Source organism: Nocardioides abyssi, from assembly GCF_030412915.1.
Taxonomy (GTDB): domain Bacteria; phylum Actinomycetota; class Actinomycetes; order Propionibacteriales; family Nocardioidaceae; genus Nocardioides; species Nocardioides abyssi.
This window is the reverse complement of the sequence record NZ_JAUHJR010000008.1, coordinates 1-57,671: the sequence shown is the minus strand read 5'-3', so window position 1 is coordinate 57,671 and position 57,671 is coordinate 1. Positions and strand designations below refer to the sequence as shown.

53 protein-coding genes and 1 tRNA gene (1 of these 54 running past the window's edge) are annotated in these 57,671 nt (G+C 62.9%); 38 read left to right on the top strand and 16 right to left on the bottom strand.

Annotation, left to right across the window (positions count from 1 at the left end):
• The 21 genes from QWY29_RS21085 to QWY29_RS16315 all read left to right on the top strand — a co-directional run.
• Positions 1–35, top strand: partial view of an HNH endonuclease gene (locus QWY29_RS21085; RefSeq protein ID WP_369292664.1) — the 3' end only. 451 nt of this gene lie to the left of the window's left edge; 35 of the gene's 486 nt are visible here — the last part of the coding sequence; the start codon falls outside the window, past its left edge; the stop codon is at positions 33–35.
• Between the two features lie 1,291 nt (positions 36–1,326).
• Positions 1,327–1,400 (top strand) — tRNA-Leu (locus QWY29_RS16390).
• A gap of 125 nt (positions 1,401–1,525) precedes the next feature.
• Positions 1,526–1,720, top strand: coding sequence for a hypothetical protein (locus QWY29_RS16385; RefSeq protein WP_300962105.1), 195 nt, complete (start codon positions 1,526–1,528; stop codon positions 1,718–1,720).
• Entirely contained in the window at positions 1,647–1,874 is a 228-nt protein-coding gene (locus QWY29_RS21280; RefSeq protein ID WP_439117446.1) for a DUF7455 domain-containing protein, read from the top strand. Before QWY29_RS16385 ends, QWY29_RS21280 begins: the two co-directional genes overlap by 74 nt.
• Positions 1,875–1,894: 20 nt before the next feature.
• Positions 1,895–3,328, top strand: a complete 1,434-nt coding sequence (locus QWY29_RS16380; RefSeq protein ID WP_300962104.1) for a terminase large subunit domain-containing protein — start codon at positions 1,895–1,897, stop codon at positions 3,326–3,328.
• 23 nt (positions 3,329–3,351) lie between these two features.
• Positions 3,352–4,746: a phage portal protein gene (locus QWY29_RS16375; RefSeq protein ID WP_300962103.1), complete on the top strand. Its 1,395-nt coding sequence runs from the start codon at positions 3,352–3,354 to the stop codon at positions 4,744–4,746.
• Positions 4,746–5,435, top strand: coding sequence for a VG15 protein (locus QWY29_RS21275; RefSeq protein WP_439117445.1), 690 nt, complete (start codon positions 4,746–4,748; stop codon positions 5,433–5,435). Before QWY29_RS16375 ends, QWY29_RS21275 begins: the two co-directional genes overlap by 1 nt.
• Before the next feature lie 88 nt (positions 5,436–5,523).
• Positions 5,524–6,075, top strand: a complete 552-nt coding sequence (locus QWY29_RS16370) for a hypothetical protein (RefSeq protein WP_300962102.1) — start codon at positions 5,524–5,526, stop codon at positions 6,073–6,075.
• A gap of 40 nt (positions 6,076–6,115) precedes the next feature.
• A complete protein-coding gene (locus QWY29_RS16365; RefSeq protein WP_300962101.1) occupies positions 6,116–6,979 on the top strand; it encodes a phage major capsid protein in 864 nt (287 codons plus the stop codon).
• A gap of 112 nt (positions 6,980–7,091) precedes the next feature.
• Positions 7,092–7,523, top strand: a complete 432-nt coding sequence (locus tag QWY29_RS21290; RefSeq protein ID WP_500684585.1) for a Gp19/Gp15/Gp42 family protein — start codon at positions 7,092–7,094, stop codon at positions 7,521–7,523.
• 985 nt (positions 7,524–8,508) lie between these two features.
• Positions 8,509–8,718, top strand: a complete 210-nt coding sequence (locus tag QWY29_RS16360) for a hypothetical protein (protein WP_300962100.1) — start codon at positions 8,509–8,511, stop codon at positions 8,716–8,718.
• Positions 8,719–8,827: 109 nt separating this feature from the next.
• The gene (locus tag QWY29_RS16355; RefSeq protein ID WP_300962098.1) at positions 8,828–9,379 is read left to right on the top strand and encodes a phage tail tube protein; all 552 of its coding nucleotides are present in this window, start codon (positions 8,828–8,830) and stop codon (positions 9,377–9,379) included.
• Between the two features lie 931 nt (positions 9,380–10,310).
• Positions 10,311–13,097: a tape measure protein gene (locus tag QWY29_RS16350; protein ID WP_300962097.1), complete on the top strand. Its 2,787-nt coding sequence runs from the start codon at positions 10,311–10,313 to the stop codon at positions 13,095–13,097.
• Positions 13,094–14,980, top strand: coding sequence for a DNRLRE domain-containing protein (locus QWY29_RS16345; protein ID WP_300962096.1), 1,887 nt, complete (start codon positions 13,094–13,096; stop codon positions 14,978–14,980). The genes QWY29_RS16350 and QWY29_RS16345 overlap by 4 nt, the downstream gene beginning before the upstream one ends.
• Positions 14,980–16,197: a hypothetical protein gene (locus tag QWY29_RS16340; RefSeq protein ID WP_300962094.1), complete on the top strand. Its 1,218-nt coding sequence runs from the start codon at positions 14,980–14,982 to the stop codon at positions 16,195–16,197. The genes QWY29_RS16345 and QWY29_RS16340 overlap by 1 nt, the downstream gene beginning before the upstream one ends.
• Positions 16,188–20,864, top strand: coding sequence for a beta strand repeat-containing protein (locus QWY29_RS16335; protein ID WP_300962092.1), 4,677 nt, complete (start codon positions 16,188–16,190; stop codon positions 20,862–20,864). The genes QWY29_RS16340 and QWY29_RS16335 overlap by 10 nt, the downstream gene beginning before the upstream one ends.
• A gap of 75 nt (positions 20,865–20,939) precedes the next feature.
• Complete coding sequence (locus QWY29_RS16330; RefSeq protein WP_300962091.1) at positions 20,940–21,293, top strand: hypothetical protein; 354 nt, start codon at positions 20,940–20,942, stop codon at positions 21,291–21,293.
• A 429-nt stretch (positions 21,294–21,722) separates the two neighbouring features.
• Positions 21,723–22,037 carry a hypothetical protein gene (locus QWY29_RS16325; RefSeq protein WP_300962090.1) on the top strand — a complete coding sequence of 105 codons (315 nt, stop codon included), beginning with the start codon at positions 21,723–21,725 and terminating at the stop codon, positions 22,035–22,037.
• Positions 22,038–23,396: 1,359 nt separating this feature from the next.
• Complete coding sequence (locus QWY29_RS16320) at positions 23,397–23,897, top strand: hypothetical protein (RefSeq protein ID WP_300962089.1); 501 nt, start codon at positions 23,397–23,399, stop codon at positions 23,895–23,897.
• Positions 23,898–24,528: 631 nt separating this feature from the next.
• Complete coding sequence (locus QWY29_RS21080) at positions 24,529–25,056, top strand: DNRLRE domain-containing protein (RefSeq protein WP_369292663.1); 528 nt, start codon at positions 24,529–24,531, stop codon at positions 25,054–25,056.
• A gap of 717 nt (positions 25,057–25,773) precedes the next feature.
• Positions 25,774–26,136, top strand: coding sequence for a hypothetical protein (locus tag QWY29_RS16315; RefSeq protein WP_300962088.1), 363 nt, complete (start codon positions 25,774–25,776; stop codon positions 26,134–26,136).
• Between the two features lie 75 nt (positions 26,137–26,211).
• Here QWY29_RS16315 and QWY29_RS16310 read toward each other — a convergent pair whose 3' ends face one another.
• The 4 genes from QWY29_RS16310 to QWY29_RS16295 form a co-directional block, all read right to left on the bottom strand.
• Positions 26,212–26,967 (bottom strand): hypothetical protein, encoded by a 756-nt coding sequence (locus tag QWY29_RS16310; RefSeq protein ID WP_300962087.1) that lies wholly within the window; start codon positions 26,965–26,967, stop codon positions 26,212–26,214.
• A complete protein-coding gene (locus QWY29_RS16305) occupies positions 26,964–27,356 on the bottom strand; it encodes a hypothetical protein (RefSeq protein WP_300962085.1) in 393 nt (130 codons plus the stop codon). Before QWY29_RS16305 ends, QWY29_RS16310 begins: the two co-directional genes overlap by 4 nt.
• 222 nt (positions 27,357–27,578) lie before the next feature.
• The gene (locus tag QWY29_RS16300; RefSeq protein ID WP_300962083.1) at positions 27,579–27,722 is read right to left on the bottom strand and encodes a ribbon-helix-helix protein, CopG family; all 144 of its coding nucleotides are present in this window, start codon (positions 27,720–27,722) and stop codon (positions 27,579–27,581) included.
• Positions 27,723–27,791: 69 nt separating this feature from the next.
• On the bottom strand, positions 27,792–29,282 hold the full coding sequence (locus QWY29_RS16295; RefSeq protein ID WP_300962082.1) for a recombinase family protein: 1,491 nt from the start codon (positions 29,280–29,282) through the stop codon (positions 27,792–27,794).
• A 49-nt stretch (positions 29,283–29,331) separates the two neighbouring features.
• Between QWY29_RS16295 and QWY29_RS16290 the strand changes: the two genes are divergently transcribed.
• Together QWY29_RS16290 and QWY29_RS16285 are read left to right on the top strand one after the other, a co-directional pair.
• Positions 29,332–29,643 (top strand): hypothetical protein, encoded by a 312-nt coding sequence (locus QWY29_RS16290; RefSeq protein WP_300962081.1) that lies wholly within the window; start codon positions 29,332–29,334, stop codon positions 29,641–29,643.
• A gap of 13 nt (positions 29,644–29,656) precedes the next feature.
• The gene (locus QWY29_RS16285) at positions 29,657–30,160 is read left to right on the top strand and encodes a 2'-5' RNA ligase family protein (RefSeq protein ID WP_300962080.1); all 504 of its coding nucleotides are present in this window, start codon (positions 29,657–29,659) and stop codon (positions 30,158–30,160) included.
• Positions 30,161–30,241: 81 nt separating this feature from the next.
• Here the strand turns inward: QWY29_RS16285 and QWY29_RS16280 are convergent, their stop codons facing one another.
• Together QWY29_RS16280 and QWY29_RS16275 are read right to left on the bottom strand one after the other, a co-directional pair.
• A complete protein-coding gene (locus QWY29_RS16280) occupies positions 30,242–30,445 on the bottom strand; it encodes a cold-shock protein (RefSeq protein WP_300962079.1) in 204 nt (67 codons plus the stop codon).
• Between the two features lie 205 nt (positions 30,446–30,650).
• On the bottom strand, positions 30,651–31,733 hold the full coding sequence (locus QWY29_RS16275) for a spore photoproduct lyase family protein (protein ID WP_300962078.1): 1,083 nt from the start codon (positions 31,731–31,733) through the stop codon (positions 30,651–30,653).
• A gap of 61 nt (positions 31,734–31,794) precedes the next feature.
• Between QWY29_RS16275 and QWY29_RS16270 the strand changes: the two genes are divergently transcribed.
• Complete coding sequence (locus QWY29_RS16270; RefSeq protein WP_300962077.1) at positions 31,795–33,009, top strand: DUF480 domain-containing protein; 1,215 nt, start codon at positions 31,795–31,797, stop codon at positions 33,007–33,009.
• A gap of 22 nt (positions 33,010–33,031) precedes the next feature.
• Here QWY29_RS16270 and chsH3 read toward each other — a convergent pair whose 3' ends face one another.
• Positions 33,032–33,913 carry an enoyl-CoA hydratase ChsH3 gene (chsH3, locus tag QWY29_RS16265; protein ID WP_300962076.1) on the bottom strand — a complete coding sequence of 294 codons (882 nt, stop codon included), beginning with the start codon at positions 33,911–33,913 and terminating at the stop codon, positions 33,032–33,034.
• Positions 33,913–35,661: a 3-oxosteroid 1-dehydrogenase gene (gene kstD, locus QWY29_RS16260; RefSeq protein WP_300962074.1), complete on the bottom strand. Its 1,749-nt coding sequence runs from the start codon at positions 35,659–35,661 to the stop codon at positions 33,913–33,915. The genes chsH3 and kstD overlap by 1 nt, the downstream gene beginning before the upstream one ends.
• Before the next feature lie 72 nt (positions 35,662–35,733).
• On the opposite strand from kstD, the gene QWY29_RS16255 reads away from it, so the two are divergent.
• The gene (locus QWY29_RS16255) at positions 35,734–36,654 is read left to right on the top strand and encodes an acetaldehyde dehydrogenase (acetylating) (RefSeq protein WP_300962072.1); all 921 of its coding nucleotides are present in this window, start codon (positions 35,734–35,736) and stop codon (positions 36,652–36,654) included.
• A gap of 1 nt (position 36,655) precedes the next feature.
• Positions 36,656–37,744 (top strand): 4-hydroxy-2-oxovalerate aldolase, encoded by a 1,089-nt coding sequence (dmpG, locus tag QWY29_RS16250; protein WP_300962071.1) that lies wholly within the window; start codon positions 36,656–36,658, stop codon positions 37,742–37,744.
• A 176-nt stretch (positions 37,745–37,920) separates the two neighbouring features.
• Here the strand turns inward: dmpG and QWY29_RS16245 are convergent, their stop codons facing one another.
• The gene (locus QWY29_RS16245) at positions 37,921–39,183 is read right to left on the bottom strand and encodes an HNH endonuclease signature motif containing protein (protein WP_300962069.1); all 1,263 of its coding nucleotides are present in this window, start codon (positions 39,181–39,183) and stop codon (positions 37,921–37,923) included.
• 320 nt (positions 39,184–39,503) lie between these two features.
• On the opposite strand from QWY29_RS16245, the gene QWY29_RS16240 reads away from it, so the two are divergent.
• From QWY29_RS16240 to QWY29_RS16210, 7 genes are all read left to right on the top strand, one after another.
• A complete protein-coding gene (locus tag QWY29_RS16240; protein WP_300962066.1) occupies positions 39,504–39,887 on the top strand; it encodes a VOC family protein in 384 nt (127 codons plus the stop codon).
• A 92-nt stretch (positions 39,888–39,979) separates the two neighbouring features.
• Positions 39,980–41,146 (top strand): 3-hydroxy-9,10-secoandrosta-1,3,5(10)-triene-9,17-dione monooxygenase oxygenase subunit, encoded by a 1,167-nt coding sequence (hsaA, locus tag QWY29_RS16235; protein ID WP_300962065.1) that lies wholly within the window; start codon positions 39,980–39,982, stop codon positions 41,144–41,146.
• A 1-nt stretch (position 41,147) separates the two neighbouring features.
• Complete coding sequence (gene hsaD, locus QWY29_RS16230; protein WP_300962064.1) at positions 41,148–42,062, top strand: 4,5:9,10-diseco-3-hydroxy-5,9,17-trioxoandrosta-1(10),2-diene-4-oate hydrolase; 915 nt, start codon at positions 41,148–41,150, stop codon at positions 42,060–42,062.
• Entirely contained in the window at positions 42,059–42,961 is a 903-nt protein-coding gene (hsaC, locus tag QWY29_RS16225; protein ID WP_300962063.1) for an iron-dependent extradiol dioxygenase HsaC, read from the top strand. Before hsaD ends, hsaC begins: the two co-directional genes overlap by 4 nt.
• A gap of 14 nt (positions 42,962–42,975) precedes the next feature.
• Positions 42,976–43,632 carry a flavin reductase family protein gene (locus tag QWY29_RS16220; RefSeq protein ID WP_300962062.1) on the top strand — a complete coding sequence of 219 codons (657 nt, stop codon included), beginning with the start codon at positions 42,976–42,978 and terminating at the stop codon, positions 43,630–43,632.
• Between the two features lie 56 nt (positions 43,633–43,688).
• A complete protein-coding gene (locus QWY29_RS16215; RefSeq protein ID WP_300962061.1) occupies positions 43,689–45,155 on the top strand; it encodes a SulP family inorganic anion transporter in 1,467 nt (488 codons plus the stop codon).
• Complete coding sequence (locus QWY29_RS16210; protein ID WP_300962060.1) at positions 45,152–45,787, top strand: GrpB family protein; 636 nt, start codon at positions 45,152–45,154, stop codon at positions 45,785–45,787. The genes QWY29_RS16215 and QWY29_RS16210 overlap by 4 nt, the downstream gene beginning before the upstream one ends.
• Here QWY29_RS16210 and QWY29_RS16205 read toward each other — a convergent pair.
• Positions 45,780–46,856, bottom strand: a complete 1,077-nt coding sequence (locus tag QWY29_RS16205; protein WP_300962059.1) for a winged helix DNA-binding domain-containing protein — start codon at positions 46,854–46,856, stop codon at positions 45,780–45,782. The genes QWY29_RS16210 and QWY29_RS16205 overlap by 8 nt on opposite strands.
• A 90-nt stretch (positions 46,857–46,946) precedes the next feature.
• On the opposite strand from QWY29_RS16205, the gene QWY29_RS16200 reads away from it, so the two are divergent.
• Positions 46,947–47,438: a hypothetical protein gene (locus QWY29_RS16200; protein WP_300962058.1), complete on the top strand. Its 492-nt coding sequence runs from the start codon at positions 46,947–46,949 to the stop codon at positions 47,436–47,438.
• Positions 47,439–47,632: 194 nt separating this feature from the next.
• Here the strand turns inward: QWY29_RS16200 and QWY29_RS16195 are convergent, their stop codons facing one another.
• The 6 genes from QWY29_RS16195 to QWY29_RS16170 form a co-directional block, all read right to left on the bottom strand.
• Positions 47,633–48,709: a spore photoproduct lyase family protein gene (locus QWY29_RS16195; protein WP_300962057.1), complete on the bottom strand. Its 1,077-nt coding sequence runs from the start codon at positions 48,707–48,709 to the stop codon at positions 47,633–47,635.
• 46 nt (positions 48,710–48,755) lie between these two features.
• On the bottom strand, positions 48,756–48,890 hold the full coding sequence (locus tag QWY29_RS16190; protein WP_300962056.1) for a hypothetical protein: 135 nt from the start codon (positions 48,888–48,890) through the stop codon (positions 48,756–48,758).
• A gap of 97 nt (positions 48,891–48,987) precedes the next feature.
• Complete coding sequence (locus QWY29_RS16185; protein WP_300962055.1) at positions 48,988–49,971, bottom strand: acyl-CoA dehydrogenase family protein; 984 nt, start codon at positions 49,969–49,971, stop codon at positions 48,988–48,990.
• A complete protein-coding gene (locus QWY29_RS16180) occupies positions 49,971–50,858 on the bottom strand; it encodes an acyl-CoA dehydrogenase family protein (RefSeq protein ID WP_300962054.1) in 888 nt (295 codons plus the stop codon). The genes QWY29_RS16185 and QWY29_RS16180 overlap by 1 nt, the downstream gene beginning before the upstream one ends.
• Entirely contained in the window at positions 50,855–52,000 is a 1,146-nt protein-coding gene (locus tag QWY29_RS16175) for an acyl-CoA dehydrogenase family protein (RefSeq protein ID WP_300962053.1), read from the bottom strand. Before QWY29_RS16175 ends, QWY29_RS16180 begins: the two co-directional genes overlap by 4 nt.
• Entirely contained in the window at positions 52,001–53,569 is a 1,569-nt protein-coding gene (locus tag QWY29_RS16170) for a FadD3 family acyl-CoA ligase (protein WP_300962293.1), read from the bottom strand. It lies immediately after the preceding gene.
• A 64-nt stretch (positions 53,570–53,633) separates the two neighbouring features.
• Here QWY29_RS16170 and QWY29_RS16165 point away from each other — a divergent pair, with 64 nt between their 5' ends.
• The 4 genes from QWY29_RS16165 to QWY29_RS16150 are packed head-to-tail and all read left to right on the top strand — an operon-like array spanning position 53,634 to position 57,423.
• Positions 53,634–54,842 (top strand): acyl-CoA dehydrogenase family protein, encoded by a 1,209-nt coding sequence (locus tag QWY29_RS16165; protein WP_300962052.1) that lies wholly within the window; start codon positions 53,634–53,636, stop codon positions 54,840–54,842.
• The gene (locus QWY29_RS16160; RefSeq protein ID WP_300962051.1) at positions 54,843–55,646 is read left to right on the top strand and encodes an SDR family oxidoreductase; all 804 of its coding nucleotides are present in this window, start codon (positions 54,843–54,845) and stop codon (positions 55,644–55,646) included. It begins immediately after the preceding gene.
• Between the two features lie 12 nt (positions 55,647–55,658).
• Complete coding sequence (locus tag QWY29_RS16155) at positions 55,659–56,267, top strand: TetR/AcrR family transcriptional regulator (protein WP_300962049.1); 609 nt, start codon at positions 55,659–55,661, stop codon at positions 56,265–56,267.
• The gene (locus tag QWY29_RS16150; RefSeq protein WP_300962048.1) at positions 56,260–57,423 is read left to right on the top strand and encodes an acetyl-CoA C-acetyltransferase; all 1,164 of its coding nucleotides are present in this window, start codon (positions 56,260–56,262) and stop codon (positions 57,421–57,423) included. Before QWY29_RS16155 ends, QWY29_RS16150 begins: the two co-directional genes overlap by 8 nt.
• The last annotated feature ends 248 nt before the right edge of the window (positions 57,424–57,671 follow it).

Genomic DNA, 57,671 nt, shown 5'->3' with positions numbered 1-57,671 from the left:
CAACAGACTACAGACCATACGTGGTCTGGAAGTAAGACAAATACAACAACAACAACAGGAGCACAACATGAACGAGACATACGACTGGCCTGCTGACCTGCAAGGACTCAGCGAGGCTGACCTAGAGCGTCTGTGCAACGGAGACGGCGGCGGTACCGATGAGTGACCCAGCAGTCAAGGAACTACCAGCAACACGCGACTACTGCCTAAGGCTCCGTGTCGAGTACAAGAGCGGACAGTCCCTAGAGGTAGAGGCAGAGACGTTCGAAGACCTAGCAGACCTCATCAACACCGGCATCAAGGTTCTGTGGCCGCACACAGCCAAGCCACTGAGCATTGAGGAAATGACTGAGTGGTTGGGATGGGACAAGCGATGAACGCAGATATGCGTATCAAAAGTTTCATCCTAACCGATGGAGTCAAGGACGTTAGGTACGACTCAGACCTAGCGATGAGTCACCGAATGGCAGACAAGATTATTGAACTGATGGTTGCTTGGAAGAGAGCACATCAGTAACGAAGGAGGGCCGGTACAGAAGATAAGTACCAACCCTAATGGCATCACACGATAAGAGAAGAAACCTAAGAGCATGGCGTAACAAGAGAGACGCAGCCAAGGCACGAGCATTAAGAGAGTTCAACGAAGGTGGCACAGTCACATGCTGGTTGTGCAAGCACCCCATTGATATGTCTCTACCGGCCAACGACAGATTGGCTTGGACCCTAGACCATGTTGAGGCTATCGCTAATGACGGTCACATTCTTGGTCAAGCACTAAGCGCACACCGTGGTTGTAACTCAGCCAAGGGTAAGGGCGACACGCTCAACCCGTTGCAAGGTCAGACACGACAGTGGTTGTAAACACATACGGTTGTAACCCAACGCGGCGGTACAGAAAACAATAACAACAACAGGAGTAGTAATGACTAACGTTATCAATAAAGACCTAGACGAAAGAGACTGGAACAGGCTACTAGCCGATGCCTCTGACATTAGGCAGAACGAAGATGGAACCTACGAAGGTGTCATTGAGTTCTCAGTTGACTCAGCACTAATCATGGCTGAACTAGGACACCGTGTTGAGGTTGGGGACACCATTCCATTCAAGGTTCAGCCTAAGAAGTAAGACCCCCCACCCGGGTACCCCCCTAGGCCCCCTGGCTGGCTTGCCCACGTCATTGAGCCAATCCCCCCGTTAGAAATAAGCCAATGAGGCTGGGGTACCAAAACAATCTACAAGGCCCTTAGAACGCATCCTCAGGCGTCCTAGGGGCCTTTCTCATGCACCACAACGGACGGTAGGGCAGAAGACCCCTACCGTCCTATGGCTCTGTATCCCAACTGGTAGAGGACGTTGGCTTAGACCCAACGAAGTGTCGGTTCGAATCCGACCAGAGTCACTGACGAACAGCCCAACCTTCAATCTTAGCCAGATACACACCGGGCTGTTCGTCTCTAACTTAAAAGGAGGTTCCGAATGGGAGACCTAGTTACAGCAGCGGCTTCCGGCGACAGGCTTGCGACCTTGATTGCGCTGAGGAACCGACTTGCAGAAGAGATTGAAACCGCATCAAGCCGTGACCTAGCAGCACTGTCCAAGCAGATGACAGACGTGCTGGCACAGATTGAAGCCATGCCGGTGGCAGATGCAACCAGCGCAGCCGACGAAATCGCAAAGCGTCGAGAAGAGCGCAGGAAGAACGCCGGTAATGAGGCATGACGAACGTTGCGACCGATGCGGAGCAAGAGCGTACGTAATGACGCTCCACTCTGGCCGTGCCCTGATGTGGTGCAGCCACCATTACAACGAACACGAAGAAGCGTTGCGTGAATATCTGTTCATCGACGCCAGAGAGGCTTTGACAGTCAATTAAATAACGGAGGAACAACAACCATGACTGCTTTTCAAAAGCCGGTCATGGGCAATCAGACTCCGCGACTGGCATACCTACCTAAGTACCACTCCAACGCCTACGAAGAGGCAGTTGACCTGTGTGCGGCTTATGGGCTGCACCTAGACGACTGGCAGGCGACGGTACTAAAGGCATGGCTTGGTGAAGACGCCGCAGGATTGTGGGTCTCACCGATTAACGGTCTATCCGTACCCCGTCAGAACGGTAAGGGCGCGGTACTAGAAGCAAGAGAACTATTCGGTGCAGTCATCTTGGGTGAACGCATCTTGCACACGGCTCACTTGCTAAAGACTTCCAAGGACCACTTCGCACGAATGTTGAAGCACGTTGACCCACAGGTCAACCCGGAACTTGCCAAGTTGGTCAAGAGAATCAGCCGTGTCAACGGTGAAGAGGCCATTGAGTTCACAAACGGTGGCGTCATCAAGTTCGTTGCACGTTCAAAGAACTCTGGTCGTGGATTTACCGCAGACCTGCTGGTCTGTGATGAGGCGCAAGACATGTCTGACGACGACTACGCGGCTCTACAGCCAACGCTGTATTCGGTTAAGAACCCACAGACCATCCTGACTGGTACTCCACCTATTCCTAGCGTGGACGGAACGGTCTTTGCTCGCTACCGCGACGTTGCCCTAAAGGGAGAGGCAGACCGCTTCTCCTGGCTGGAATGGTCAGCCGAGACAGGCGATGACTACTCAGACCCAACCACATGGGCCAAGGCGAATCCGTCTCTTGGTATCCGTGGTGAAGTCTCTACTGTCCATAACGAGTTCCTTGGTATGGATGACGAGACCTTTGCCCGTGAACGTCTGGGCATGTGGGCCGGTATCGGTGCCAACTCCATGTTCGATATGGAGCATTGGGACACGCTAAAGAGCAACGTTGACCCGACAGACCCGGTTGCCTTTGCTATCGACGTTAGCCCTGACCTGACTATCGCCTCTATCGGCATGGCGGGGTATGTCGGAGACAAGGTCTCTTATCAGGTAGTCGCTAACCGTAAGGGCACAGGCTGGATTGTTGAGGCCCTACGCAAGTTGCAGGCCGACTGGAACCCCGTAGCGATTGTCATTGACTCCTACGGTCCTGGCGCATCGCTGTTGCCAGACCTAAGAGCCGCACGCATCCGTGTGGTTGAGGTTTCGTCATCACAGGTCGTTCAGTCGTGTATGTCGTTTTACAACTCTGTTGTCAACGTCCGAATGATGCACGCAGACCAGCCGGTACTCAATGCAGCCATTGCAGGCGCATCAAAGAGGCCGGTAGGTCAGGGATGGGCTTGGAACCGCAAGAATCCAAACACAGATATTACTCCGTTGGTCGCAGTCACTTTGGCTGGACACGGACTTACAAGCAAGCGCAAGCCACCGAGTGAGCGCAGAGCGTCAGACCGTCGAGTCTTGATGCTCAAATAAATTCAAACAAAGGAGGCGACGAGTTGACTATTTCTCCTGTCGCCATTGCGCTACCGCAATCCTCGCTAACTGAGGACGAAGAGCGTCTGGTTAATGAAATGCTTAACAGGCTGGCTGTTTATGAAGTCAGCAACAGGTTGAAGGAAGCGTACTACGAAGGCGAACAGCGAATTCATCACCTTGGTATTGCTATCCCGCCACACCTACAGAACATTCCTGCTGTTGTCGGATGGGCCGGTATGTCAGTTGACATTCTGGCAGAACGAATCGACTGGCAGGGTTGGCGCTCATATGAGGGTGACGACTTCGGACTATCTGAGGTCTACGAACAGAACAGTCTAGATATTGAGAGTGGCCTAGCAACCAAGGACGCGTTCATCTACGGAACGTCGTTCCTAGTAGTTGGGTCTGGATTCGACGGTGAGCCTAACCCGCTTATCACTGTCGAGTCTGCTCGCAACATGACGGGTATTTGGGACAACCGCACCCGTCGTCTGTCTGCTGCTCTGGGAGTTAACGCCAACACCAATGGTGTCGTTGACGACGTAACCCTTTACATGCCTTACGCGAATATCCGCGTAGTCAAGGTCAATGGATTGTGGGTAGTCGCAGACCGCGACCAGCACAACCTAGGCCGAGTCCTAGTAGCGCAGATGGTTAATGACCCTCGCGCTAGCCGTAACGGCGGACGTAGCCAAATCACAAGGGCTATCCGCTACGCGGTGGACACCGGCGTACGCACCTTGCTTGGTATGGAGTTGAACCGAGAGTTCTACAGCACTCCACACCGCTGGGCAGCCGGTATGGAGAAGGACGCCTTCCTAGATGAGAACGGCAATCCAACTCCTGGCTGGGAAGCACTGATGACCAAGATGATGGTTGCTCCACCTAATGAAAACGGTGGACCTAACCCAACGTTCGGTCAGTTCACTCCTGCGTCTCCTGCTCCGTACCTAGACCAGATTAAGGGTCTAGCGCAAATGGCTGCATCCGAAATGGCTGCACCTGTCACCTACTTGGGCTTCCACACGGATAACCCGCCGTCTGGTGACGCTGCACGAATCATGGAGTCTCGCCTAATCAAGCGTGCCGAGGACAGGCAGAGCCACTTTGGCCGCGCACTGACTGAGGTAGGACGCCTAGCACTGCTGGTTCGTGATGGAGAGATTCCAGACGAGTACAGCCGTGTCACGAACAAGTGGCGTGACGCTGGTACTCCTACCCGCTCTGCTGCTGCTGATGAAGTATCCAAGTTGGTTTCTTCTGGCATCTTGCCTGCTGACTCTGAGGTTGTTCTAGACCGTATCGGCCTAGACCCGGCAGAGAAGGCACAGGTTATGAACGAGCGTCGTAAGGCGAATGCCTCACAGCGTCTCGCTGACCTACAGGCAGCGGTACAGGGAACTGAGGTTGCCTAATGGCTACAGCGGCACAGGTCGCTGAGTTCCGTAAGGCACAGAGCAACGTAGCCGTTCTAGCAGAGCGCGAACTACAACGCTTCTACGCGTCCCTAGACCCCGACGACGGGCTAGGGACCGTACGTGCCCTTGAACTCTTCCTACCTGAACTTATTCAGTCGTACGGAGAGATTGGGGCGACGGTAGCAGCGGACTTCTACGACGAACTACGTGACGCATCGGGCGTGAGTGGTTCGTACAGAGCGGTTCTAGCGGACCCAATCCCTCTAGAGCAAGCGACGATTTCAACCAAGTGGGCCGTTGGCCCCTTGTTCGGGCAGACCGACCCCGTTGCTGCATTCAACAACCTTGCGGACGTAACAGACCGTCTGGTTAAGCAGCACGGCAGGAACACCATCCAACTGAACGGTCACGCAGACCCAGCACGAGTTGCTTGGGCACGCGTACCAACAGGACCGGAGACCTGCGAGTTCTGCCTAATGCTAGCGAGCCGAGGGGCTGTATACGCCTCTGAGAAGGCCGCTGGCGCTGTTCACAAGTTTCACGGCAAGTGTGACTGCGTTTCAACACCAATTTGGAGCGACAGAGACCTTGCTGATTTGAATTCAGCGGGATACGACCCTGACGAGTTGTACGACCGCTGGCAGGACGCTGTAGAAGCCCGAAAGGCCGAAGCAGCGAACAACTAATGCGATTAGACGCGCAAAGCACACAACCCCGCAACCGGAAGGGTGGCGGGGATTTTTTATGCCCGGAAGGGGCGGAAAGAGGTAACAAATGTCTGACGAAGTAAAGGTCACTGACTCCGAAAAGGACGCTCTTTTGAGCATGGTCAACGGAGAAGAGGCCGGTACCGAAGAAAAGACAGCCATGACCACTGAGGTAAAGACCGAAGAGGTTAAGGCGACAACGGAGGCTAATGCTTCCGAAGATTCTCAGGAGAAGGATTCCGAAAGGGAAGATTCTGAGGACGATTGGAAGGCACGCGCCCGTCTATGGGAAAGCCGCGCCGATAAGGACAAGGCAAGGGCTGATTCAGCCGAGAGCCGAGTGTCCGAACTAGAAAAGCAACTTGCTGATTTGCAGACCACCGTTAAGGCGGATTCTTTGCGTTGGCAGGTTGCAGCGAAGTACGGGATTTCCGAAGAGGACGTAGCCCTATTCCTAACCGCTACGGACGAGGAAACCCTAACTAAGCAGGCAGAAAGGCTTTCTCAGACCTCTGCCAAGACCCCAAAGCCTGATACCGCGCAGGGGACGCGAGCAAGTACAGGCCCTCTTTCAACGAAGCAGCAAGGCGCTGCCGCGTTGGAAGGACTATTCAACTAATTCTAAATCCCCAGAAAGGTATTGATTTTTCGATATGACTATGACACGCGCGACCGCAGGAGTTAACCTGCCAGAGAGTGTCGCCAACTCAATTTGGGCAGATGCACAGACTGGTTCTGCTGTAATGTCCCTAGCAACTCAGATGGTTCTACCGGGTAACGGTGTTGCCGTCCCTCTAATCACTGGTGACGCAACTGCGTCCTTCGTTGCCGAAGGTGCAAAGAAGCCAACCAGTGACTCAACTGTAGACAACAAGGTAATCACCCCTTACAAGATTGCAGTTATCCAGCGTTTCACCGACGAGTTCCGTCGTGACGCAAACGCGTTGTATGAGGCGCTAGCAGCACGTCTGCCTAACGCTCTTGCACGCGAGTTCGACCGTGCAGTTTTCCACGGTCCAGTTCCGGGGTCTGGCTTTGACACCCTTGCTGGTGTTCAGGCTCTTGGCCTAGACGGTACTGACGCTTACGCAGACCTAGTTGCGATTGACGGTGCTGTTGCAGGTGCGAACGGTGTACTTAACGGATGGGCACTAGCACCACGTGCGAAGACCCTTCTAAACGGTGCAGTTGACGGCAACGGTCGTCCGCTATTCCTTAACTCCATCGCTGACAACGGTGTTGCAAACATCTTGGGTGGTCGCGTTGCAATCACTCCTGCTGTTTACCGTGCAGACGGTGCAGGCGACGACGGTGAGGTTCTAGGTTTCGCTGGTGACTGGACTCAGGCGTTCTACGGAACCGTAGAAGGCGTAAAGGTCTCCATGAGCGACCAAGCAGTCGTTGACGGTATCTCTCTATGGGAGCACAACATGTTTGCTATCCGTGCAGAGGTTGAGGTTGGATTCGCTGTCCGCGATGAAGACAAGTTCGTCAAGATTGTTGGCGCAAACACCGTAGCGTGATTTTAAGATTCAAAGCGAGTGGGCCGAACGGCCCTTTTTTTATGCCCAAAAACGGGCGGTAGCCAAGTAGGCCCGCTCCTTGAATCCCAAATACATATAAGGAGGTCTGCCAATGTGGACTACATACAGTGACATTTCAGACCGCTGGGTTGGTGGCGGAATGCCAAGCGACGAGTCGCAAGTAACAACCCTCATCGAAGACGCAGAGGACACGATTCTTCGTGCGTTCCCCGGCATTCAAGACCGTATTGACTCAGGAGAGTTGCCAGAAGCCCGCGTTGTGAAGGTTGCAGCAAGGATGGTTATTCGCTTCCTGCGAAACCCTACCGGACACCGTTCAATTCAACAGGGCGCTGGTTCGTTCTCTCAGAGCATCACATACGGAGGCGATGAGCCGGGAGCCATGTACCTGACTGATGCTGACAGGTCCGAATTGGCAGCCCCATCGTCTTACCGAGGTAAGGCGTTCGGACTAGATATGACCCCAAGAGGCTACGTCCCACCACAGCCTGACGTATGGGTTCCAGTCGGAGGAACGTTTTGAACCTTCCTACCCTGTTCTCAATAGGCGTTAGGAAGTACAGAACAGGGGCTACAGACGCCTTTGGCAATGCAACGGAGGGTTGGGACGCTCCCGTTTTTGTAGGCGTCTACAGCATCGCTCCTGCGACTTCCAATGAGCCGTTCGAAATCGGACGTGCAGCGGTTGTTACCGGGCTGACCGTGCTGGCACCTGAGTCCGTAGACGTTAGTGCCCGTGACCGCATCGTCGTGGACGGTGAGGAATACGACGTGGTTGGCGATATCGCTAACTGGAACCGTGGCCCGTTCGGGTTCACGCCGGGTATCGAAATCAACCTAAAGAGAGTGGAGGGCTAACTATGGCTAAGCGCACACGCTACAAGTGGAACTTGGCTGCCTTCCAGCAAATCAGGCGTAGCCCTGAGGTTGACCGGATGCTTAACCAGATTGTCGACAACATCGTTGCTGAACTAGGGGAGGGGTACGAAAAGTCCGTTAGGGCTGGACGCACCCGTTCCCGTGGCTCTGTCATCACGGCAGAGGTAGAAGCAATCATCGACAACAACACCAACGACTCACTTCTCAGGGCACTAGCCAGACAGAGGGTGGGTCTATGAGTGCTGAGGTAATCGTATTCCCGAGTGTCGAAGCACTAGTTGTTTCGTACTTAAAGGCCCGTCTACCAAACACAGCGGTAGCAACAAAGGTACCCGCTCAGAGGCCAGCACGATTCATTCGTGTGACCAAGGTGGGCGGTAACAAGGTAAGGCTCAACGCAGATAACGCAATGGTGACTTTCCAAGTATGGGAAGCAGACCAAGTAAAGGCATCAGAACTGGCTGAACTGACCAGAGCATATGTCCACGCAATGTCAGGGGAGACCGTCAACAACACTTGGATTTACCGAGTGATTGACGTTGGTTCCCCTGCCTATAACCCTGACCCCGAAACAAAGGCGGACAGGTATCAGTTCACTGTTTCAATCGACGTAAAGGGGGTGGCTCTAAGTGACTAAGTTGTGGCACCCACATTTTAAGGATTTGTCCATTGAGCGCGATGACGAGTTTGTTGACGCACACGTCGCCGCAGGCTGGTTGAAGGCCAAGCCAAGACGCGAATTCATCGAAACCGAGGTTGGCGAATCAACCGAGGAAGCAATTGAAGAAGCACGCGAGGAAAAGCCAAAGCCGCGTAAGGCAAAGGCTGATTCCGAGTAAATAGCACTGAAACCAAGGGTCTCTGCGGAGGCCCTTTTTTCATGCCCAAAAGAACGACCTGTCCGGCGACGGAGAGGAACACAAATTATGGAATGGAGGTCATTACTAAATGACTAACTCAAATAACGTCGTCGCTCCAAAGCCTATGGCAAGCGGCGGCATTCTGGTCGGTGACTTGACTGCTGCCGCACCTACAGATGCAACAACTGCCCTAACCGGATTCACTCCGCTTGGGTATGTAGGTGAAGACGGACTAACTCAGACCACTGACCGTTCAACTGACAAGGTTAAGGCATGGGGTGGAGACACTGTAAAGATTCTACAGACTGACTTTGCTTCCACCTTCTCCTTCACACTGATTGAGACTCTAAACGCTGACGTTCTAGAGACTGTTTTCGGTGCAGGAAACGTAACGGTTGCAGCCGGTGGCGCTGTATCCATCGCAATTAACGGCGATGAACTACCGCAGCGTTCCTTTGTCTTCGATATGAAGGATGGGGACAACCGAGTTCGCCTATACGTTCCAAAGGGTCAGGTCACGTCTGTTGATGACGTTACCTACACCGATGGTGAAGTCTCTGGCTTCTCCGTCACCGTTGAGGCATTCGTTGATGAGAACGGTAACAACGCTTACCAGTACATCAGCCGCCCAGCCGCTTGATAGAGCACAAATGACAAGTGGCCCTGAACAGGATTCGTCCTTAGTAGGGGCCACTTAGTTCTACCTGCCAGTGGCGCGGTAGGGGAGTAAGAGCCAATAAAACTAACAGGAGAAATAAACACTATGACTACAAAGCCAGCAGACCGTAAGAAGTCCAAGGAAGAACTAGCCCGTTACTCGTTTGAGTACAAGGGTAAGACATATGAAATGGCAGAAGGCGCATCGTTCGCTGACATTAACAAGCCGGGATTCCAGCGAAAGAATCGCCACAAGGCACCAGATGACGTGTTCTTCTTGATGCTTGAAACGGTTTTCGACGCGGAGACTCTAGAAGCCACCTTTGACGAGATGGACGACGATGAGGCGTATGAGTTCACGGAAGGGTTCACGAAGGCTTTCCGAGAGTACACAGGTGCTACGCCGGGGGAATCCTAAGCCTCCTTGCTCTAATTGACGAGCATGGTGAGGCCATTGAATATGACCTCATTTGTCTAGGACTCAGGCTGCGCGACCTAGGAACAGAAGATTTGACGTGGGGTGACCTGAGAGCAATTTGCAATCAGGCACCCCGCTCTTCTGCGTTATGGCGCTCTCTACACGGTTCTGAGGCCGCTGAATGGGGTCTACAGGAACAACTTGCTGCCTTTAGCGCAGACCTGCTGAACGTCCTTGCGTGGCAGAACAGCGGCGGCAAGAAAAAGGACTACCCGAAGCCTATTCCAAGGCCGGGAGTTAAGGACGAGAGCGAGACTTTCGGCTCTGATGCTATCCCAACGGACGAAATGAAGGAGTTCTTGGGCTGGTAACACCGGGCGCGGTACGCAAATAAAACAACAAAGGAGGTGGTTCCCCAATGGCTATTGAGTTGGGTGCTGCCTATATTTCCATCCTGCCTGAGACTTCTAAGTTGACGGCACACATTAAGTCAGAAATGAAGGCTGTTGAGAAGCAGTCCGAAACGACCGGTAAGAAGATGGGTTCCAACCTGTCTAACGGTATCGGTAAGACCCTAAAGGTTGCCGGTGGTGGATTCCTAGCCCTAGGTGCAGGTATCGCCACATTCGTTGATGACGCTGCTAGGGCTTCTGACTCCATCAAGAAGTTCAATTCAACAATGACCTTCGCTGGTTTCAGCCAGAAGGAGATTGATGCAGCAAACAAGCGTACGCAGGATTACGCTAACAAGACCGTCTACGAACTGAACGATATTCAGAACGTTACGGCTCAGTTGGCTGCTAACGGTGTTAAGGGTTACGACTCCCTAGCCGAAGCAGCCGGTAACTTGAACGCCGTTGCTGGTGGTAACTCCGAGACATTCAAGTCTGTCGGAATGGTTATGACCCAGACCGCTGGTGCGGGCAAGTTGACAACTGAGAACTGGAACCAGTTGGCAGACGCTATCCCTGGTGCTTCTGGAATCTTGCAGAAGACTCTAAAGGAGAATGGCGCATTCGTCGGTGACTTCCGAGAGGCTATGGCTAACGGTGAGATTTCCGCTGACGAGTTCAACGCCGCCGTTGCCGAGACTGGAAACAGTAAGGCAGCAAAGAAGGCTGCCACCAGCACCGACACTTGGGAAGGTGCAATCGGAAACCTACAGGCTTCCATTGTTACCGCTCTGATTCCTGTCCTAACTGGTCTACAGCCGGTGTTCAACCGTCTGTCTGGATTCATCGTTGACAAGGTAATCCCAGCGTTCACCAGACTTGGTGGCTGGATGAAGACCAACGTGGTCCCGCCACTAAAGGACTTCGGCAACTTCGTCAAGGACGACGTAGTACCTACCCTGCAAAGCCTGTGGGGCTTGCTGGTCGATAACAAGGACATTCTGGGAGCACTGGCGGGTGGCTTGGCTGCTGCTGGTGCGGCTCTGGTGGCCTACAACGCCTACGTCAAGGTGACGACGGCTGTAACGACTGCATGGAACACGATTCAGAAGATTCTGAATGGAACCATGAAGGCTAACCCTCTGGGGCTAGTCGTCACGGCCATTGGTCTGCTTGTCGCTGGTCTCATCATCGCCTACAAGAAGTCCGACACCTTCCGTGCAATCGTGCAGAAGGCATGGGCCGGTATTAAGGCAGCGGTTAAGACCGCATGGGACGGCTATATCAAGCCAGCCCTAAAGGCGTTCTGGAACGCAATCACCAACCTAGGCCCAACCATCAAGAGGTTGTGGAACAACGTTGTTAAGCCAACCTTCAAGGCAATCGGTGCCGCAATCAAGGGCACTTGGAACAGGGTAGTCAAGCCTGTCTTCAACGCTTGGAAGGCTTACTTTACGAAGGTTCTGTTCCCTGTCCTTAGGTTCCTGTGGAACAACGTAGTCCGTCCGGTCATGGCCGGTATCGGCAAGTTGATTAAGGGTGCATGGAACAACGTCATCAAGCCGGTATTTGAGGCATTGGGCGGTTTCATCCGTGAGAAGGTTGCGCCTGCATTCCGCAAGGGTGTAGACAGGATTGGCGAGATTTGGAACGGCCTAAAGGCTGTTGCACGCAAGCCAGTTGAGTTCTTGGTCAACACCGTCTACAACGACGGTATCCGCGCCATGATGAACAAGATTCCTGGCGTCAACCTTCCAAGTGCTCACTTCGCTACTGGTGGTGTTCTACCGGGCTACACGCCGGGTCGTGACGTTCACCAGTTCGTATCTCCTACCGGTGGCCGTCTGGCTCTGTCTGGTGGAGAAGCAATCATGCGTCCTGAGTTCACACGCCTAGTTGGCGGTAAGCGCGGGGTAGAGGAACTAAACCGTCAGGCCCGTAGAGGCAGTCTGCACAGTCCTCTACACCAGAGGCCACGTGACCTAGGTGGCTACTTCCTAGGTGGAGTCCTGCCGATGATTGGTGCGACTTCCGCTAAGCAGCACTCTGGTTATGAATGGGCTCAGTGGGCCGGTGACCTTAACGGTATCGGTGACGACACTGGCAAGCCTGCTGTTGCATGGAAGAACGGTGTTGTTGCATACGTCCGCTCTATCGCTGGTTCCTACGGTAACCACGTAGCGATTAACCACGGTGGACAGAGCACCTTGTATGCCCACTTGTCTGCATTCGCAGCGAGGGCCGGGCAGGCAGTTAAGGCCGGTCAGAGGATTGGTTCTGTTGGTTCAACAGGTAACTCTTCTGGTCCTCACCTTCACTTTGAGGTTCGTGGAGGGTCCGTAAGCGGGTCTTCCAACGTCGCTGGTGCGGTTAACCCTGGCGAGGCCAAGAAGGACGGATTCCTAGAGGCAGTCAAGGCTATCCCGTCCAAGGCAAAGGCAATCTGGTCTGCAATCACCAGCATGGGCAGCAAGTTTGGTCCGTGGGGAGAGCAGTTCAGAAACGCTGGTGTCGGTGCTCTAAGGGGTGCAATCACTGCTGGTGACAACGCAATCCCAGACAAGATTAAGGTCAACAACTTCCCTGATATCCCTATGCCGGATAACCCAATTAAGGATGCGTTGTCCTTCCTAGGCATCTTCGACAACGGAGGAATCCTAGAACCGGGCCACTTCGCCTACAACGCAAGTAACAAGCCTGAGGCTGTGTTCAATCAGAAGCAGTTCAAGGCATACGCAGAAAACGCCGGTACCAGAAACGAGAGGCCACGTCGTTCAGAAATGGTCATCACTAACTGGAACACCGGTGAAGGCTATATCCGTGATATCGCAAGGGATGAGGTTGATTCGGATAGCGCATACAACAACAACAGAAGGGGTGCTTATGTGTGAGCGCAAACAAGTTAGAACTAAGGGCTGGTAAGGACGCTTTTGTAAAGCAGGAGAGTCCGAACAGCAACCACGCCAACTCAACAAGGCTGCCGGTAAGGAATACCGATGGAAACAGGGGCTATCGCTCCTTCATCTACTTCCCAATCAACCAGTTGCCGAAGAATGTCCAGATTACAAGAGCGACGTTGAGACTGGTAATGAACGGAGCCACCACAGGGTCAAGGACCATCAGCCTAAAGCGAGTCACCGAACCTTGGGTTGCTTCTAAGTTGACGTGGAAGGACCAACCGGCGATTGCTGCTGGTGGTTCGGATTTGACCAAGGGCGGTAACGGTCAATACGACCCGTGGGACTTCGACGTTACCTCTGCGGTTCAGATTGCCGTCAACGGTGGTGACTTCTACGGCTGGCGCATTGAGTCAAACGAAAACACCATCCGTGAGTTCAACTCTTCAACCGCTAATGGTTGGAAGCCCCTTCTGACGATTGAGTGGAATGAGGCACCAGAGAAGCCACGAGACCTATACCCGAGTGGTGGCGGATTCGTGGCTACTGCCTCACCAACACTGGCCTTCCGTTTCTTCGACAATCGTGGCACAACCACGATGGGCGGATTCCAAGTACAGATTTCCACTAACGCAGCCATGACGGGCATCGTCCATGACTCAGGGTGGGTAACTTCCAACAACCCTGTCTACGACCTAGCAGGCAAGTTCACGGTATCTACCTCTGAGCCTGTCTACTGGCGTGTCAGGGTTAAGGACGACGCAAACAATCAGTCAGCGTGGTCTGACGTCACATCGTTCAGGTATGACGCTAAGGGCACATTGGTCCTTGTAAGCCCTACGGGCAGCATTATCACCGATACCACCCCGACAATCGTTTGGTCGCTTACAGGCAAGACACAGGCCGCGTGGCAGGTGCTTGTGCGTCATGCGACGAGCGGTAAGGAGTTGTACAACTCTGGTCGCTTCACGTCCGGTGCAAACTCTCACCAGATTAAGGCTAAGACTGACTCTGGTGACGACGTTATTGCGAACAAGACCACGCCATACGAAATCGTTGTGCGTGTCTGGGACGACGTTGACCGTACCGCTGTGGTTGGTCAAGACGTTCTGTATGAAGTTACCCGCGTAGTCACCTACAAGGCTGCTACCACGGGTGGTGCCAACGGTGGGGAGCCAGCAACGGTCACCCCAATCTCAGGGCTAACGGCTACTGACCTAGCCAACCAAGGTGAGCCGGGTATCCGCCTTAACTGGACTCGTTCTGAGGCTCCTGACAGGTTCGATATCTGGCGTGGAAACGTCAAGATTGATTCTGTAGCACCGGGAGACGTTCAGGGCGGTAGTCCGGGTGCATATGAGTACCACGACTACTCAGCCAAGGCAGGCGCATCTTATGACTACAAGGTCGGTGCTTCTGTCAACGGTTCAGCAGCCGAGAACAGCACGCCGGTGTCTATCACCAAGAGTGCCGACAAGTTCGTTGGCATTTGGCTAATCGACCCACGCCGCAACATCAAGATTCAGATTATGGACGTTGATGAGGGCAGTTGGGAAATGGGCGAAGAGTCCCAGACCTTCACCCCGATTGGCTCTTCTCGCGCACGTCTGCTGACGCAGGCATTGCGAGGGTATGAAGGAAGCATTTCCGGTCTTCTAGTTAACACAGGAGGCCGCTCAGTAAGAGAACAGGAGGCAGATATGTACACACTAAAGTCAACACCGGGCCAGACGTATGCCCTTGTCCTAAGTGACATGTCTATCCCTGTGGTTATCGCTAACGTCACCGTGGCTCCTACACCACACAAGGAAGTCGTTAAGAGGGTTTCCTTCAACTTCTGGCAGCAGGGTCAACTGCCATTTGAGGCGAACCTTTGATGTACACCAAGGCTGAGAGGGAGGCACTAGACACCGCTCTAATGACCTCCCACTCAGTCAAGGTGGTTGTCCGTGTCACTGACCTTGTAGGAAACCCGCAGCGCGACGTGTCGCACATGCTGTTGGGTGGTCAGGTTGACGTGGACACCGCAGGCGAAGTCAGCAGGACTTTGCAGGTAACACTATTCGACCCAACCGGGACAGTTTCGTTCGATTCGGAAGACCCATCCGAAGCAGCGATGTACATGAACCGAATGATTGAGGTTGAGTACGGAGTTAAGGCAAACAGCGGTAACAGGTGGCTGTTCATGCCAATCTTTGCCGGTCCAATCGTGTCTCTGAGCCGCAACAGCGACACCATCGAGATTACTTGCTTCGGCAAGGAACACCTTGCACGTGGTGTCTTGTGGACCAACTTCAAGGCGAAGAAGGGTGCAAACAAGGTAGACGTCATCAAGCGTCTAATGCGTGAGCACGCAGGAGAAACGAAGTTTGACCTACCAGAGTTGCCTAATGCCCGTTTGGGTGATGACTTCTCAATGGTTGCGTTGAAGCAGACCCCGTGGCAGGGCGCACAGCACCTTGCTAGGTCAATGGACAGGGTGCTGTATTACGGCGGTGACGGTCGTCTACGTCTAAAGCCTGCACGCGGAAACAACGTATTCACCTTCCGTGGGGGAGACGCCGGTACCTTGATGAGCACTCCGAATATCTCGTTCAATGCACAAGAGGCAAAGAACGCAGTCATCGTTAAGGGTAAGAAGACCAAGGAAAAGGCTGTCGTCGGACGAGCGGTAGCGCAGAGGACTCATCCTCTAAGTCCTTGGAGACTAGGCCGAAAGGTCAATGGTGAGATTGTGCCGCTGTATCTGACAGAGGTTGTGGAGAACGATTCCATCACTTCCAAGAACGCAGCAGACGTTAAGGCACACAACATCTTGGCTGACTACCTAGAACAGCAGGTTGAGATTGCCTTTGACTCACTACCGGTTCCATACCTTGAAGAGTATGACCGTGTGAAGTTGGACTTTGAATCCTACGGGTCTCAGTTCACATTGAGGCAGTTCAGTATCCCGCTAACCATCGGAGACACGATGACGTTGGGATACAACCGAAGGCTTATGACCATCAAGAAAAAGAAGATGCCAAAGCGTAAGCCGAAGGACAAGCAAAACAACAAAAATAAGAGAAAGGAAGACCAAATGGCATGGCAATGAGAGACGAAGGTTACGTAGAAGAGGTAAGCGTTGTTAAGCGTGGAACCTATCTAGTTGAGGACGCTCCTGTCGGGGCGTCTTTTTTGTTGGTCGAAGATGCGTCTGACTTCAACGACGACGGTGGAACGCTACAGATTAACGGTGAAGTTATTGACTACACAACTGCCAACTATGTCGGCAACGTCCTGACACTGGCAGCACCGTTGGCAGGTGCGGCGGTACGTGATGCAGAGGTAGCCGTCTACCCAGAGTCAATGGAGAAGCAGGCACAGGTATCTGTAGGTGACGACAGCGAGGCGATTACCGCCGTTGTCACCCACGCTCTGTTCTCTCGACTAAAGGAAGGGTTCAGAGGCGACGTTAAGGAGGCTGTGGCCCTAGAACTAATCGGTGGCACATGGTTTGTCGTTGACGTTATCGGTGAGACTCCTAGCAAGATTACCGATGAAGAACTAGACGAAGAGACCGTTCTACAGCCTATCTTCAATGCTGCTGAAATGGCTGCTGCCGCTCTTGCTGAGGCAGAAGCAGCAATGGGCTTTGCGGTAGCCAAGAACAAGTCATTCCGTCAGGACGAAGAGCCAACAGACGGCATGGTTGATGGTGATATCTGGTTTGACACCGACAATGGTAACAAGATTTACGTCTACGACTCCGTTAACGGGTGGGTAGCGGCTGACGCTGCTCTCGCTCAGGAGGTTCTTGACGCCATTGAGGATGCCAAGGCCGACGCTGCCCTTGCTCTACAGCAGTCTGCGGACGCTATCAATGCTGCGAATGCTGCTGACGCAAAGGCCGGTACCGCTCAGACGGCTGCTGACAACGCTCTGTCTGATGCGGCTGATGCGTTCACTGAGGCTACGAACGCAAGCACCGCTGCTTCAACGGCTGATGCCGCTGCTGCCGCAGCAGCGCAGTTGGCTGACGAGAAGAACAAGGTCTTCGTCACGGACGTGGAGCCAACGAGCGGTATGGACGTTAATGACCTATGGATTAACACGGCCTATCAGCAAAACACGTTGTACATCTGGTCAGGTACCGAATGGGCGCGTCATCAAGACTCGACCATTGCATACGCAAGCAACGCTGCTGCTAATGCTTTGGGTGCTGCTCAGGCCGCTCAGTCCACGGCTGCTAACTCATCCATGACTTATATCCAGTCCAATGCCCCAACAGGCAGGGCACAGGATTTGTGGATTGATACAACCAGTGGAGCAAACACACCAAAGCGTTGGAATGGCTCTGCTTGGGTAGCCGTAACGGATAAGGCTGCAACGGACGCTGCTGCTGCCGCTACCGCAAGTTCCAAAACCTATATCCAGAACACCGCACCGACCGGTAGGTCTCAGGACTTGTGGATTGACACAACGAACGGGGCTAACACTCCGAAGCGTTGGAACGGTACGGCATGGGTCGCAGTAAGCGACAAGATTGCTACGGACGCTGCCGCTAAGGCTACTCAGGCAATCGCTGATGCCGCTGCTGCTGCAACTGCTGCGTCTAACGCACAAACCAAGGCTGACCAAGCATCCACCGATGCCGCCACAGCCGCCGGTATTGCGAATGGAAAGGCAGTAGTCCTTTATCAGACTACTACTCCTGCTGCGTCTTACCAGAACAGCAACACGCTATGGATTGACCTAACCGGGTCTTCAAACACTCCAAAGCGTTGGTCTGGTTCAGCATGGGTGGCTGTTAGCGATAAGGCTGCTACTGATGCTGCGAGTGCTGCCGCTGCTGCTCAGAGTGCTGCTAATGCTGCTGCTACAGCGGCTCAGACAGCACAGACAACCGCAGAGGGTAAGGGTCGTGTCTACTACCAGACCACGGCTCCTGCCAGCGCCAACCAGTACGACCTATGGGTTGACATTACTGCTGGTGCTAATACTCCGAAGCGTTGGAATGGCCTAGGTTGGTTCCCGGTAACAGACAAGGTGGCAACCGATGCGGCTGCTGCTGCGTCTGCTGCTCAGTCCGCTGCCTCTGGTGCTCTGACAGCCGCACAGGCTAAGACCACCGTGTATTACCAGACCACCGCTCCTGGCTCTACAAACGGTCAGGATTTGTGGGTGGACACCACTGCCGGTGCCAATACGCCAAAGCGTTATAACGGCTCTGCGTGGGTTCCTGTGACCGACAAGGTTGCTACCGACGCTGCTGCTTTGGCAGGACAGGCGAACACCGCTGCTGGCAATGCTCAGACAACGGCCAACGCCAAGGCAACGGTCTACTTCCAAAACACTCCACCGGCAAGCACCTTGCCACAGGACTTGTGGATTGACACGACCAATGCAGCCAACACACCAAAGAGATACATCAGCGGTGCGTGGACGGCGGTAACGGACAAGGTAGCCACCGATGCTGCTGCTCTAGCAAGCACAGCGAACAACACAGCCAACACGGCTTTGCAAAATGCCAACAACGCTGCCACAACGGCTAACGGCAAGAACAAGGTCATCTTCTCCACTGCTACAGCAAGTGGAACGTCTGGCTATGTCGCTGGTGATATCTGGTTCCAGAGGGACGCCGGTAACAACATCATCGGTCAGTGGGAGTTCACCGGTACAGGTTGGGCTTCTCGTTACCTGTCTGATGCTGTTCTAGCGTCTTTGACTGTCGGTAAGTTGCAGACGGGAACGCTAGGTGCCATTGAAATCAACATGGGCACTGGCGGAATCATCAAGTCCAACGACTACAACCAGACAAACAAGACTGGCTGGCGTCTAGGAACTGGTGGACTAGAAATCTGGAACGGAGTCATTAAGGGTTCGTTGGTCGAGACCAGCACCCTGGTTGTTTCTCAGAGCAACGTCACTGGCCTACCTACGGCGCTAAGTGACCGTCCAACGGCTTCTACGGTAACGAGTCAAATCAATACCGCTGTTGCTGCCAAGACAACCACGTTCGCTCAGGGAACGGTTCCAACGTCTACCGCCGCTGGTGACTTGTGGATTAACACGGCTGCATCTAACAAGATGTACCGCGCCAATGCTGCTGGTGCTACAGCCATTGTGACTACCGGAAACGGCTGGTACTTGGTCAATGACCCAACAGCGACAAGCGGCGGTATCAAGACGTTTGCTCAGAACACTGTGCCTACGTCCACTGCCAGTGGAGACCTATGGGTTAACACAGGTGACAACAATAAGATGTACAGGGCTAACGCTGCTGGCGTCTCAGCGATTGTCACGACTGGTAACGGTTGGTACCTAACCCAAGACCCTGTGGGGGCTGCAAACACCGCTCAGACGAATGCTCAGAACTACGCTGACACTCAGTACGGCGGTACCAAGAATCTTGTTACGTCTTGGACCACCCCGGGTCAGACCACCATTGCTGGTGGCAAGTTGGAAACCAACTCTGTTAAGGCAGATGCGGTTGACGCTCTAGCGATTACCGCTAAGCACACCATCACAGGTGCGATGCACCAGACTGACGCTGCTGCGAACGTAGGTATCAAGTTCAACTCAGCGGCTTTCATTGCCTATGGCGGTGGAACAGAAACCTTTTCCATTACTGCTGCTACGGGAGCGGTAGCGATGAAGGGTGAGTTGAAGTCTGGTTCCACTATCTCTGGTGCCTTGATTTCAGGTCCACTAGAGACAGCAAGTGGTGCAACAGTCGGTACCAAGATTACGTCTAACGGAATCATCGGTTACTACCAGAACAGCCCAATGTTCACGATGGACACTTCAACGGGGTCACTAACCGTTAAGGGAACCATCAAGTCTGGCTCAACTATTGAGGGTGCAACTCTAACCGGATTGCTACAGACGAACAGCGGAAATATTGGACCGAAGATTTCTACCTCCGGTATCTACATGTACAACAACTCAGGTCAGCAGACCTTTGGTGCGAGTGCAACTAGCGGTTCTGTGTCGTTCATCGGTGCTCTAACAGCGGGTACCACGGTTGACGGTGCGATTGTCACGGGTGGAACCATCCAGACAACGGCTAACACCTACAACGGCAAGCCGCTTGGTATCAAGATGAACAGCACGGGATTCACCGCATATGACAACTTCGGTGACCCTACCTTCACCATTACCGGCTCAACCGGGGCGGTAGCGATGAAGGGAACGCTAACTGCTGGTTCCAACATTAGCGGTGCAACCATCACTGGTTCGTCGTTCACAACCAATACTGCTGGTAACCCAAGAATCACAATGGGTCCGGGTAGTGGGTTGTCGGATAACCAAATCGCCCTGTACAACAACTACACGGTTTTACCGGGTGGCTTGTCTGGTGACGGTCTACAAAGCCGTCAGTCAACGTTCATCACTTCACCTACCGGTCAGTCCGGTAACTCTAGGGCGCAAATCACTCTTACGTCTTGGAACGCGAGTGGTAGCCGAGAGGTATCGGTTCTTGCTGACTACATGAGCATCCCGCCTGTCACCATCGGTACTGGTTACCAACAGTTGGGCGGTATCAGTGGTGGTCAGGTAACAACCAATACCAACTCAGCATCGCAAGTAACGATTACTCACAGTCTCGGTGCTGTACCGAAGTCGGTCGTTTGTATGGGTGATGAGGCTTACGGTTCTTCGAGACACAACTTCACTTTGGTTTCTATGAATTCGTCAACCTTTACGCTGACGGTTCGTAATACCGCTGGTGGTTTGGTGTCATCACCAACGAAGTTCACATGGTTGGCTATCGCATAATAAATCAAGCAAAGGGGAGTGCAGGTTTCGGCCTGCACTCCCTTTTCTATGACCCAAAATATTAAGGAGTATCACATGATTCGCAAGAGAACTTTCGTAGAAGGCCCCACGTTTGAGGCCGGTACAGAAAGAATCGAAGCCGTATTCGACACAGAGAAGAACATCTACAACGTCTTCCACATTGCGGATAACGGCACATCAGTTCTCATCGTTGAGGACTGCAAGACAATTTTCGAAGTCCAAGACGGACTTGACTGGTATTGCAGCGCACATGACGTTGACGCAGTTGGTCTAGCCCTAGAGGGAATCAAGGCGGCAAACACGCGTGTGGCGTCATTTAAGGCTGCAACCGTAGATGAAGTAGAAGCGGCTGCAAGACGGTCACTAGAAAGGACCAACGATGAAGAGCCGTCTAGCGCGTCTGCTTAACGTAGGTGGTCAGCAGGTACACCTATTGGTTCACTTGTTCTTCCTACAGACATTCATCACCGGTATCTCATTCGTGTTCTTCGGATGGGCAGACCCGGTACAAGCAACGATTCTCTGGCAGGCAACCCAAGTCCACCTGTGGCAATGGATTACAAGCCTATGGGGCGTTGGCCTGATTTTCGTCACCGTGGCTAACACGGTATGCGTTTATACCCGCTCATTGAAGTGGGGAAAGCCGGTAACGATGATGGGATTTGCGCTGTGGCTATATGCCGCAGTCATGTATGCCGCTACAGGCTTCTGGTTCCAGTTCTTCGTACCGGCCACTATCAACATGCTCTTTTGGGCTTGGTGGTACGTGACTGTTTCACGATTCGTCCACGAACGGACAGACTAAATAGGAGGTAGGTTCTTAGAACCACCAAAATCATGACAAAGAAGCAGAACTATGTAACAGGTCAAGGAGAGACATTTGTACTTAACCTAATTCTTGAAGACGCACAGGGGAATCCGGTAGACCTGACCGGACACACAATCACCCTTGCGTTGAAGTACAACGACGTTCTAGTTGCAGATTATGCAACCGTCGTGGATGACGCAGGCACCATCACTTTGAAGGTGACCGACGAAGAAACAGCCGTTTGGCCGGTAGGGAACTGCAAGTACGTCCTTATCCATGACCAGCCTAACGGTGACAGGAAGTACATGGCTTACGGAAACCTAACCGTTGCGGAGGTTTTCTGATGAGCGAGTACAAACTAGTCATCAAGGATGAACGACCAGTTCTAACGGTCGTGGAAGACACTGGCTACACACTAAACATCGCTACCGGTGGCCTACAGGGTCCAAGTGGTGAGGGTGTCACCGTCAAGGGCACCGTAGAAGGCCCAGAATCGCTTCCAGAGGACGCAGACATTAACGATGGATACTTCATCGGTCAGGATTTGTTTGTCCTCTCAGAACGCGACGGGTGGATTAACGCTGGTCTTGTTAAGGGTGCCCGTGGTGAACAGGGCAAGCCGGGTGAACCCGGACCAATGGGTCCAATCGGTCCAATCGGCCCAACCGGTGCTACCGGTGCCAAGGGAGACCGTGGCGAGAAGGGCGAGAAGGGTGACCGAGGACTTGAAGGTCCACAGGGTGCCACTGGCCCTCAGGGAGTTCAGGGAACGCAGGGTGAGCGTGGTCCTGCTGGTTTGTCCGGTCCTAAGGGAGACAGGGGAGACGTAGGCCCAACTGGCTCTGTCGGTCCTGCTGGTCCTCAGGGACCAAAGGGAGACAAGGGGGACAGAGGCGTTCAGGGACTCACTGGCGCTGCTGGTGAGGCAGGTCCGCGAGGACCAATTGGTATCTCTGGTCCTAAGGGTGACAAGGGAGATAAGGGAGACACCGGCGCTGTTGGTGCTACCGGCCTAACTGGTCCTAGAGGATTCACAGGCCCAGCCGGTGAGCAGGGACCACAGGGTGTTGTTGGCCCACGTGGACCACAAGGTGACCGTGGACCTAAGGGTGATAGGGGAGACACCGGCCCACAAGGCGAGCAAGGTATCTCTGGTGCTACTGCCTACACCGGATACGGCAACCCAACAGGTGCAGGCGGTTATCCGAACAGCGCAATCTACATCAATGTTTCAAACGGAGATTTCTTCCGCCATGAGTACAACGGCTTCTCGTGGTCATGGAACCGCATTGGAAATCTGACTGGACCGACAGGTGCGCGTGGAGCAGACGGAGCACGCATCTTCACACAGGAAAATAGTCCAATTGATGCAGTAGAAGGTGATATTTGGATTCGTACCAGCGATGGTCACGCTTATCGCATCGTAGGTAACTCTTGGAACTCACTTGGACTCTGGAAGGGTCCAAAGGGGGACACAGGTGAACAGGGAGCACCGGGTATTCCGGGTGTTCAGGGTCCACAAGGTGTCCAAGGTATTGACGGTCCTGTTGGGCCGGTAGGTCCAAAGGGGGACAAGGGAGACACAGGAGAACGCGGTACTGGTGTATCTATTAAGGGTACGAAGCCTGACGTTTCTGCTCTACCGCCCGTTCCTGATGCTGCTGAGAACGCTTGGCTGATTGATGGTCACCTATACGTATGGGATGACGACAACGACCGTTGGATTGACGCAGGACTTATCCAAGGACCAGCCGGTGACACTGGCGCACAGGGTCCGATGGGTCCAGTTGGCCCACAGGGATTCCAAGGTGAAGTGGGTCCAGCCGGACCACAGGGTATTCAAGGAGTTCAAGGCCCCAAGGGTGATACCGGAGACCAAGGTATTCAGGGTATCGCTGGACCACAAGGTGAAGTTGGACCGGTTGGTCCAATCGGGCCTATTGGTCCTAAGGGTGATACCGGACCTGAGGGTCCACAAGGTATTCAGGGTCTACCCGGTGAGCAGGGTCCAGTTGGACCAAAGGGTGACACCGGACTACAGGGACCAGTTGGTGAGCAGGGTCCAGAAGGTCCGCAAGGACCACAAGGACTACCGGGGGAGACCGGCCCTGCTGGCCCGCAGGGTGAGGCCGGTACGGATGGAGACAGCGGTTATGCCGTTGCTGTTGCTAATGGCTTCGTTGGCTCAGAAGCAGACTGGCTAGCGTCTCTTGTCGGTCCTCAGGGACCACAAGGCGTTAAGGGTGAGACCGGAGACACCGGCCCTGCTGGTGAGACTGGTCCTGCCGGTCCTGCCGGTGATACGGGCGCTGATGGTGCTGACGGGCGTTCTGCTTATGAGGTAGCCGTTGCTAATGGTTTTGTCGGTACTGAGGCTGATTGGCTTGCATCGGTTGTCGGTGAGCAAGGACCGCAGGGTATTCAGGGACCGCAGGGTCTACAGGGTATCCAAGGTGAACAGGGTATTGAGGGACCAAAGGGTGACACTGGTGCAACTGGAACGCCGGGTACAAATGGAGTAAGCGTAGAAAACGCAACCTTCACTTCTGCTGGTGCTCTAACCACCTTTGTAGGAACTCAGCGTTACTACCTAACCCAAGATGGGACGATTAGAAAGGTAAGGGCTTCTCTAGGTACCGCTGGCACAAGCGCAACCACAGTTGTCGTGCGTGTTAACGGGGGAGACTCATCCTCCGTCGTTCTTGGTGCTGGTGCGAACACAGCATCCATTGACCTCACCTACCCGGTCTCTGAGGGTGCCTACCTAACGGTTGAAGTACCTACCGCTGGTTCATCTGCCGCTGACCTAGTTGTCACAGTTAGGTGTGAGGGCTAATGGCGACGTTCACTCTCAGCGTTACAGATGACGCTTACGTCTATACCGGTGGTCCTACGCAGAACCTTGGTTCTAACTCTGCACTAAACATTGCATATACGGGAGGAAGTGCGCGTGTCTACATGCGTGCTCCATCTTTCACCGTACCGGCTGGTGAGGTTGTTACCTCAGCCACCTTGCGAATCTGGGCAGGTAGCGGTGCAACCAATGTCCCTGTTGCCTTCTACAAGGTAACAAGTGCTTGGAGCGAATCCGGAGTCACTTGGGAAAGGCAGCCGTCTTTCGAGTATGTCAAGACCATCACGAAGACGGTTAGCACAGGTGCAACGGTAAACGAGTTCGACATTACGAACGCTTTCGATGCCGAACACGGACTAATGATGACAGCAGACCCATTGAGGGTTTCTGTGGCATTCCGTTCGGCCGAATACGGTACCGCGTCTCAGAGACCGCAAATCATCATTGAGACCGCACCGGGCGTGATTACCCCACCACCATTCAGAGGTTGGGGAATCCCAGCACTATAAGCACATTGAGGGGCCGGTAGGGAGAAATCCTTACCGGCCCTTCCTATTAAACGTAAAGGAGGTTCTATCTATATGAAGAGAGAACCATTAATCAACGCAGCAGTCATTGTTGCAATTGTTACATCGGGCATCGCACTGTTGGTGTCTTTCGGTCTGCCAGTGACGCCAGACCAGACGAATGCCATTCTGGGATTTGTCACCGTCGTAGCACCACTGATTGTCGCTTGGATTGTCCGAAATAAGGTCACCCCGGTTGCTGACCCACGTGGAAAGAACGGGGAAAGGCTGGTGCCAGATGCCGAAGAGACTACTACGGTACAGCCGCACTGAGCCTGCAAGAACAATTGTCGGCATCGTTGCTGTTTTCTTGTTCTTCTCAGCACTGTGGGTATTCACACCGTTCTATGACCCATTCTTTGGACCATCATTCAACTCACTTGGGTTGGTAACAAGCCTCAGCGGTCTGCTGATGCTGTGCATGAGTCTTCCGGGTCTGCGAGCCGTTAAGACCGGTGACGCTAGACATATTGCCGTTGGTGCGTTCTGTTTGTTCTTGTACTACTGCTTCAACTGTCTGGTTCGTATGTTCGTCACCGGACTGGCTTCTATCTCATGGGTACCGCTGCTTGTAGTGGCCCTGATTATGGCCGTCGTATACATTGAACAGAATTATGTTCACAGGCAGCGTGTTGCCTAATGGAAGCCTTCCTAATTGTCATGGGCATCAAGTCCACTTTGGCATCTATCCCAGCCGGTTGGCTGGCACTAGCCGGAACGCTATTCGGCGGTATCGGATTAAAGTATGCCGAACGATGGTGGAACCGTGGTGCTGAAAAGTCCAAGGCCCAACTGGATATGAACGCGGACTACAGAGAACAGATTAAGCAGTTGCAAGACACCCACAAGGACTGCCAGACACGTCTTGACGTAGTTGAGGAAGAAGTCAGCGAGTGGCGCAAGCGTGCCTTTGAGGCCGAAGAGCAAGTTGCCCTGCTACGCATCATCGTTGTCAAGATGGGTGGAGAACTACCCGAAGAGACCATCAAGCGTATTCAAGAAGAAGAGCGCGGTAGCAAATAAAAGAGCCCCGTACAGGGAATCCCTCAGCAAACTAATGCTAGGGCCTGTACGGGGCCTTTTTGTGCGTTCTAGGGGCTATACAGCAGGGCAGTCGTCAAGCAGCCACAAGCCGTTCTCATTGACCCATGCCTCATCGGTCTGGTTCAACTCAGGGTAGTCAGCAAAGGTGTAGGACACGGTTGCCTTATTCCCCTTAACGTCTGCCTTGAAGGATTCGAACGGAGCAGCCTTGCCGTACTGGCTCTTGGCAGCCAGAGTGATTCCAATGAAGTAGTTACGGTCAACCTCACCTTGGCAACGCTTAGAGAAGACCGCGTAGGCAGCCTGACCATCACCGGTCAGAAAGGAGTTGGTGTAAGTCTGTGCCTGCGTCTCAATCTCTGCTTCGGGAGTAGGCGGAACCATGCCCGCGTCTCCGTCCTCACCCTCTACCGGCCCGGACGAATAAGGCTCACCGTCAGGGAACGTAGACAGTCGCTTAGTCAGTTCCTCATTACAAGTAGCACCCTCAGGGGCCACAATCTTTACCCCGGCTGTGCCGTCAGGGTTGGTCGCTACGTTGTCGCCAGCATCGGCGTAGGTCGATACCTCAACCTCAGTAGTCAAGATTACGGCAATCTCGCATTCCACGAGATTATCGGTGGTGATGAACCACGAACCGAAGTCACTCTCTACTGCCCCGATGTGCTTTACGATTGCTGATTCGTCGTACTGCACAGGAGCGGCGGTAGAGGTAGAAACCTCAGCCGTTCTAGTATTGTCCGCGCTACCGTTGCTGCATCCAGTAGCAAACATAGCCATAACGGCCAGTGCCGCAATCATCTTCTTCATCGCTTTACCTTCTTAACGGTGATGTTGAATAGGTCAACTGTGCTTGGCTGGTTAGCACCGTAGGCAAGCGTTGAGAGCCTATAAATATCCGGCTTGGCCTTGGGGCGAATGTTAAACCACGTGTAGACAATACCGGTCTGGTCAGTCTGCAAGGTGGTGTGAATGATGTGCTTGCCGTCGTTCCTGAACATTCGTACCGTCACCTTCTGGAACGGTGCAACCTTACCGGCGATATAAATACGTCCGCCCTGCTTCACTACATTGTTTGTCGGTTCAATGACCGAGATTCCGTATTCCTTTACCGGCTCTTCCGCGAATGCGGCGGTAGGAGTTGAAAAGCCCATAAGGGCAAACATCAATACTAGTGCTACTACTGTCTTCTTAATCATTACTTGTTCTCCTTGTTGTTATTGTTGAATAGTCGTCCCCATAGACTCCTATTGGCTGCTGTAGTTTCGATTCTTTCTAGTTCATCAACCATTGCAAGCATGGTCTCTGCTCTGAACTTCATTCGTTCAATACGAACGTCCCAACTTTCTTCTCTTTCCATCCATAATCATTCCTATTCTTGTTATTGTTGTTGGCAGACTTTATACCGGCCTGCCAGCGGCTCAACTGATATTCAGGTGGTCTTCAATCAGAAGACGGATATATTCGCTAAGCGTTCGCTTGTCGGCTTTCGCTGCCTTCTTCAAGGCGTCTAGCGTTTCGTCGTCCAACATCACCTGAATGCGATTGGTCTTGTTTCCAGCCATAATCTCTACCTCACTTCTTGGTATATACCTACTATATCATAGTAGGACTCTCTTGTCAAGTTAGGAGAGTTATTCTGGGATTGTCGGGTCATTCAAGACCTTGGTCGTGCTGACAACCTCGCCAGTGGCTTTGTTGATGATTTCGACTTCCACCAACTCGGGCGGTACGCCAGACTTCATCCGGGGGCGTACATCGTCTACGTCAATAGCCTGACCCGGTACCTTGCGACCGTCCCACATAACGACCACTAGGCGGTTGAGGTCCAACTTTGTCTGCCTACCCCGCTTGCCCGGTTGCAGGAAGATGTACTTAATACGGGTCTTGATGCGTGCAGCCTTGGCCGTCACGTCCGCTTCGTCGTAGTGCTGAATAGCATCCCAAGTTAGGGGAGCGGGGGTAGAAAGAGAAGCAGCCTGTTCCGCAACAATAGCCCTACGTCGCTTACGTGCCTCATTGACCATTTCCACGCGGTCTTCAAGTTCAATGACGTTGTTACGGATATATTCAATCTCGGCATCAATCTCAGCAAGGCGGTTATCCTCTACCGGCTCCGGCTGGGATTCCTGAGCCTCTAGATAATCATGCATGACGATGTGGCTCATGTAGCGGTCAAGCAGGTCGTCAATCCACTCAGCCTTAATGGACATACGTCCACAGCCACCTGTGTTGGGGTCGCACCGGTACCGCTTGTTCCCACGGGCATCAGAGGCACCAGTCATCTTCTGCTCACACAAAGAGCACACCAGAATCCCGCTAGCAAGATACTTGCGGGTATTGGTTGTCCGACCCTTAACGGGAGTCTGGACAGCCTCAAACATGGCTTCGGTGATGATGGGCTTGACGGCTGCCTTGCCGATGACCTCACCGTTGCGAATCTGCAAACCGGCGTACTTGGCAGTCCGAAGGAGTCTGGTCGTCTGGATGGGTCGCCACGTACCGCCTGCGGTCGTGGTGATGCCACGGGCTTGTAGGTCACGGGTGATGGAGTGCTTGGCCTCACCGGCTGCTGCCCGCTCAAACACCTCCTTGACCACCGCTGCTTCCTCAGGGACGACAGACCAGTCACGGTTGTAGCCGTAGGTCCGGTACCGCTGACCGTTGGCAAGACCCGACTCTGCCCGCTGCTGCTTCTGGCGCTTGACGCGTTCGCTGATACGTCGTGCCTCCTGTGCTGCCACCGCACCCTTGATGCGGGCGAGCATCTGACCGTTGGCCGTAGTCAGGTCCACGTCACCAGAGACGTTGGCAAGCAGGACGCCAGTGGAGTCCACCAGAGCCATGAACTGTTCAAGTTCGATGGGACGACGGGTGAGCCGGTCAAGGTCGTAGACCACAAGAGCCTTGACGGTGCCTGCCGAGATTGCAGCCATGAGGGCGTCATAGGCAGGACGCGGGTCACCCTTGGATGAGGACACGTCGTTGTCTACGAAGTGCAAGGACTCGGGGAGCGTCCACCCCAGAGCCGTAGCCTTGCGTGTGCAGTCCTCCAACTGACGCTGTACGCCAAGTCCCTGTCCTGCGTGGTCTGCGCTGATGCGACCGTAGAACGCGGCTTCCATGCCCGAACCTCCCTATCGTCCCTACACCTACGCAGAGTCGAGTGAATAGATGGTACGTGGTATCGACGCCTACGACTGGGTGATGGTGCCCAACGTCTACGGCATGTCGCAGTTCGCGGCCGGCGAGGCGATCGTGACCAAGCCCTACGTCTCGGGGTCGAACTACCTGCGGAAGATGAGCGACTTCGGCCCCGGCGAGTGGCGGGCGGACTGGGACGCGCTCTACTGGACCTTCGTGAGGGACCACCAGGACGTGTTCGCGCGCAACCCGCGCTCGCAGATGATCGCCCGGCTGTACGACGGCATGGAGCCGGCGACCAAGGCCGGCCACACCCGCCGGGCCCAGACGTGGCTGGCCTGAGGGTGCTGGCCTGATGCCGCTGCACGCGCTCGAGCTGGTGCCCGACGAGGCCGGCCTGGAGGCCGTCCGCCACGACTGGCAGCGGCTCCGCGACGCCGGGCTCCCGTCCCAGCTGGACCACCGCGGGGCGACCAACGCGCCGCACCTGACCGTCGTCTCCGCGCCCGAGCTGCCCGACGCCGCGATCGACGTGGCCGCCGCGCGGCTCGGGTCGCTGCTGCCGTTCCGCGCGCGGTCGGCGGGCCTGCTGCTGCTCGGCGGGGAGCGGCTGACGGTGGCCCGCGCGCTCGACATCGACGACGACGTCGTACGCCGCGTGCTCGCCGTGCGCGTCCAGGTGCCCGACCGCGCCCACCTCGGCTGGCTCCCGCACGTGACCCTGGCCCGTCGGCTCGACCGCGCCGACGCCCAGCGGGCCGTCGACGTGCTCGGTCACGAGGACGTCGTGCTCACCTTCACCCGGCTGCGCCGCTGGGACCCCGACGCCGGCCGGGTCACCACCGTCGCCGGCTGGTGAGCCGCCTGAAATGGCCGAAGGGCGGCCCCCGGTGCGTGACCGGGGAGCCGCCCTTCGACGAAGCGTGTGGGAGCCAGAGGCTCAGACAGCGCGGACGTTCTCCGCCTGCGGGCCCTTGGGGCCGGCGACGACGTCGAACTCGACCTTCTGGTCGTCCTTGAGGGACTTGTAGCCGTTGCCCTGGATGTTGCTGTGGTGGACGAACACGTCAGCGCCGCCACCCTCCTGCGCGATGAAGCCGAAGCCCTTGTCGTCGCTGAACCACTTCACGGTGCCGTTGGTCATGATGCATTTCCTTCGTGTCGGTAGCGGCGGGCGACCTGTTGCCCGCCGCGGGGCTGAAGACAAAGCGAGGCGCCTGATACCGACGTGCGAGACGAAGAAAACCAAGGACAAGCGATGAGCTCGGCGGCCAGATCGACCACCAGGTGGGGAGAACCCCCTTCAACATCATCGACAGTAGCACCGTGGGGGCTGGGCGGCACCATCCTCAGGTCCAGTAGAGGAGCGGTGCGCCCGGCAGCCGGGCGGCCAGGGCGTCGGTGAACCAGCCGCGCATCTCGGCCATCGTCTCCCGCGGGTAGACGTACTTGGTGCCGCCGAACTTGTTGCGCTTCGCGGTGCGGACCGACTCGTCCATCTCCAGCCTGGTCCGCGGGTACCACCCGAGCAGCACCTCGCGGGACCCCGGCGTGAACCGGTGGGTGATCACCTCGGTCGTCAGGTCCAGGTCGGGGACGTCGGCCAGCGCCGTGCCCACGGCGTCCAGCAACGCGGCGTACTGCTCGCGCCAGCCCTCGACCGGCATGACGGGGGCGATCGTCAGCCCCACCCGGTAGCCCGCCGAGGCCACCCGCCGCAGCGCGTCGATCCGCGCCGCCACCGGCGACGTGCCGCCCTCGAACCGGCCGGCGACCTCCTCGGCGTTGACCGAGACGCGCATCCGCGTGCGGCGGCCGTGGGGGAGCGCGACCAGCTCGTCGACCGCGTCGAACTTGGTCGTGAACCGCAGCGACACCTCGTCGCCGTAGACCCCGGTGCCGACGCGCCGGACCGCCTCGGCGAGCGAGCCGGTGAGGTGCTCGATGCCGAGCGGGTCGGTGTAGCAGGACAGCTCGTACGTCGTGCCCTCGTGGTCGCGCTCGGCGGTGCCGCTGGTGACCGCGCCGCGGCCGGCGTGCGTCCCGATGCCGGCCAGCACGTCGTCGAGGTTGGCGTAGGCACGCGTGACCGGCGGACCGGTCAGGGAGCCGGCGAGGTAGCAGTACTGGCAGTGGGCCGGGCACCCCTTGGCCAGGTCGATGCGCCAGTCGGCGCTCGGCGGGATCGGCTGCGGCTTGATGGCGCTGGGCGGCGCGACGACCAGCGCGAGCGTCTTCTTGGCGCGGGCGTAGACCCAGCGCTCGGAGCCCTCGGTGAGGCCGGTCAGGCGGTTGCCGGTGAGGAGCCGTACGTCGTCGACGCCGGCCGCCTCGACCCGCCGGAGCACCTCCGCGGTGTGCGGCTGCTCCGCGGCGGCGGCGGTGACCAGGACGTGCTCGGGGACCCAGGGGCGTGGCTTCGACGGGGGCATCACCCGGTCCAACAACCGCCACCGCCCGCGACATCCCCGCTGGGGCGCCTATCGTGCCGACGTGACCGAGACCCCGCTCACGTCCCTGCCCGAGCCGCTCGCGCCCGAGGAGCAGCGCGTCCTCGGCGCCCTGCTGGAGAAGCAGGTGACCGTCCCGGGCTCCTACCCGATGACGCTCAGCGGGCTGCGCACGGCGTGCAACCAGACCAGCAGCCGCGAGCCCGTCACCGACTACGACGAGGCACTGGTCGAGCAGGTCGGCCGCCGGCTCAAGGACCGCGGCCTGCTGCGGATCGTCTGGTCCGACACCGGCCGGCGGACCCTGAAGTACCACCAGGTGCTCGACGAGGTGCTCGACCTCGCTAGCGACGAGCGCGCGCTGCTGACCGTGCTGCTGCTGCGCGGTCCGCAGGCGCCCGGCGAGCTGCGCACCCGCTGCGAGCGGCTGCACGGCTTCGCCGACCGGCAGGCCGCCGAGGACACCCTGCGGCGGATGGCCGCGCGCGGGCTGGTCGAGGAGCTGCCCCGCCGCCGCGGTGACCGCGACGCCCGCTGGCGGCACCTGCTCGGCGCCCCCGAGGACACCGCCGCGCCGGTCGAGCCCGACAGGGCCGTCGAGCTGCCCGCGGACCGCGACGACCGGGTCCGCGCCGCCTACGGGGCGATCGCCGCGGACTACGCCGACGCCCTCGCCGCCGAGCTGCCCGGGCTGCCCTTCGAGCGCTGGCTGCTCGACCGGGTGGCCGAGCACGTGGTCGCGTCCGGTCGCCCCGTCGTCGAGGCCGGCTGCGGGCCGGGCCACGTGGCGGCGTACCTCGCGGCGGCGGGGGTCGACGCCACCGGCATCGACCTCACGCCCGCGATGGTCGAGCAGGCGCAGGCCCGCTTCCCCGACGCGACGTACGCCGTCGGCGACCTGCGCCGCCTGGTGCGACCGCCGGCCGCGGACGGCTGGGCGGCGGTGCTGGGGTGGTACTCACTGATCCACCTCGCACCCGGCGAGCTGGCGGAGGCCGTGTCCGCGCTGGCCCGGCCGCTCGCCGCCGACGGGCTACTGGTGCTCGCGCTGCACACCGGTGGGCCGCAGCGGGTGCGGCACCTCGACGAGTGGTTCGGCCACGAGGTGGCGCTGGACTTCGTGCTGCACGACCTCGCCGACGTCCGGGCCGCCGTCGAGGCGGCCGGGCTCGGCGACGTCGAATGGTACCGCCGCGGCCCGGTCGTAGCCCGGGGCGAGACGACCGAGCGGCTCTACGTGCTGGCCCGCCGGGCCTGACCCGGCCCTCTCGGGGAGCTGCTCAGGCCAGGTCGAGCACCACGTCACCGAGCACCGGCGAGCCGTCGCGCTCGCCGCCGGCGATCTCGGCCGAGGCCAGGATGCGCCCGTCCTCGCGCCACCCGCGGGTGCGGATCGTCTCGCCCGGGAAGACCACGCCGGCGAACTTGGCCGCGAAGCCGCCCACCTTCGTCGCGTCGCCGTCGAGCAGCTCGTCGGTCAGGGTCCGCAGCACGATGCCGTAGGAGCACAGCCCGTGCAGGATCGGCGCCGGGAAGCCGGCCGCCTTCGCGAAGTCCGGGTCGGCGTGCAGCGGGTTGCGGTCGCCGCACAGGCGGTAGAGCAGCGCCTGCTGCGGGGTGACGTCGTACGCCGCGTCGGCGTCGGGCGCCCGGTCGGGCACCGCCACCGGGGTCGACGACCCGCGGTCGCCGCCGAAGCCGCCCTCGCCGCGGACGAAGATCGACGAGCGCACCCGCCACAGCTCCTCGCCGGCCTCGGACGTCGCGACGCCCTCCTGCCAGATGACGGCGGCCTTGCCCTTGTCCCACACGTCGGTGAGCGTGGTGCGGATCGTGGCCGTGCCGCTCGTGGGCAGCGGCCCGCCGGTGACCGTGATCGCCTGTGAGCCGTGCACGACCTGGGCCAGGTTGATGTCGCAGCCGGGCAGGTCCAGCGGCGGCGGGTCGGTCTCGGAGAAGGTCGGCGCGACGACGCCGAAGGACGGCAGGACCTGCAGGCCCGGCCCGTCGAGGGTGTAGCGCAGCGCCGCCGCGGAGAGGTTGTCGCCCGGGCGCGAACCGGCGCCGATGCCGAGGTGGTAGAGCAGCACGTCGCTCTCGGACCAGCTGAAGGTGCGCGAGCCGAGGTCGGCCCCGATCGCCACGGAGGGGTCGATGGGCATCAGGCGGTCTCCTTCTCGGGGGTCTGCCGGGTGGCGTGCTGCTGGTCGGCCGGCCGGGCGGCAGCGAGGTCCTCCGCGGCCAGGTAGCCGAAGACCAGCGCCGGGCCGATCGTGCCGCCGGGGCCGGGGTAGGTGTTGCCCATGACCGCGGACGACACGTTGCCGGCGGCGTACAGCCCCTCGAGCACGGTGCCGTCCTCGCGCAGCACGCGGGCGCGCTCGTCGGTGACGAGACCCCCCTTGGTGCCGAGGTCGCCGGGGACGATCTTGACGGCGTAGAACGGTCCCTCGTCGATGCGGTGCAGCGACGGGTTGGGCTTGACCGTCGGGTCGGAGTAGTACTTGTCGTAGGCCGACTCGCCGCGGTGGAAGTCGGCGTCGACGCCGGTCGCGGCGAAGCCGTTGAAGCGCTCGACGGTCCGCGCCAGGGTGTCGGCCGGGACGCCGATCTCGTCGGCCAGGCCGGCGAGGGTGTCGGCCTTCTTGACCACGCCCTCCTTGAACCACTTGCCCGGGAAGGGCTGGCGCGGCATGAGGCCGGCGAAGACGTAGCGGTTGCGGTAGCGCTGGTCGATGACCATCCACGACGGCACGTGCGCGACGCCGGTCTGCTCGCCCCGGTACATCTCGTGGACGGCCTCGACGTAGGGGAGCGCCTCGTTCATGTACCGCTCGCCGGCCTGGTTGACGATGATCGAGCCCGGCAGGTTGCGCTCGGCCAGGCAGAACCACGGCCGGCCCGGCAGCGGGATCGTCGGGCCCCACCAGCCGTCGTCGAGCAGGTCGGTGCGGGCGCCGGCGGCCATGCCGGCGACGAGCCCGGCACCGGTGTTGTTCTGCGAGCCGGTCGTCCACTCCACCGAGGTCGGCTGGGGGAGGAACCGCTCGCGCAGCTCGGCGCTGCGCTCGAAGCCGCCGCTGCCGAGGACGACGCCGCGGCGCGCGCGGACGACCTGCTCGACCCCGTCGCGCAGCACCCGCACGCCGACGACGCGGCCGCCCTCGACCACCAGGTCGCGCAGCTCGGTCTCGTAGTGGACCGGCACGCGCGCGTCGACGAGGCCCTTGCGCAGCCCGATCGCGATCGCGTTGCCCATGGCGTACATCCGGCGGCGCAGCAGCCCGGCGATGATCCGCCTGACGGTCACCTTGACCATCGTCAGCGGGCCGCGGACGGTGCGCATGCCGAGGCTGATCTTCCGGAAGTCGGCCTGCGTGACGATCATGTTGGCCGGCGCCTTGGTGTACGGCGGGTGGAGCCGCTCGAGCTCCGCGCCGAGGGAGCTCGCGTCCAGCGGGACCGGCTCGACCGTCCGCCCCGCGGGCCGGCCGCCCGGCTGCTCGGGGTGGTAGTCGGCGTAGTCGGGCACCCAGGTGAACCGCACCGGCGTGCGGGCCTTGATGAAGTCCATGACCTCCGCGCCGCGGTCGACGTAGGTGTCGCGGCGGACCTTCGGCACGACGTCGCCGACGATCGAGTCGAGGTAGAGCTTGGAGTTCTCCAGCGCGTCGTCCTGGCCGGCCGACTTGAGCGCGTAGTTGCCGGGGATCCAGACCCCTCCGCCGCTGCGCGCGGTCGAGCCGCCGAACCACCGGCTCTTCTCCAGCAGGATCGTGTCGAGACCGCGGTCGGCGGCCGCGAGGGCGGCGGACATGCCGGCCGCGCCGGCGCCGACGACGACCACGTCGACCTCGCTGGGGAGGTCGGTCGGCGATCCGCTGGAGGTGGCGTGAGGAGACCCCGTCATGGCGCAAAACTGTAACAGGTTCTAGCATGGTGACCTGTCGTTCGACGCCATCTCCGAGAGGTCCACCCAGACATGACCAAGCTGACCGCGGCCATCGTCGGTCCGGGCAACATCGGCACCGACCTGATGTACAAGCTGCTGCGCGGTGCCGCCGAGGGCGGCAGCGTCGAGCCGCGCTGGATGATCGGCGTGGACCCCTCGTCCGAGGGCCTCAGGCTCGCCGCCCAGCAGGGCCTCGAGGCGTCCCACGAGGGCGTCGACTGGCTGCTGAAGCAGGACGAGCTGCCCGACCTGATCTTCGAGGCCACCTCGGCCTACGTGCACCGGGAGTACGCACCCCGCTACGAGGAGGCCGGCATCCGCGCGGTCGACCTGACCCCCGCGTCGGTCGGCCCGGCCGTGATCCCGCCGGTCAACGGCGAGGAGCACGTCGGCGCGATGAACGTCAACATGATCACCTGCGGCGGCCAGGCCACCATCCCGATGGTGGCGGCGGTCTCCCGGGTCGCACCGGTGCCGTACGCCGAGATCGTCGCCTCGGTCTCCAGCGTCTCCGCCGGCCCCGGCACCCGCGCCAACATCGACGAGTTCACCCGCACCACCGCCGCCGGCGTGGAGCGGATCGGCGGCGCCGAGCGCGGCAAGGCGATCATCATCCTCAACCCGGCCGAGCCGCCGATGATCATGCGCGACACGATCTTCTGCGCGGTCCCGCCCGACGCCGACCGCGACGCGATCGTGCAGTCGGTCTTCGCGATGGAGAAGGCCGTCCAGGAGTACGTCCCGGGCTACCGCCTCCTGCAGGAGCCGCAGGTCGACGAGCCGTCGGCCGCCACGCAGGGCCAGGTCAAGGTCTCGATCTTCGTCGAGGTCGAGGGCGCCGGGGACTACCTCCCGCCGTACTCCGGCAACCTCGACATCATGACCGCCGCCGCGGCACAGGTCGGCGACAACATCGCGCGGGCCGTGCTCGCCGGCCGCAAGGAGGCCTGACATGACCGGGACCACCCAGCTGAACGCCCTGGCGCGCACGTGGAGGGACGCCCACGGCGGCGACCTCGACCTGCGGCTCACCGACACCTGCCTGCGCGACGGGTCGCACCACAAGCGGCACCAGTTCACCGCGCAGGAGGTGCACGACATCGTCGAGGCCCTCGACACCTCCGGCGTCCCGGTCATCGAGGTCACCCACGGAGACGGGCTCGGCGGCTCGTCGTTCAACTACGGCTTCTCCCGCACGCCCGAGCAGGAGCTCATCCGCATCGCGGCCGAGACGGCGAAGACGGCCAAGATCGCCTTCCTCATGCTCCCCGGCGTCGGCACCAAGGACGACATCCGCGCGGCGCAGGACAACGGCGGCCAGATCTGCCGGATCGCCACCCACTGCACCGAGGCCGACGTCTCCATCCAGCACTTCGGGCTCGCCCGCGAGCTGGGGCTGGAGACCGTCGGGTTCCTGATGATGAGCCACACCCAACCGCCCGAGGTGCTGGCCAGGCAGGCGCGGATCATGGTCGACGCCGGCTGCCAGTGCGTGTACGTCGTCGACTCCGCCGGCGCCCTGGTCATGGAGCAGACCGCCGACCGGGTCTCCGCCGTCGTCGCCGAGATCGGCTCGCAGGCCGACGTCGGCTTCCACGGCCACGAGAACCTCGGCCTCGGCGTCGCCAACACCGTCATCGCCGCCCGCGCGGGCGCCACCCAGATCGACGGCTCGGTCCGTCGCTTCGGCGCCGGTGCCGGCAACACCCCGCTCGAGGCGTTCATCGGCGTCTGCGACAAGCTCGGCTGGCGCACCGGCGTCGACTTCCTGCAGATCGTCGACGCCTCCGAGGACGTCATCAAGCCCGCCATGCCGGAGGAGTGCCAGCTCGACCGGATGACGCTGATGATGGGGTACGCCGGCGTCTACTCCTCCTTCCTCAAGCACGCCGGCAACGCCGCCGACCGGTACGGCGTCTCCGGCGCGAAGATCCTGCTCGAGGCCGGCCGGCGCAAGCTGATCGGCGGCCAGGAGGACCAGCTCATCGACATCGCCCTGATGCTCAAGGCCGAGCAGGACAAGGCCGCCGCCAACGCCTGACCGCCTCCGCTGGTCGAGCAGCGAGCCCTGGCGAGCGTCGTCGAGACCCGGCGAGGTGCGCAGGGCGCTGGGGCGCTCGTCGGGCCGGTGGGTGGTTGCTGCCCTGCGCGGGTGCGGGGGTTTCGTCGACGCTCAGGCGCAGCACGCCTTCGCTGCTCAACCGGCGGCTTCGCGGTCTATGTCCGTATGTGGAAGGAGACGCCGCCGTCGGGGTGGTGGGTGGTCTCGAACCGCGGGTCGTGGATCCGGGCGTGGTGCCTGGGGCAGAGGAGCCGGGCGTTCTTCATGTCTGTCTTGCCGCCGGAGCGCCAGCTGGTGTCGTGGTGGGCGTGGCAGAGATGGGCCGGACAGTCGCAGCCGGCGGCGGTGCAGGTCTGCTGCGTGATCGCCAGTCCGCGGCGCTGGGCGCCGGAGAAGAGGCGGGCGGTGTGGCCGAGGTCGAGGAGCTCTGACGTCCTGCCGAGGACGGCGGGGAGGAGTCCGGCCTCGCAGGCCATCCGGCGGGCGAGCGATGCGGAGATCGGTTCGCCGGACTCCAGCGTGGCGCGGCCGGTCTCGCTCGTGAGGTCGGTGAAGTCGATGAGGACGACGACGGAGGCGTTCAGGCCGCCGAGCTGGGGGAGCTTGTCGGCGGGGAGTCGCTCGAGGAGCTCGCAGAACGCGTCGCCCATCCGCTCAGGCGAGGGGCGGCGCTCGACCTCGGGCTCGCTGTCCCCCGTCTTGATGGCTGCTTGGTGCTTGGGTGCGGCGAAGGCGAGCAGCATCTTCTTCAGCATCTCGCCGTGCAGGGTCGGGATCGAGAACTTCCCGCGGTAGCTGCCCCGCCCGTCCGGGCACATCGTCAGCCAGGCGTTGGCCCGTGCTTCACGTTCCTCACGTTCCAACGCGCGGGCGTCGCGTTCCTCGCCGATCTCGGGGGCGACGACGGTGAGGACGTGCTTGGCCAGGATCGCCAGCGACTTCGGGTCGCGGTCGAGCGCCTCGGTCAGGAGGTGCTTCTCGGCCCGCTCCGGGATCGTCGGGTCGGGCAGGTCATCCGGCAGCCGGTCGACGCAGTCGGTGATCACCTTCGCGTGCTCGATGCTGATCGCGCCCTCCGCCAGCGCAGCGGACGTGGGTGCGTGGCGGTCCAAGGACTCGGCCAGCCGCATCCGGCGCTTCGCGGCGGGCCGGTCCTGGCGGGTCTCGTGTCCCCACCACGAGGCGGTGTCGGTCGCGCCGACCTTGTCCCCGACCGCGCGCCGGTCCGCCTCGGCCGCGAGCTTGAGCTCCAGGGCCTCGGCCTGGGTGCGCAACTGGGTGGCCTCGAGCAGGGTCGCTGCGACCTCGTCGTCGGAGAGCTGCCAGAGCTGAGAGCTGCACGCGGCTCGGGTCTTCTTGCGGGACTTCGCGACCGCGCGGCACACCGGGTGCGCACTGTGTCGGGCGTCCTTGGCCATGGGTCTACTCAAGCAGCGACCACCGACAGTGGTGGGGGTGTTTCCCCAGGTCAGACCAGTATTCGGACATCAATCTGAGGAGTTTCTCGGCGGGTTTCGAGACGGGCCTGGCGGCCCTCCTCAACCAGCCGATAGCCGGCGGCGGCGCGCGAGCCACGGCGTACCTCGCCCTCATAGCTGCTCCACCGCGACCACCCACGTCCTCGAGGCCGAGATTCGGCTGCCAGGGTCTCGTCGACGCTCGCCAGGGCTCGCTGCTCGACCGGCGAAAGGAGCGAATCCGGTCGACGGGGGCGGGGGTGGAGGGGTACAGACGGGGCATGGCATCTCGCGCATCCAACTTCTGCATCGACGCCCACGACCCGTACGCCCAGACGATGTGGTGGGCGCAGGTCCTCGAGGACCACCGGCTCCCGACCGCCGAGGAGGGCGAGAACGAGCCGGGGGAGGAGGAGTGCGGGCTGGTGGGGCCCGACGACCGGTACCTGCTGTTCCTCAAGGTGCCCGAGGCCAAGACGGTGAAGAACCGCATGCACCTGTGCCTGCGACCCACCGACCGCAGCCGCGACGAGGAGGTCGACCGGATCCTCGGCCTGGGCGCCACGATGTTCGACGACCGGCGCGACGGCGACTCGGGCTGGGCCGTCCTGGCCGACCCGGAGGGCAACGAGTTCTGCGTGCTCAGCCGCTACCGCCCCGCCTGACCCGAGCGCGGGAACCCGCCGAGAGTGGCGCCTGGTCCAAAACAAGAACGTGTTCTAGTATTGCCGACGTCCCACCACGACAGGAGTTGGCGATGTCCCAGGCTGTGCTCGACGGCGTTCGTGACCTGCTGCCCACCATCCGCGAGCGCGCCGACGAGGCCGAGCGCCTGCGGGTCGTGCCGGAGGCGAGCATCAAGGAGCTGGAGGAGGTCGGGTTCTTCCGGCTGCTCCAGCCCAAGCGCTTCGACGGGTTCGAGGCCGACCCCGTCACCTTCTACACCGCGGTGCGCGACATCGCGTCCGCGTGCGGGTCGACCGGCTGGGTCTCCAGCGTCGTCGGCGTGCACCCCTGGCAGGTCGCCCTCTTCGCCGACGAGGCGCAGCAGGCGGTCTGGGGCGAGGACACCAACACCCGCCTGAGCTCCTCCTACGCCCCGACCGGCAAGGCGACCGTCACCGACGGCGGCTACATCCTGTCCGGCAAGTGGAGCTTCTCCTCCGGCTGCGACCACTGCAGCTGGGTGCTGCTCGGCGGCCTCGTCTTCAACGCCGACGGCCAGGTCGTGGACTTCAAGACGTTCATGGTCCCGCGCGAGAAGTACCAGGTCATCGACGTCTGGCACATGGTCGGCCTGCGCGGCACCGGCTCCAACGACATCCTGGTCGAGGACGTGTTCATCCCCGAGGCGTTCACGCTCTCGATGAGCCAGACCGGCGCGTGCAAGGGCCCGGGCCAGGAGCAGAACACCTCCGACCTCTACAAGCTGCCCTTCCACTCGATCTTCACCGGCACCATCACCACGCCGATCATCGGCATGGCGCGCGGGGCGTACGCCGAGCACGTCGAGATGCAGCAGAAGCGCACGCGCGCGGCGTACCTCGGCGAGAAGGCCTCCCTCGACCCGTTCGCGGCCGTCCGCATCGCCAAGGCGAGCAGCGAGATCGACGCGGCCTGGGCGCTGCTGGTCAACAACATCCGCGAGGAGATGGACCACGTCGCGAAGGGGGAGAAGATCCCGCTCGGCCTGCGCCTGCGGGTCCGCCGCGACCAGGTCCTCGGCAGCCAGCGCGCCATCGATGCGATCGACGCGCTCTTCGAGGCCTCGGGCGGCCGCGCGCTCGCCGAGGGCACCTATCTCCAGCGCGCCTGGCGCGACGCCCACGCCGGCCGCGTGCACGCCGCCAACGACCCCGAGCGGGCGTTGCAGATGTTCGGCGCGCACGAGTTCGGCCACAAGGTCGACCCGGGGATGTACTGACGTGGCCGGCGACACCAGGTTCGCCCAGGAGAGCGTCCGCCGCTCGGCCAAGGCCGGCGACCTGACGCTCAACTACTACGAGGCCGCCCCCGATACCCAGCCGTCCGACCTCGGTGGCGGGCTGCCGCTGGTGATGCTGCACGGCGGTGGCCCCGGCGCCTCGGCGTGGTCGAACTTCGGTCCCGCGCTGCCGCACTTCGCCCAGCACTTCCGCACGCTGCTGGTCGACCAGCCGGGCTTCGGCGGCTCCGACAAGCCGCCGGTGGTGGGCAACTACTACCGGTTCGCCGCGGACCACGTCGTCCGCCTGCTCGACGAGCTCGGCATCGAGCGGGTGCACCTGCTCGGCAACAGCCTCGGCGGCGGTACGGCGATGCGGCTGGCGCTCACCCACCCCGACCGCGTCGGCCGGCTGGTGCTGATGGGTCCCGGTGGGCTCTCGCTCAACATCTTCCACGCCGACCCGACCGAGGGCGTGAAGCGCCTGATGGAGTTCGGCGCCGACCCGACCCGCGAGAAGCTCCGCGCGTTCATCTCCACGATGGTCGTCGACCAGTCGCTGGTGACCGACGAGCTGGTCGAGCAGCGCTTCGCCGACGCGACCGCCCCGGGCGCGCAGGACGCGATGCGCTCGATGGGCATGTCGTTCTGGAACCCCGAGACGGCCGAGGACGGCATGCTATGGCGCGAGGCGCACCGCCTGCGCAAGCACACGCTGCTGACGTGGGGCCGCGAGGACCGGGTCAACCCGCTCGACGGCGCCGTGGTCGCGCTCAAGCTGATCCCCAAGGCGCAGCTGCACGTCTTCCCCAACTGCGGGCACTGGGCGCAGATCGAGGCGGCCGAGGAGTTCGCCGAGGTCACCACCGCGTTCCTGGCCAGGCACGTCGAACGACCCCGAAAGGCCACGTCGTGACCATCAGCATCAGGTCCATGGGCTACGTCCGCGTGGCGTCGACCGACCCCGAGCAGTGGAAGGTCTTCGCCGGCAAGGTCCTCGGTCTCGCCGAGGGCCGCGGGCCGAACCCCGCCCACCAGTACTGGCGGATCGACGAGGTCTCCGCCCGGCTCGTCGTCGTCCCCTCCGACCACGACCTGCTGGAGGCCACCGGCTGGGAGGTCGCGGACCACCAGGCGCTGCAGGAGGCCCGCGAGCACCTGCAGAAGGCCGGCGTCGTCTTCGACGAGGCGACCAAGGAGGAGCTCGACGAGCGCCGCGTGCAGGAGATGATCCGGTTCGCCGACCCGTGGGACAACGTCTTCGAGCTCTTCCACGGCATCACCTACGAGTCCCGGCCGATCGTCACGCCGTACGCAGCGAGGTTCGTCACCGGCGACCAGGGGATGGGCCACATCGTCATCCCGGTGCTCGACGACGTCGAGGCGCTGCGCTTCTACACCGACGTCCTCGGCTTCCGCCTGCGCGACTCGATGAGCATGCCCGGCGAGTTCGTCGGCAAGGAGCCGGGCTCGAAGGTCTGGCTGCGGTTCCTCGGCGTCAACCCGCGCCACCACTCGCTGGCGTTCCTGCCGATGCCGAACCCGGCCAAGTGCGTCCACATCATGCTCGAGGTCGACGAGCTCGACCACGTGGGCCGCGCGCTGGAGCGGGTCCGCAAGCACAAGGCGCCGCTCTCGGCGACCCTCGGGCGGCACATGAACGACGAGATGGTGTCGTTCTACGTGAAGTCGCCCGCCGGCTTCGACGTCGAGTTCGGCACCGACGGCCTGCAGGTCGACGACGGCAAGTGGGTGGCCCGCGAGTCGACCGCCGTGTCCTACTGGGGCCACGACTTCGGCGGCGGAGCACAGTGACTAGCGTGGGGACCATGTCAGCCCACTCGGGGGCCTCCGCGGACATCCCGGACGGCATGAACCCCAACGCCGCCGAGACCTGGCCCAGCCCCGAGCTGATCGCGTCCTGGCTGGGCAGCGAGGCCTACGAGATCGAGCCGCTCGGCCCCGGCGAGGGCTCGGCCGTCCCCACCGACGACCCGGCCCGGCAGGCCGAGGCGCGTCACTTCCGCGACGTGCTCGGCCGCTTCGCCTCCGGCGTCACCGTGGTCACGGCGACCAGCGGCGGCGAGCCGGTCGGCATGACCTGCCAGTCGTTCTCCAGCGTCTCCCTCGACCCGCCGCTGGTGCTCTTCGTCCCGGCGAAGACCTCGCGCGCGTGGCCGCTGATCCAGCGCTCGGGCCGGTTCTGCGTCAACTTCCTCGCCGACGGCCAGGCCGAGCTGTCCAACCAGATGGCCAGCCGCGGCACCGACAAGTTCGCCGGCGTCGCCTGGCACCCCTCCGAGGCCACCGGCTCGCCGGTGCTCGAGGGCTCGCTGGCCCACGTCGACTGCAGCGTCCACGCGGTGCACGAAGCCGGCGACCACTGGGTCGTCATCGGCCGGGTGCTCCACCTGGCCACCGCGCCCGAGGACGCGCCGGTGGACCCGCTGCTGTTCTACCGCGGGAAGTACGGCACGACCCGCTGAGCCCGCCCGCCGACGATGCGGGACGGCGTACGCCGCGGCGGTAACGTCATCGGCTTGTGACTGCCTCCGCACCGACCGTCCGGAGCGCCCTGCGATCGCCCCGCCTGCTGCGCACCGAGGTGCTCGCGGGCCTGGTGGTGGCCCTGGCGCTGATCCCCGAGGCGATCTCGTTCTCCATCATCGCCGGGGTCGACCCGCGGCTCGGCCTCTACGCGTCGTTCACGATGGCGGTGACGACCGCGATCCTCGGCGGCCGGCCCGCGATGATCTCGGCCGCCACGGGCGCCGTCGCACTGGTCATAGCCCCGGTGGTCCGTGACCACGGGGTCGACTACTTCCTGGCCACCGTCGTGCTGGCCGGCCTGCTCCAGGTGGCGCTCGCCCTGGGCGGGGTGGCCCGGCTGATGCGGTTCGTGCCGCGCTCGGTGATGGTCGGGTTCGTCAACTCCCTGGCGATCCTGATCTTCGTCGCGCAGGTGCCGCACCTGGTCGACGTGCCGTGGCTGGTCTACCCGATGCTGGCGGCCGGCCTGGCGGTCATCGTGCTGCTGCCGCGGCTGACCACCGTCGTGCCGGCGCCGCTGGTCGCGATCGTCGTGCTGACGGCCGTCACGCTCGCCGCCGGCCTCTCGCTGCCCGACGTCGGCGACGAGGGCGAGCTGCCCGACAGCCTGCCCTCGTTCCTGCTGCCGGACGTGCCGCTGGACCTCGAGACGCTGCGCATCATCGGTCCCTACGCGCTGGGCATGGCGCTGGTCGGCCTGCTCGAGTCGCTGCTGACCGCGAAGCTCGTCGACGACGTCACCGACACCGGCTCGGACAAGACCCGCGAGTCGTGGGCGCAGGGCGTCGCCAACGTCGTCACCGGGTTCACCGGCGGCATGGGCGGCTGCGCGATGATCGGCCAGACGATGATCAACGTGAAGGTGTCGGGCGCCCGCACGCGGATCTCGACCTTCTGCGCCGGCGCGTTCCTGCTCGTCCTCGTCGTGGGCCTCGGCGACACGGTCGCCCTCATCCCGATGGCCGCGCTCGTCGCGGTGATGGTCATGGTCTCGGTCGCGACCTTCGACTGGCACTCGATCCACCCGCGCACGCTGCGACGGATGCCGCGCAGCGAGACCGCGGTCATGGTCGTGACCGTCGTGGTCGTCGTCGCCACCCACAACCTCGCGATCGGCGTCGTCGTCGGCACGCTCGTCGCCATGAGCCTCTTCGCCCGCCGGGTCGCGCACCTGGTCGACGTCGAGCGCCGCGTCGACGGTGACAGCGTCACCTACGTCGTGGACGGCGAGCTGTTCTTCGCCTCCAGCAACGAGCTCGACGAGCACTTCCGCTACGGCGAGGACCCCGACCACGTCGTCGTCGACCTCACCGCCTCCCACGTGTGGGACGCCTCGACCGTGGCCACCCTCGACACCGTCACCACGCGGTACGCGGCCCGCGGCAAGTCCGTCGAGCTGGTCGGCCTCAACCAGGCCAGCGCCGCCATGCACGGCCGGCTCTCGGGGAACCTGCCATGAGCGCCACCCACCCGCTGTGGCGACCCTTCGAGCTCGCCGACCTCGACGCGGTCGCGGCGGTCCGCGTCGACGCCACCCCGCAGCCGCCCGTGGAGGTCGTCGCGCCCGACCCCGCCTGGCCGGATCAGTACGCCGTCGTGGAGCGCCGCCTCCGCGCGGCGCTCGGCGACCGGGTGCTCGCTGTCCAGCACGTCGGCTCCACGGCGGTGCCCGGCCTGCCCGCGAAGCCGGTCATCGACGTCGACCTCGTCGTCGCCGACCCCGCCGACGAGGCCGCCTGGTTGCCCGACCTCGAGGCGGCCGGGTTCGTCCTGCGGGTGCGCGAGCCGGACTGGGAGGAGCACCGGATGCTCCGCGGAGCAGACCCGGTCAGCAACGTGCACGTCTTCGGTCCCGGCGCGACCGAGCCGCGGCGGCACGTGCTGTTCCGCGACCACCTGCGCGCGGACCCGGCCGACCGGGCGGCGTACGGCTCGTTCAAGCAGCGGATCGCCTCGGAGCGGTCGTTCGCCGACGCGATGGACTACAACAACCACAAGGCCGCGCTGGTCTACGACCTCTACGAGCGTGCGCTGGCCGCCGACCCGGCGCACCCGCACGAGCCCCACCCGCGGACGGCCGGGCCTAGCTGATCCGCAGGTCGGGCTCGAGGCCGAGGAACGCGGCGTACCGCGCGGCCGCGGCCTCCAGCGCCCGCACCTCCGGCCGGTCCAGCGGTCGGTGGGGGACGACGTCGAACCGCGCCCGGCGGCCCACGGTCCGCTTCATCCGGCCGACGAGCTGGGCGTCGACGACCGCCATGCCGATCGCGGCCTCCCGGCCCGCCGGGACGATGCCGGCGGCGTCGATGAGCATCCGGCTGTCCTGGAAGCCGCGGTAGGTCTCGTCGAGGAGCTGCAGCAGGTGCCCGGCCGGTTCCTGGTCGTCGGTCGGCGGCGTCGCGCCCGCGGCGTGCCAGAACGTCCGGCCGTCGTGCTCGAAGCAGGCCAGGTCGTCGCGCGCGGCGGCGAGCCCGCGGCGCACGTCGCCGAGGGGGAGCGTGGCCCAGTAGGCCAGGTCGCGCTCGGTCGCCGGACCGTGCCCGGTCACGTACCGACGGGTGAGCTCGCCCAGCGCCTCCTCGCGGTCGGGCCGGCGTCCGGCGGGCACCCGGTCGGCGTACGCCGCGTAGGTGTGCGTGCCCTCCGCGGTCGGCCGGCCGCTGCAGACGAGCCGGTCGAGCTCGGTGAGGCCGAGCAGCAGCATCAGCTCGTGGCCGGTCGTCGCCACGCCCCGCTCGGCCAGCGCTGCGCCGACCTCGTCGCGGGTGCGGTCGGCCCGCTCGGCCAGCGCGTCCATCACGGCCGCGACCGCTCGGTCGAGGTCGGCCGTCGTCCAGCCGCCGTCGGTGAGCTGGCGCAGCAGCGTCGGCCGGACCCGCGGCGCGGTCAGCTCGAGCAGCCAGGTGAGGTCGGCCGCCGCGACGAGGTGCCAGGTCGGGCGCAGGACGTGGGTGCGGATGACCGCGCCGCTGGTCAGCAGGCCGGCGAGGTCGGCCGCGTCGGGCTGCTCGGTGCGGGTGGCCACGGCCCAGGCGGACTGGCCCGGGTTCTCGGCCTGCACGGCCAGCAGGTGTGCGACGACCTCGGTCGCCGACGCCGCGTGGGGCGCGGCGAGGTGCTGGGCCGCGAACCGCCACCGGGCGATCTCGTGCGGGGTCATCCTCGGGAGTCTGGCGGCGCCCACCGACGGTGACAAGCGATCTGCGTCTCGGTGTCCGTCTCGATGTCGTCGGCGGCGTACGCTCCCGCGGTGTCCGTGTCGCTGAAGTACGCCGTCGTCGAGCGGGAGCGCCGCTACCTCCTCGCCTCGCTGCCCGAGGAGCTGGCCGAGACCCCTGAGACCGCTGAGGCGGTGGAGATCGTCGACCGGTACGTCGACGGGACCCGCCTGCGCCTGCGCGAGGTCCGCGCCGCGGACGGCACGGTCACCCGCAAGCTGACCCAGAAGGTCCGCCTCGGCGACGACGCCGCCGAGGTCGCCTGCACGAACCTCTACCTCAACGACGCCGAGTGGTCGCTGCTCTCCGCGCTCCCGGGCCGCGGGCTGTCCAAGACCCGCTACAAGGTCCGCCGCGACGGCGTCGTCATCGTCGTCGACGTCCACGCCGACGGCACGACGGTCGCCGAGATCGACGGCAGCGACGGCCCCGCCGTCACCGTTCCCGCCTGGCTCGACGTCGTCCGCGACGTCACCGCCGACGAGTCCTTCACCGGCGCCGGCCTCGCCCAACCAGCTGGCTGATCGGGCGAGCCGCTGGGCGAGCCGTGTCGTGACCGCGCCGATGAACCGAGGGGGACGCACGGCTACTTGACCGACGAGACTCACGCCTGACCGATGAAGGATCGTCGGTCAAGCGCGCGTTCCTACGGTCAAGCTCACCAATCCACCGGTTGACCGGTGAACCGGTCCCGACGTCCGTCTGTGCCCCCGGCCGCTCAGAACGCGTAGCGGACCCGGCAGGTGGGGAGCGTCTCGCCGATCATGCCGACGAGCTCGTCGACCCAGCGACGCTTCCAGGCGACCTTGTAGCGGACGTTCTCCTGGCCGCTCTCGGAGCGCTTGCGCTGCTGGAGGTCGGGGCGCCACAGCTGCTCCTCGCCCTTCGGGTGCCAGCCCAGGTTGACCTCGTGCAGCTGCTCGTTGTGGGTGAGCAAGATGACCTCGCAGGCCAGCTGGGCCTTGGCCTTGTCGCCGATCCCGTCGGCGACCTGCTCGAGCAGCTCGGCCCACTCGGCCTTCCAGTCCTCGTGGACGACGACCGGGCTGAAGTTGAGGTGCACCTCGTAGCCGGCCTCGACGAAGTCGTCGATCGCGGCGATCCGATCCGCGATCCGCGAGGTGCGCAGGTCGAGCCGCTTCGACATCTCCTCGGGCATGAGCGAGAAGCGGACACGGGTGCCGCCGCGCGGGTCCCAGTCGAGCAGGTCGCGGTTGACGAACTTGGTGGCGAAGCTGGCCTTGGCGCCGTCGAGCCGGGCGTAGAGGTCGACCAGGTCTCGGACGTTGTCGCTGAACAGCGCGTCGACCGAGCAGTCGCCGTTCTCGCCGAGGTCGTAGACCAAGTCGACCGGGTCGCACTGGTTCGGCACGGTCTTGGGGCCCTGGCGGCCGGCGTGGCGCTCGAGGTAGCCGAGGATCTTCTCGATGTTGACGAACGCGGTGATCGGGTTCGCGTAGCCCTTGCGGCGGGGGACGTAGCAGTAGGAGCAGGCCATCGCGCAGCCGTTGGACGTCGAGGGGGCGATGAAGTCGGAGCTGCGGCCGTTCGGCCGGGCGCTCAACGACTTCTTCACGCCGAGCACGAGCACCTCGCGCTTGTTGCGGACCCAGTCCTCGACGTTGCCCTCGTTGCCGTAGAGACCGGGGATCGCCTGGTGCGAGAGCACCGGCACCCGTTCGGCGTCGGGGAAGCGGGCCAGGATCTCGGCGCCGCGGGGGTAGGACTCGATGTCCGGCTCGTGGAAGATCGTCCTGACGTCGAGCATCCGCTCGGCATGGGTGCGTGTCGTCATCACCTGTCCAACACGCGAGCGGCCCCGGACAGTCCCGGGGCGGGGGTCAGATCCGGGTGCGGATCGGGTTGGCGAGCATGCCGATCGGGAAGTCGTCCTGCGCCTGGGCGGCCTCGGACGCCTCCGAGGCCTCGGCTACCGCGGACGACTGGTTCTCGGTGACGTCGATGTCGATGCTCATGTCCTCAACTTAGTCGGCGTTTCTGCAGGTCACAGGCACAGATCGGGAACGGCGGAGGAACAGCCCGGTGTCGTTCCTCACAGGTCTGCGCGCGGTGTCAGAGAGGCACGGCAGCGCGATGCGCACGCGCCGTGCCGAAGAGCTGGCCGAGGGAGTGCGCCCGCTTGAGCACCAGGTGCGCGTCGTGCTCCCAGGTGATCGCGATGCCGCCGTGCAGCTGCACGGTCTCGGCGGCGATCGAGGTCAGCGCGTCGGAGCAGTACGCCCCCGCGACGTGCGCCAGGCGCTCGGCGTCGGCGGTGCCGCCCGAGACGGCGTACGCCGCCGCCCAGGACGCCGAGCGGGCCATCTCGACCCGCACCAGCATGTCGGCCATCCGGTGCTTGAGCGCCTGGAAGGAACCGATCGGGCGACCGAACTGCACCCGCTCCTTCGAGTAGGCGACCGTCATCTCCAGCGCCCGGGCGGCCGTGCCGACCTGGAGCGCGGCGACGCCCGCGGCCCCCACCAGCGCCGCGCGCGCCGCGGCGGCCGGGCCGTCCCCGATGCGGGTCGCGGCCGCGGTGTCGACCTCGACGCGGGCCAGCCGGATCGTCTGGTCCATCGACGGCGTCCACTCCCGGGCGGTCGCGTCGGCGTCCAGCAGCCACAGCCCGTCGTCGGTGGCGGCGACCAGGACGGTCGCGAGGTCGCCGTCGAGCACGTCCGGCACCGTGGTGCGGCCACCGGTCGCGTCCACGAACGCGCCCACCTCACCGCCCGCGAGCCGGGGGAGCAGCTCGCCCCTGGCGTCCTCGTTCGCCCCGGCCAGCAGCGCCTCCGAGGTGACCAGCGAGGACAGCAGCGGCGACGGCACCAGGGACCGGCCGACCTCCTCGAGCGCGACGAGCGACTCGAACAGGCTGAACCCCGCGCCCCCGTGCTCCTCGGGGATGCCGAGCGCGGCCACGCCGATCTGCTCGCACAGCAGCTGCCACAGCTGCTCGTCGTAGGTCTCCACCCGCGGGTCGGCCCGCTTGGCCAGCAGCGAGCGGACCGTCGAGGCGAGCTCCTGCTGCTCCTCGGTGAGCGCGAAGTCCATCAGCTCGCCCCGAGCTGCTGGAGCAGCCGCCCGCGGTGGAAGGCCGGCGTGCCCCAGGCGGTCACCAGGGCGCGGATCCGGGTCAACCACAGGCTCAGGTCGAGCTCCTGGGTGTAGCCGATCGCGCCGTGCACCTGCAGGCCCGTGCGGGAGGCGAGGTACGCCGCGTCGCCGCAGGCGACCTTCGCCGCCGAGACGTCGACCTCGCCGAGCGCGGCGCCGTGCACCAGGGGCCGGGCGAAGTCGAGGGCGATCCGCACGTCGGCCAGCGCGTGCTTGATCGCCTGGTACGACCCGATCTCCCGACCGAACTGCTTGCGCTGCTTGACGTAGGCGACCGCGTCGGCGAGCACCCGCTCGCCCGCGCCGAGCAGCTCGGCGGCGGTGGCGAGGACGGCGAGGTCGAACGCCTCGCGGACCGGGCCGTCGAGGTCGACCGGACCGTCGCCCACCACCCGGAACAGCCGCCGGGTGGGGTCGACCGAGCCCAGCTGCTCACCGACCTCGTCGACGAGCGTGCTGCCGACGTACACCTCGTCGGCGACGTCGGCGTCGAGCGCGTGCGGCACGTGCGGCGGCAGCGCCACGGTGGCGACGCCCTCGACCTCGCGGCCGAGCGCGACCGGGAGGTACGCCGCGGACTCGATCCACGGCCCGGGGACCGCGTGCCGGCCCAGCGCTTCGAACGCGATCGCCACCTCGACCGGGGTGGCGTCGGTGGCCAGCGAGAGCACCCCGAGCTCGGCAAGCCGGCGCCACAGCGCCAGGCCGGGGGCGTGGTCGCCGTCGGCCCAGGCGCGCGCGGCGGCGACGGTGTCGGCGCCGGAGAGGAGCGACTCGAGCGCGCCGGCGAAGTCGCGCTGGTCCCCGTCGAGCACGAACCTCACTTGCGGACCTCCCGCGGCAGGCCGAGGATCCGCTCGGCGACGATGTTGCGCTGGATCTCGTTGGTGCCGGCGTAGATCGGGCCGGAGAGCGAGAACGTGTAGCCGTCCAGCCACGGCGAGGCGACCTCGGCCTCGGGCCCGAGCAGGTCGAGCGCGGTCTCGTGCAGCGCGATGTCGAGCTCGGACCAGAAGACCTTGTTGACCGACCCCGCGGCGCCCATGTCGCCGCCGGCGGCGAGCCGGGTCACCGTGCCCCACGTGTAGAGCCGGTAGGCCTGGGCCCGGACCCACGCGTCGACCACCCGGTCGCCGGCGCCCGCGGGCGGCTGCTCGGTCGAGCGGAAGAGCTCGACGAGCCGGTCCGCGGCGGCGCAGAACCGGCCGGGGGAGCGCAGCGAGAGGCCGCGCTCGTTGCCGGCGGTCGACATGGCGACCCGCCACCCGTCGCCGGGCGCGCCGAGCACGTCGGAGTCCGGGACGAAGACGTCCTCGAAGAACACCTCGGCGAAGCCGGCCTCGCCGTCGAGCTGCGCGATCGGCCGCACGGTGATCCCGTCGGCGTCGAGGGGGAAGAGGAAGTAGGTCAGCCCTGCGTGGCGCTGCGCCTCGGGGTCGGAGCGGAAGAGGCCGAAGCCCCAGTGGGCGAGGGCCGCCCGTGAGGACCAGGTCTTCTGCCCGTTGAGCACCCAGCCGCCGCGCTCGTCGTCGCGCCGGGCGGTCGAGCGCAGCGACGCCAGGTCGGAGCCGGCCTCGGGCTCGGACCAGCACTGCGCCCAGATCCGCTCGCCGGTCGCCATCGTCGGCAGGAAGCGGTCCTGCTGCTCCTGCGTGCCGTGGTCGAAGATGATCGGCGCGAGCAGGAAGATGCCGTTCTGGGAGACGCGGCCGGGCGCACCGGCGCGGTAGTACTCCTCCTCGAAGACCACCCACTCCACCAGGGACGCCTCGCGGCCGGAGTACTCCGTCGGCCAGGACACGACCGACCAGCGGGCCTCGGCGAGCCGGGCCTCCCACTCCTGGTGGGCCCTCCAGCCGGCCTCGGTGTCCATCGAGGGCAGCGGCTCGGCCGGCACGTTGGCGGCCAGCCACTCCCGCGCCTCGGCCTGGAAGGCCAGCTCCGACTCGGACAGGGTCAGGTCCATCTACTCGCTCCTGAGCTGGTCTTCGGGCTGGTCTCTGGGCTGGGATCGGAGCTCGGTCTTGAGCACCTTGCCGGACAGGTTCCGCGGCAGGGCGTCGAGGAACGCCACGCGCCGCGGGACCTTGAAGTTGGCCAGCCGCTCCTTGCACCACGCGACGACGTCGTCGGCGGTGAGCGCCTCGCCCGCCGGGCCGGCCGCGCGGACGACGTACGCCGCCCCGACCTCGCCCATCCGCTCGTCCGGGACCCCGACGACCGCGACGTCCGCCACGCCCTCGAGCCGGGCGAGCAGCTGCTCGACCTCGGCGGGGTAGACGTTGAAGCCGCCGGAGATGTACATGTCCTTGAGCCGGTCGGTGATCCGCAGGTTGCCGGCCTCGTCGAGCGTGCCGACGTCACCGGTGTGCAGCCAGCCGTCCGCGTCGATCGCGGCTGCCGTGGCCTCCTCGTCGTCGAGGTAGCCGAGCATCACGTAGTCGCCGCGCAGCAGCAGCTCGCCGGCCCCTTCGCCGGACGGAGCGTCGATGCGGGCCTCCATGCCGGGGATCGCGCGGCCGCAGGTGCTGGCGACCAGGTCGGCGGGGTCGCCGGCGCGCGCCATCGTGGCCACGACCGCCTCGGTCATCCCGAACGCGGTGACGACCTGGTCGAAGCCCAGGCCCTCGGGGGCCGGCTGCCGCATCCGCTCGACGAGCACGACGGGCACGACCGCGGCGCCGGTGACGGCGAGCCGCAGCGAGGACAGGTCGCGCTGCTCGCGGCCGGGCGCGGCCAGCAGCGACTGGTAGATCGTCGGCGCACCGGGCAGCACGGTGATCCGCTCCTGCTCGACGAGCCGCATCGTCAGCTCGAGGTCGAACGTCGCGAGCGGGTAGAGCGTCGCGCCGGTGACCAGGCCGGTGACGATGCCGACCTTGTAGCCGAAGGAGTGGAAGAACGGGTTGAGCGCCAGGTAGCGGTCCTCGCCGGTCACGCCGCCGAGCTCGCCCCAGGCGCGGGCCACGCCCACGGTCTGGCGGTGGGCGGACATCGCGCCCTTGCTGCGGCCGGTCGTGCCGGAGGTGAAGAGGATGTCGGCGACGTCGTCGGGGGAGACCGACTCCGCGATCGCGTCGACGTCGGCGGTGGTCACATCGCTCATGTCGAGCCCGCCGAGGTCGGCGAGGTCCACGAGCGCCAGCACCGAGGGGTGCTCGCCGGTCGCCCGCAGGTCGGCGAGCTGGGTGCGCCCCAGGAACCCGTCGGCCACGACCACCAGCCGCGCGGCGGTCCGCTCGACCACGTCGGCGACCTCGTGGGCGGTGTAGCGGGAGTTCAGCGGGACGAGCACGCCGCCGGCGTACGACGTCGCGAGCGCGGCCACGACCCAGTCGACGCTGTTGGGCGCCCACACGCACACCCGGTCACCGGGACGCAGTCCGAGGGCGACGTACGCCCGCGCCGCGCGCCGCACGCGGCGCAGCAGCTCGAGGAAGGTGACGATCTCGCCGTCCTCGACGTACGCCGGGTGGTCGCCGAAACGGTCCGCCGCCGCGCCGAGCGCGGCCGGGATCGTCTGCTCCGCCGCCATCGTCACCGTCACCTCCTGAGGTCCCTGGTGCCCAACCAAGCAATTGCTTGGTACTGTAGCACCCGTGGACCTGACCTACTCGGCCGAGGACGAGGCCTTCCGTGCCGAGGTGCGGGACTTCCTCGAGGAGCACCTGCGCGGCGAGCACGCCGCGCTCAAGGGCCTCGGCGGTCCGGGTCGCGACCACGAGGCGATCGAGGAGCGGCTCGCCTGGAACCGCCTGCTCGCCGAGCACGGCTGGACGTGCGTGGGCTGGCCGACCGAGCACGGCGGGCGCGGGCTGTCGCTGTCGCAGCAGGTGATCTTCCACGAGGAGTACGCCCGGTCGAACGCCCCCGCGCGGCTCAACCACCTCGGCGAGGAGCTGCTCGGCCCCACGCTCATCGCCTTCGGCACCCCCGAGCAGCAGCAGCGCTTCCTGCCCCGGATCCGCGCGGTCGAGGAGCTGTGGGCGCAGGGCTACTCCGAGCCCGGCGCCGGCTCCGACCTCGCCAACGTCCAGACCAAGGCGCGCCTCGAGGACGGCCCCGACGGGCCGCAGTGGGTCATCGACGGGCAGAAGGTGTGGACCTCGAACGCCCACTTCTCCCAGTGGGTCTTCGTCGTCGCCCGCACCGAGCCCGGGTCGCAGCGCCACCACGGTCTCTCCTTTCTCCTCGTGCCGCTGGACCAGGAGGGCGTCGAGGTCCGCCCGATCGAGCAGCTGACCGGTGGCTCGGAGTTCAACGAGGTCTTCCTCACCGGCGCCCGCACCGACGCCGACCTCGTCGTCGGCGAGCCCGGCCAGGGCTGGCGGGTGGCGATGGGACTGCTCGGCTTCGAGCGCGGCGTCTCCGTGCTCGGCCAGGTCGTCGGCTTCGCCCGCGAGCTGCGCGGGGTCGTCGACCTCGCGAAGGCCAACGGCGCGATCGACGACCCGCTGCTGCGCGACCGGCTCGCCGACCTCACCGTCGAGCTCGAGGTGATGCGCTTCAACGCGATGCGGGGGCTCTCGGCCGTCACCGGCGGCGAGGACTCCGCGGCCGGCGGGGGAGCGGCGTCGATCTTCAAGCTCGTGTGGGCCGCGTGGCACAAGCGGCTCGGCGAGGTCGCGATGGACGTGCTCGGCACCGCCGGGCTGACCGCCCGCGCCGCGCCGTACGACCTCGACGAGTGGCAACGACTCTTCCTCTTCGCGCGCGCCGACTCGATCTACGGCGGCAGCGACGAGGTGCAGCGCAACATCCTGGCCGAGCGCGTGCTCGGGCTCCCGCGTGAACCGAAAGGCGTCTGAATGACCACCACCCGTCCCGAGCAGCCCGCCCCCGCCTACGTGCCGGGCCACGACCTGCTGGCCGGCAAGGTCGTCGTCGTGACCGCCGCTGCCGGCGCGGGCATCGGCGCCGCCGTCGTGCGCCGCGTGCTGGAGGAGGGCGCCAAGGCGGTCGTCTTCAGCGACACCCACGAGCGCCGCCTGGCAGAGGCAGAGGAGGCGCTGGCCGCGGAGTTCGGCGCCGAGCGCGTGCGCCAGCGGGTCTGCGACGTCACCGACGAGGCGCAGGTGGCCGCGCTGCTCGACGTCGCCGACGAGCTCGGCGGCGTGGACGTCATGGTCAACAACGCGGGCCTCGGCGGCACGGCCAGCGTGCTGGAGATGACCGACGAGCAGTGGCTGCGCGTCCTCGACATCACCCTCACCGGCACGTTCCGCTGCGTGCGCGCCGCCGGCCAGCGGATGGTCGCGGCTGGGAAGAAGGGCGTCATCGTCAACAACGCCTCCGTCATCGGGTGGCGCGCCCAGAAGGGGCAGGCGCACTACGCCGCGGCCAAGGCCGGCGTCATGGCGCTGACCCGCTGCTCCGCGATCGACCTCGCCCCGCACGGCATCCGCGTCAACGCGGTCAGCCCGAGCCTGGCCATGCACCCGTTCCTCGCCAAGGTGACCTCCGACGAGCTGCTCGCCGAGCTGAAGTCGCGCGAGGCGTTCGGGCGGGCCGCCGAGCCGTGGGAGGTCGCGAACGTCATGGTCTTCCTGGCCAGCGACTACGCGTCGTACATGACCGGCGAGGTCGTCGCCGTCTCCAGCCAGCAGGCGTAGGACGATCTCCCCATGAGCACCGAGGGCGCGCACCCGACCACCGCAGCGACCGGACGCCGGCGAGAGCTGCTGTCGATCGCCGCGGAGCTCTTCGCCGACCGGGGCTTCAAGAACACGACCGTCCGCGACATCGCCGACGCCGCCGGGATCCTCTCGGGCAGCCTCTACCACCACTTCGACTCCAAGGAGTCGATGGTCGACGAGATCCTGTCGTCGTTCCAGGCCGAGCTGTTCGCGGCGTACGACGAGGTCCTGCGCAGCGACGACGACGCACGGACCAAGATCGAGCGGGCCGTGCGGCTCTCCTTCGAGGCGATCGACCGGCACCGCCACGAGGTGGCGATCTTCCAGAACGAGGCCGACTTCCTCGGCCAGCAGGAGCGCTTCGCCTACCTCGCCGAGCGCAACGCCCAGTCGCGCGACGTGTGGATCACGCTGCTCGAGGACGGGCTGGCCTCCGGCGCGCTGCGGCCCGACCTGGACGTCGAGCTCACCTACCGCTTCATCCGCGACACGGTCTGGGTGGCGGTGCGCTGGTACCGCCCCGGCGGCAAGCTCACCCACACCGACGTCGCGGACCAGTACCTCACCATCCTCCTAGACGGGATCGCCCATGCCTGAAGCATTCATCGTCGACGCAGTCCGCACGCCGACCGGCAAGCGCGGAGGGGCGCTCGCCGGCGTGCACTCCGCCGACCTGGCCGCGCACTCGATCTCCGCGCTGGTCGACCGCACCGGCGTCGACCCCGGCGCCGTCGACGACGTGATCCTCGGGTGCTGCGACACGATCGGCTCCCAGGCCGGCGACGTCGCGCGCACGGCCTGGCTCGTCGCGGGCCTGCCCGACCACGTGCCCGGCGTGACCATCGACCGCCAGTGCGGCTCCTCGCAGCAGGCGGTCCACTTCGCCGCCCAGGCGGTCATGTCCGGCACCCAGGACCTCGTCGTCGCCGGTGGCGTGCAGAACATGTCGGCCATCCCGATCTCGGCGGCGATGCTCGTCGGCCAGCAGTACGGCTTCACCACTCCGTTCGCGGAGTCGCCGGGCTGGCAGAAGCGGTTCGGCGACCAGGAGGTCAGCCAGTTCCGCTCCGCCGAGATGATCGCGGAGAAGTGGGACCTGTCCCGCGAGCAGCTCGAGGCCTACGCCCTGGCCTCCCACGAGCGGGCCCTGACCGCGATCGCCGAGGGCCGCTTCGACCGCGAGGTCGCGCCCGTGACGCTGCCGGACGGCTCGGTCTTCTCCGTCGATCAGTGCCCCCGGGAGACGTCGCTGGAGAAGATGGCCTCGCTCCAGCCGCTCGCCCCCGGCGGCCGCATCACCGCCGCGGTCGCCTCGCAGATCTGCGACGCCTCCTCGGCGGTGCTCATCGCCTCCGAGCAGGCCGTCGCCGACCACGGGCTCACCCCGCGCGCCCGCATCCACCACCTCTCGGTGCGCGGCGACGACCCGGTCTGGATGCTCACCGGCCCGATCCGCGCCACCCGCCACGCGCTGGAGAAGACCGGCCTCTCCGTCGACGACATCGACCTCTTCGAGTGCAACGAGGCCTTCGCGCCCGTCGTGCTGGCCTGGATGGAGGAGATCGGCGTCCCCCACGAGAAGGTCAACGTCAACGGCGGCGGCATCGCCCTGGGCCACCCTATCGGCGCCACCGGCACCCGCCTGATGACCACCCTGCTCCACGAGCTCGAGCGCACCGGCGGCCGCTACGGCCTGCAGACCATGTGCGAGGGCGGCGGGCAGGCCAACGTGACGATCCTCGAGCGGCTCTGAGCGTCGGCCGGGTTGGATGTTCCAGCGGCCAGCCGTTGAATCTGTCGGTGGGCCGCTGAAACATCATCGGCCCACCGAGATTTTCAGCGGCCAGCCGACGAAATGTGCGCCGCCGGCGCGGACTAGGTGTGATGTTCAGGGAGGTTGTACTGCCCGGCATCGGTGAGCCTGTCTGACAGACGAAGGCCTCCGGTTGTGAAGTGGAGCTGTCTAGTTCACCGCTTCACTGACCGGAGGCCCTCGTGTCC

Excerpts from the sequence above, each read along its gene's own strand:
- QWY29_RS21280 (WP_439117446.1), top strand. The coding sequence starts at position 1,647 with ATGCAACCAGCGCAGCCGACGAAATCGCAAAGCGTCGAGAAGAGCGCA.
- QWY29_RS16380 (WP_300962104.1), top strand. The coding sequence starts at position 1,895 with ATGACTGCTTTTCAAAAGCCGGTCATGGGCAATCAGACTCCGCGACTG.
- QWY29_RS21275 (WP_439117445.1), top strand. The coding sequence starts at position 4,746 with ATGGCTACAGCGGCACAGGTCGCTGAGTTCCGTAAGGCACAGAGCAAC.
- QWY29_RS16370 (WP_300962102.1), top strand. The coding sequence starts at position 5,524 with ATGTCTGACGAAGTAAAGGTCACTGACTCCGAAAAGGACGCTCTTTTG.
- QWY29_RS16365 (WP_300962101.1), top strand. The coding sequence starts at position 6,116 with ATGACACGCGCGACCGCAGGAGTTAACCTGCCAGAGAGTGTCGCCAAC.
- QWY29_RS21290 (WP_500684585.1), top strand. The coding sequence starts at position 7,092 with ATGTGGACTACATACAGTGACATTTCAGACCGCTGGGTTGGTGGCGGA.
- QWY29_RS16355 (WP_300962098.1), top strand. The coding sequence starts at position 8,828 with ATGACTAACTCAAATAACGTCGTCGCTCCAAAGCCTATGGCAAGCGGC.
- QWY29_RS16350 (WP_300962097.1), top strand. The coding sequence starts at position 10,311 with ATGAAGGCTGTTGAGAAGCAGTCCGAAACGACCGGTAAGAAGATGGGT.
- QWY29_RS16340 (WP_300962094.1), top strand. The coding sequence starts at position 14,980 with ATGTACACCAAGGCTGAGAGGGAGGCACTAGACACCGCTCTAATGACC.
- QWY29_RS16335 (WP_300962092.1), top strand. The coding sequence starts at position 16,188 with ATGGCAATGAGAGACGAAGGTTACGTAGAAGAGGTAAGCGTTGTTAAG.
- QWY29_RS16330 (WP_300962091.1), top strand. The coding sequence starts at position 20,940 with ATGATTCGCAAGAGAACTTTCGTAGAAGGCCCCACGTTTGAGGCCGGT.
- QWY29_RS16325 (WP_300962090.1), top strand. The coding sequence starts at position 21,723 with ATGACAAAGAAGCAGAACTATGTAACAGGTCAAGGAGAGACATTTGTA.
- QWY29_RS16320 (WP_300962089.1), top strand. The coding sequence starts at position 23,397 with ATGACGACAACGACCGTTGGATTGACGCAGGACTTATCCAAGGACCAG.
- QWY29_RS21080 (WP_369292663.1), top strand. The coding sequence starts at position 24,529 with ATGGCGACGTTCACTCTCAGCGTTACAGATGACGCTTACGTCTATACC.
- QWY29_RS16315 (WP_300962088.1), top strand. The coding sequence starts at position 25,774 with ATGGGCATCAAGTCCACTTTGGCATCTATCCCAGCCGGTTGGCTGGCA.
- QWY29_RS16310 (WP_300962087.1), bottom strand. The coding sequence starts at position 26,967 with ATGAAGAAGATGATTGCGGCACTGGCCGTTATGGCTATGTTTGCTACT.
- QWY29_RS16305 (WP_300962085.1), bottom strand. The coding sequence starts at position 27,356 with ATGATTAAGAAGACAGTAGTAGCACTAGTATTGATGTTTGCCCTTATG.
- QWY29_RS16300 (WP_300962083.1), bottom strand. The coding sequence starts at position 27,722 with ATGGCTGGAAACAAGACCAATCGCATTCAGGTGATGTTGGACGACGAA.
- QWY29_RS16295 (WP_300962082.1), bottom strand. The coding sequence starts at position 29,282 with ATGGAAGCCGCGTTCTACGGTCGCATCAGCGCAGACCACGCAGGACAG.
- QWY29_RS16290 (WP_300962081.1), top strand. The coding sequence starts at position 29,332 with ATGGTACGTGGTATCGACGCCTACGACTGGGTGATGGTGCCCAACGTC.
- QWY29_RS16285 (WP_300962080.1), top strand. The coding sequence starts at position 29,657 with ATGCCGCTGCACGCGCTCGAGCTGGTGCCCGACGAGGCCGGCCTGGAG.
- QWY29_RS16280 (WP_300962079.1), bottom strand. The coding sequence starts at position 30,445 with ATGACCAACGGCACCGTGAAGTGGTTCAGCGACGACAAGGGCTTCGGC.
- QWY29_RS16275 (WP_300962078.1), bottom strand. The coding sequence starts at position 31,733 with ATGCCCCCGTCGAAGCCACGCCCCTGGGTCCCCGAGCACGTCCTGGTC.
- chsH3 (WP_300962076.1), bottom strand. The coding sequence starts at position 33,913 with ATGCCCATCGACCCCTCCGTGGCGATCGGGGCCGACCTCGGCTCGCGC.
- kstD (WP_300962074.1), bottom strand. The coding sequence starts at position 35,661 with ATGACGGGGTCTCCTCACGCCACCTCCAGCGGATCGCCGACCGACCTC.
- QWY29_RS16255 (WP_300962072.1), top strand. The coding sequence starts at position 35,734 with ATGACCAAGCTGACCGCGGCCATCGTCGGTCCGGGCAACATCGGCACC.
- dmpG (WP_300962071.1), top strand. The coding sequence starts at position 36,656 with ATGACCGGGACCACCCAGCTGAACGCCCTGGCGCGCACGTGGAGGGAC.
- QWY29_RS16245 (WP_300962069.1), bottom strand. The coding sequence starts at position 39,183 with ATGGCCAAGGACGCCCGACACAGTGCGCACCCGGTGTGCCGCGCGGTC.
- QWY29_RS16240 (WP_300962066.1), top strand. The coding sequence starts at position 39,504 with ATGGCATCTCGCGCATCCAACTTCTGCATCGACGCCCACGACCCGTAC.
- hsaA (WP_300962065.1), top strand. The coding sequence starts at position 39,980 with ATGTCCCAGGCTGTGCTCGACGGCGTTCGTGACCTGCTGCCCACCATC.
- QWY29_RS16220 (WP_300962062.1), top strand. The coding sequence starts at position 42,976 with ATGTCAGCCCACTCGGGGGCCTCCGCGGACATCCCGGACGGCATGAAC.
- QWY29_RS16210 (WP_300962060.1), top strand. The coding sequence starts at position 45,152 with ATGAGCGCCACCCACCCGCTGTGGCGACCCTTCGAGCTCGCCGACCTC.
- QWY29_RS16205 (WP_300962059.1), bottom strand. The coding sequence starts at position 46,856 with ATGACCCCGCACGAGATCGCCCGGTGGCGGTTCGCGGCCCAGCACCTC.
- QWY29_RS16195 (WP_300962057.1), bottom strand. The coding sequence starts at position 48,709 with ATGACGACACGCACCCATGCCGAGCGGATGCTCGACGTCAGGACGATC.
- QWY29_RS16190 (WP_300962056.1), bottom strand. The coding sequence starts at position 48,890 with ATGAGCATCGACATCGACGTCACCGAGAACCAGTCGTCCGCGGTAGCC.
- QWY29_RS16185 (WP_300962055.1), bottom strand. The coding sequence starts at position 49,971 with ATGGACTTCGCGCTCACCGAGGAGCAGCAGGAGCTCGCCTCGACGGTC.
- QWY29_RS16175 (WP_300962053.1), bottom strand. The coding sequence starts at position 52,000 with ATGGACCTGACCCTGTCCGAGTCGGAGCTGGCCTTCCAGGCCGAGGCG.
- QWY29_RS16170 (WP_300962293.1), bottom strand. The coding sequence starts at position 53,569 with ATGGCGGCGGAGCAGACGATCCCGGCCGCGCTCGGCGCGGCGGCGGAC.
- QWY29_RS16160 (WP_300962051.1), top strand. The coding sequence starts at position 54,843 with ATGACCACCACCCGTCCCGAGCAGCCCGCCCCCGCCTACGTGCCGGGC.
- QWY29_RS16155 (WP_300962049.1), top strand. The coding sequence starts at position 55,659 with ATGAGCACCGAGGGCGCGCACCCGACCACCGCAGCGACCGGACGCCGG.
- QWY29_RS16150 (WP_300962048.1), top strand. The coding sequence starts at position 56,260 with ATGCCTGAAGCATTCATCGTCGACGCAGTCCGCACGCCGACCGGCAAG.